The sequence below is a fragment of the Brevibacillus sp. SYP-B805 genome (assembly GCF_011059135.1).
Taxonomy (GTDB): Bacteria; Bacillota; Bacilli; order Brevibacillales; family Brevibacillaceae; genus Brevibacillus_F.
On the sequence record NZ_JAALGD010000003.1, the window covers coordinates 227,004 to 277,880 of the forward strand.

Annotated in this window: 54 protein-coding genes and 1 riboswitch (1 of these 55 cut by a window edge); of the genes, 22 read left to right on the plus strand and 32 right to left on the minus strand. The window is 58.1% G+C overall.

The window, feature by feature from the left end; translation table 11 throughout:
- The 4 genes from G3578_RS06120 to G3578_RS06135 form a co-directional block, all read right to left on the minus strand.
- Positions 1-258: the 5' portion of a hypothetical protein gene (locus G3578_RS06120; protein WP_481752722.1), read on the minus strand. The gene continues 138 nt to the left of window position 1, outside the view; the window shows 258 of its 396 coding nt (coding positions 1-258); the start codon lies at positions 256-258; its stop codon lies off the left edge, out of view.
- Positions 259-327: 69 nt separating this feature from the next.
- A complete protein-coding gene (locus tag G3578_RS06125; protein WP_165210062.1) occupies positions 328-1,008 on the minus strand; it encodes a thermonuclease family protein in 681 nt (226 codons plus the stop codon).
- Positions 1,009-1,465: 457 nt separating this feature from the next.
- Positions 1,466-2,515 carry a methyltransferase domain-containing protein gene (locus tag G3578_RS06130; RefSeq protein WP_165210065.1) on the minus strand — a complete coding sequence of 350 codons (1,050 nt, stop codon included), beginning with the start codon at positions 2,513-2,515 and terminating at the stop codon, positions 1,466-1,468.
- A gap of 133 nt (positions 2,516-2,648) precedes the next feature.
- A complete protein-coding gene (locus G3578_RS06135) occupies positions 2,649-3,092 on the minus strand; it encodes a CBS domain-containing protein (RefSeq protein WP_165210068.1) in 444 nt (147 codons plus the stop codon).
- 203 nt (positions 3,093-3,295) lie between these two features.
- Between G3578_RS06135 and G3578_RS06140 the strand changes: the two genes are divergently transcribed.
- On the plus strand, positions 3,296-3,661 hold the full coding sequence (locus tag G3578_RS06140; protein ID WP_165210071.1) for a YugN family protein: 366 nt from the start codon (positions 3,296-3,298) through the stop codon (positions 3,659-3,661).
- A gap of 78 nt (positions 3,662-3,739) precedes the next feature.
- Complete coding sequence (gene ftsW, locus G3578_RS06145) at positions 3,740-4,912, plus strand: putative lipid II flippase FtsW (RefSeq protein WP_165210074.1); 1,173 nt, start codon at positions 3,740-3,742, stop codon at positions 4,910-4,912.
- Between the two features lie 38 nt (positions 4,913-4,950).
- On the opposite strand, the gene G3578_RS06150 is transcribed toward ftsW, so the two are convergent.
- Positions 4,951-5,286, minus strand: a complete 336-nt coding sequence (locus tag G3578_RS06150) for an Asp23/Gls24 family envelope stress response protein (protein WP_165210077.1) — start codon at positions 5,284-5,286, stop codon at positions 4,951-4,953.
- A gap of 51 nt (positions 5,287-5,337) precedes the next feature.
- Positions 5,338-6,972 (minus strand): thiamine pyrophosphate-binding protein, encoded by a 1,635-nt coding sequence (locus G3578_RS06155; protein WP_165210080.1) that lies wholly within the window; start codon positions 6,970-6,972, stop codon positions 5,338-5,340.
- 135 nt (positions 6,973-7,107) lie between these two features.
- Here G3578_RS06155 and sleB point away from each other — a divergent pair, with 135 nt between their 5' ends.
- On the plus strand, positions 7,108-7,848 hold the full coding sequence (sleB, locus tag G3578_RS06160; RefSeq protein ID WP_481752720.1) for a spore cortex-lytic enzyme: 741 nt from the start codon (positions 7,108-7,110) through the stop codon (positions 7,846-7,848).
- Between the two features lie 75 nt (positions 7,849-7,923).
- Here sleB and G3578_RS06165 read toward each other — a convergent pair whose 3' ends face one another.
- A complete protein-coding gene (locus G3578_RS06165; protein WP_165210086.1) occupies positions 7,924-8,676 on the minus strand; it encodes a class I SAM-dependent methyltransferase in 753 nt (250 codons plus the stop codon).
- Between the two features lie 191 nt (positions 8,677-8,867).
- A complete protein-coding gene (locus tag G3578_RS06170; RefSeq protein WP_165210089.1) occupies positions 8,868-9,122 on the minus strand; it encodes a hypothetical protein in 255 nt (84 codons plus the stop codon).
- A gap of 168 nt (positions 9,123-9,290) precedes the next feature.
- Between G3578_RS06170 and cax the strand changes: the two genes are divergently transcribed.
- Positions 9,291-10,334 carry a calcium/proton exchanger gene (gene cax, locus G3578_RS06175; protein ID WP_165210092.1) on the plus strand — a complete coding sequence of 348 codons (1,044 nt, stop codon included), beginning with the start codon at positions 9,291-9,293 and terminating at the stop codon, positions 10,332-10,334.
- A gap of 16 nt (positions 10,335-10,350) precedes the next feature.
- Here cax and G3578_RS06180 read toward each other — a convergent pair whose 3' ends face one another.
- Positions 10,351-10,641: an Fpa/YlaN family protein gene (locus tag G3578_RS06180; protein WP_165210095.1), complete on the minus strand. Its 291-nt coding sequence runs from the start codon at positions 10,639-10,641 to the stop codon at positions 10,351-10,353.
- A 234-nt stretch (positions 10,642-10,875) separates the two neighbouring features.
- On the opposite strand from G3578_RS06180, the gene G3578_RS06185 reads away from it, so the two are divergent.
- A complete protein-coding gene (locus G3578_RS06185) occupies positions 10,876-11,379 on the plus strand; it encodes a molybdopterin-binding protein (RefSeq protein WP_165210098.1) in 504 nt (167 codons plus the stop codon).
- 15 nt (positions 11,380-11,394) lie between these two features.
- Here G3578_RS06185 and G3578_RS06190 read toward each other — a convergent pair whose 3' ends face one another.
- The 4 genes from G3578_RS06190 to G3578_RS06205 all read right to left on the minus strand — a co-directional run bounded on the left by G3578_RS06190 (position 11,395) and on the right by G3578_RS06205 (position 15,949).
- The gene (locus tag G3578_RS06190; RefSeq protein WP_165210101.1) at positions 11,395-11,637 is read right to left on the minus strand and encodes a hypothetical protein; all 243 of its coding nucleotides are present in this window, start codon (positions 11,635-11,637) and stop codon (positions 11,395-11,397) included.
- Between the two features lie 218 nt (positions 11,638-11,855).
- The gene (sda, locus tag G3578_RS06195; RefSeq protein WP_165210104.1) at positions 11,856-11,993 is read right to left on the minus strand and encodes a sporulation histidine kinase inhibitor Sda; all 138 of its coding nucleotides are present in this window, start codon (positions 11,991-11,993) and stop codon (positions 11,856-11,858) included.
- A gap of 455 nt (positions 11,994-12,448) precedes the next feature.
- Entirely contained in the window at positions 12,449-14,689 is a 2,241-nt protein-coding gene (locus tag G3578_RS06200) for an Ig-like domain-containing protein (RefSeq protein WP_165210107.1), read from the minus strand.
- Between the two features lie 75 nt (positions 14,690-14,764).
- The gene (locus G3578_RS06205) at positions 14,765-15,949 is read right to left on the minus strand and encodes an MDR family MFS transporter (RefSeq protein ID WP_165210249.1); all 1,185 of its coding nucleotides are present in this window, start codon (positions 15,947-15,949) and stop codon (positions 14,765-14,767) included.
- A gap of 152 nt (positions 15,950-16,101) precedes the next feature.
- Here G3578_RS06205 and G3578_RS06210 point away from each other — a divergent pair, with 152 nt between their 5' ends.
- Positions 16,102-16,983 (plus strand): LysR family transcriptional regulator, encoded by an 882-nt coding sequence (locus G3578_RS06210; protein ID WP_165210110.1) that lies wholly within the window; start codon positions 16,102-16,104, stop codon positions 16,981-16,983.
- A gap of 203 nt (positions 16,984-17,186) precedes the next feature.
- On the opposite strand, the gene G3578_RS06215 is transcribed toward G3578_RS06210, so the two are convergent.
- Complete coding sequence (locus tag G3578_RS06215; protein ID WP_165210113.1) at positions 17,187-17,873, minus strand: phosphatase PAP2 family protein; 687 nt, start codon at positions 17,871-17,873, stop codon at positions 17,187-17,189.
- On the minus strand, positions 17,870-18,325 hold the full coding sequence (locus G3578_RS06220) for a DUF188 domain-containing protein (protein WP_165210116.1): 456 nt from the start codon (positions 18,323-18,325) through the stop codon (positions 17,870-17,872). The genes G3578_RS06215 and G3578_RS06220 overlap by 4 nt, the downstream gene beginning before the upstream one ends.
- Positions 18,326-18,392: 67 nt before the next feature.
- On the opposite strand from G3578_RS06220, the gene G3578_RS06225 reads away from it, so the two are divergent.
- Complete coding sequence (locus tag G3578_RS06225) at positions 18,393-18,734, plus strand: hypothetical protein (protein WP_206529506.1); 342 nt, start codon at positions 18,393-18,395, stop codon at positions 18,732-18,734.
- A gap of 36 nt (positions 18,735-18,770) precedes the next feature.
- Here the strand turns inward: G3578_RS06225 and G3578_RS06230 are convergent, their stop codons facing one another.
- The 4 genes from G3578_RS06230 to rnz form a co-directional block, all read right to left on the minus strand.
- Positions 18,771-19,706, minus strand: a complete 936-nt coding sequence (locus G3578_RS06230; RefSeq protein ID WP_165210119.1) for a DMT family transporter — start codon at positions 19,704-19,706, stop codon at positions 18,771-18,773.
- Positions 19,699-20,307: a YczE/YyaS/YitT family protein gene (locus tag G3578_RS06235; RefSeq protein ID WP_165210255.1), complete on the minus strand. Its 609-nt coding sequence runs from the start codon at positions 20,305-20,307 to the stop codon at positions 19,699-19,701. Before G3578_RS06235 ends, G3578_RS06230 begins: the two co-directional genes overlap by 8 nt.
- Before the next feature lie 78 nt (positions 20,308-20,385).
- A complete protein-coding gene (locus G3578_RS06240) occupies positions 20,386-20,616 on the minus strand; it encodes a hypothetical protein (RefSeq protein WP_165210122.1) in 231 nt (76 codons plus the stop codon).
- A gap of 32 nt (positions 20,617-20,648) precedes the next feature.
- The gene (gene rnz, locus G3578_RS06245; RefSeq protein WP_165210125.1) at positions 20,649-21,623 is read right to left on the minus strand and encodes a ribonuclease Z; all 975 of its coding nucleotides are present in this window, start codon (positions 21,621-21,623) and stop codon (positions 20,649-20,651) included.
- Between the two features lie 129 nt (positions 21,624-21,752).
- Here rnz and G3578_RS06250 point away from each other — a divergent pair, with 129 nt between their 5' ends.
- Genes G3578_RS06250 through G3578_RS06260 form a run of 3 tightly spaced genes read left to right on the plus strand, consistent with a single transcriptional unit; the run spans position 21,753 to position 24,344 of the window.
- Positions 21,753-22,748, plus strand: a complete 996-nt coding sequence (locus G3578_RS06250; RefSeq protein WP_165210128.1) for an ABC transporter substrate-binding protein — start codon at positions 21,753-21,755, stop codon at positions 22,746-22,748.
- The gene (locus G3578_RS06255; protein ID WP_206529507.1) at positions 22,748-23,548 is read left to right on the plus strand and encodes an ABC transporter ATP-binding protein; all 801 of its coding nucleotides are present in this window, start codon (positions 22,748-22,750) and stop codon (positions 23,546-23,548) included. Before G3578_RS06250 ends, G3578_RS06255 begins: the two co-directional genes overlap by 1 nt.
- Positions 23,538-24,344: an ABC transporter permease gene (locus G3578_RS06260; RefSeq protein ID WP_165210131.1), complete on the plus strand. Its 807-nt coding sequence runs from the start codon at positions 23,538-23,540 to the stop codon at positions 24,342-24,344. Before G3578_RS06255 ends, G3578_RS06260 begins: the two co-directional genes overlap by 11 nt.
- Positions 24,345-24,538: 194 nt before the next feature.
- On the opposite strand, the gene G3578_RS06265 is transcribed toward G3578_RS06260, so the two are convergent.
- From G3578_RS06265 to G3578_RS06295, 7 genes are all read right to left on the minus strand, one after another.
- Positions 24,539-26,092 (minus strand): DHA2 family efflux MFS transporter permease subunit, encoded by a 1,554-nt coding sequence (locus tag G3578_RS06265; RefSeq protein ID WP_165210134.1) that lies wholly within the window; start codon positions 26,090-26,092, stop codon positions 24,539-24,541.
- On the minus strand, positions 26,079-26,744 hold the full coding sequence (locus G3578_RS06270) for an HlyD family secretion protein (protein WP_165210137.1): 666 nt from the start codon (positions 26,742-26,744) through the stop codon (positions 26,079-26,081). Before G3578_RS06270 ends, G3578_RS06265 begins: the two co-directional genes overlap by 14 nt.
- A gap of 4 nt (positions 26,745-26,748) precedes the next feature.
- Positions 26,749-27,402, minus strand: coding sequence for an HlyD family secretion protein (locus G3578_RS06275; protein ID WP_165210140.1), 654 nt, complete (start codon positions 27,400-27,402; stop codon positions 26,749-26,751).
- The gene (locus G3578_RS06280; RefSeq protein ID WP_165210143.1) at positions 27,399-28,658 is read right to left on the minus strand and encodes an efflux RND transporter periplasmic adaptor subunit; all 1,260 of its coding nucleotides are present in this window, start codon (positions 28,656-28,658) and stop codon (positions 27,399-27,401) included. Before G3578_RS06280 ends, G3578_RS06275 begins: the two co-directional genes overlap by 4 nt.
- Positions 28,655-29,257: a TetR/AcrR family transcriptional regulator gene (locus tag G3578_RS06285; RefSeq protein WP_165210146.1), complete on the minus strand. Its 603-nt coding sequence runs from the start codon at positions 29,255-29,257 to the stop codon at positions 28,655-28,657. Before G3578_RS06285 ends, G3578_RS06280 begins: the two co-directional genes overlap by 4 nt.
- A 192-nt stretch (positions 29,258-29,449) precedes the next feature.
- Positions 29,450-30,403: a tetratricopeptide repeat protein gene (locus G3578_RS06290; RefSeq protein ID WP_165210149.1), complete on the minus strand. Its 954-nt coding sequence runs from the start codon at positions 30,401-30,403 to the stop codon at positions 29,450-29,452.
- 72 nt (positions 30,404-30,475) lie between these two features.
- A complete protein-coding gene (locus G3578_RS06295; protein WP_165210261.1) occupies positions 30,476-30,856 on the minus strand; it encodes an ATPase in 381 nt (126 codons plus the stop codon).
- A gap of 219 nt (positions 30,857-31,075) precedes the next feature.
- Here G3578_RS06295 and yhfH point away from each other — a divergent pair, with 219 nt between their 5' ends.
- The 4 genes from yhfH (at position 31,076) to G3578_RS06315 (ending at position 32,944) form a co-directional block, all read left to right on the plus strand.
- The gene (gene yhfH, locus G3578_RS06300) at positions 31,076-31,207 is read left to right on the plus strand and encodes a protein YhfH (RefSeq protein WP_165210153.1); all 132 of its coding nucleotides are present in this window, start codon (positions 31,076-31,078) and stop codon (positions 31,205-31,207) included.
- A gap of 155 nt (positions 31,208-31,362) precedes the next feature.
- Positions 31,363-31,791, plus strand: coding sequence for a DUF2621 domain-containing protein (locus G3578_RS06305; protein WP_165210156.1), 429 nt, complete (start codon positions 31,363-31,365; stop codon positions 31,789-31,791).
- 62 nt (positions 31,792-31,853) lie between these two features.
- Positions 31,854-32,081, plus strand: a complete 228-nt coding sequence (locus G3578_RS06310) for a hypothetical protein (protein ID WP_165209412.1) — start codon at positions 31,854-31,856, stop codon at positions 32,079-32,081.
- Positions 32,082-32,161: 80 nt separating this feature from the next.
- Positions 32,162-32,944 (plus strand): SDR family oxidoreductase, encoded by a 783-nt coding sequence (locus tag G3578_RS06315; RefSeq protein WP_165210159.1) that lies wholly within the window; start codon positions 32,162-32,164, stop codon positions 32,942-32,944.
- A 3-nt stretch (positions 32,945-32,947) separates the two neighbouring features.
- Here the strand turns inward: G3578_RS06315 and G3578_RS06320 are convergent, their stop codons facing one another.
- On the minus strand, positions 32,948-33,505 hold the full coding sequence (locus tag G3578_RS06320) for a DUF502 domain-containing protein (RefSeq protein ID WP_165210162.1): 558 nt from the start codon (positions 33,503-33,505) through the stop codon (positions 32,948-32,950).
- A 107-nt stretch (positions 33,506-33,612) separates the two neighbouring features.
- Here G3578_RS06320 and G3578_RS06325 point away from each other — a divergent pair, with 107 nt between their 5' ends.
- Positions 33,613-34,449, plus strand: a complete 837-nt coding sequence (locus G3578_RS06325; protein WP_165210165.1) for a sulfurtransferase — start codon at positions 33,613-33,615, stop codon at positions 34,447-34,449.
- Between the two features lie 18 nt (positions 34,450-34,467).
- Complete coding sequence (locus G3578_RS06330; RefSeq protein ID WP_165210168.1) at positions 34,468-35,280, plus strand: DUF817 domain-containing protein; 813 nt, start codon at positions 34,468-34,470, stop codon at positions 35,278-35,280.
- Positions 35,281-35,522: 242 nt separating this feature from the next.
- Here the strand turns inward: G3578_RS06330 and G3578_RS21275 are convergent, their stop codons facing one another.
- Complete coding sequence (locus tag G3578_RS21275; RefSeq protein WP_346773968.1) at positions 35,523-35,720, minus strand: MerR family DNA-binding transcriptional regulator; 198 nt, start codon at positions 35,718-35,720, stop codon at positions 35,523-35,525.
- Positions 35,721-35,899: 179 nt separating this feature from the next.
- Positions 35,900-37,504 (minus strand): peptide chain release factor 3, encoded by a 1,605-nt coding sequence (locus G3578_RS06340; RefSeq protein WP_165210171.1) that lies wholly within the window; start codon positions 37,502-37,504, stop codon positions 35,900-35,902.
- Between the two features lie 183 nt (positions 37,505-37,687).
- Here G3578_RS06340 and G3578_RS06345 point away from each other — a divergent pair, with 183 nt between their 5' ends.
- From G3578_RS06345 to G3578_RS06355, 3 genes are all read left to right on the plus strand, one after another.
- Positions 37,688-39,208: a carboxypeptidase M32 gene (locus tag G3578_RS06345; protein WP_165210174.1), complete on the plus strand. Its 1,521-nt coding sequence runs from the start codon at positions 37,688-37,690 to the stop codon at positions 39,206-39,208.
- Between the two features lie 10 nt (positions 39,209-39,218).
- A complete protein-coding gene (locus tag G3578_RS06350; protein WP_165210177.1) occupies positions 39,219-39,803 on the plus strand; it encodes a mismatch-specific DNA-glycosylase in 585 nt (194 codons plus the stop codon).
- Positions 39,804-39,870: 67 nt separating this feature from the next.
- Positions 39,871-40,860, plus strand: a complete 990-nt coding sequence (locus G3578_RS06355; protein ID WP_165210180.1) for a phosphotransferase — start codon at positions 39,871-39,873, stop codon at positions 40,858-40,860.
- A 203-nt stretch (positions 40,861-41,063) separates the two neighbouring features.
- On the opposite strand, the gene G3578_RS06360 is transcribed toward G3578_RS06355, so the two are convergent.
- The gene (locus G3578_RS06360) at positions 41,064-42,944 is read right to left on the minus strand and encodes a bifunctional homocysteine S-methyltransferase/methylenetetrahydrofolate reductase (RefSeq protein ID WP_165210183.1); all 1,881 of its coding nucleotides are present in this window, start codon (positions 42,942-42,944) and stop codon (positions 41,064-41,066) included.
- 32 nt (positions 42,945-42,976) lie between these two features.
- Complete coding sequence (gene metH / locus G3578_RS06365; protein WP_165210186.1) at positions 42,977-46,429, minus strand: methionine synthase; 3,453 nt, start codon at positions 46,427-46,429, stop codon at positions 42,977-42,979.
- An 83-nt stretch (positions 46,430-46,512) separates the two neighbouring features.
- Positions 46,513-46,612: riboswitch (SAM riboswitch) on the minus strand.
- 178 nt (positions 46,613-46,790) lie between these two features.
- Here metH and G3578_RS06370 point away from each other — a divergent pair.
- The 3 genes from G3578_RS06370 (at position 46,791) to argS (ending at position 49,943) form a co-directional block, all read left to right on the plus strand.
- A complete protein-coding gene (locus G3578_RS06370; RefSeq protein ID WP_165210189.1) occupies positions 46,791-46,892 on the plus strand; it encodes a YjcZ family sporulation protein in 102 nt (33 codons plus the stop codon).
- A gap of 454 nt (positions 46,893-47,346) precedes the next feature.
- Positions 47,347-47,823 (plus strand): hypothetical protein, encoded by a 477-nt coding sequence (locus tag G3578_RS06375; RefSeq protein WP_346773969.1) that lies wholly within the window; start codon positions 47,347-47,349, stop codon positions 47,821-47,823.
- 401 nt (positions 47,824-48,224) lie between these two features.
- The gene (gene argS / locus G3578_RS06380; protein WP_165210195.1) at positions 48,225-49,943 is read left to right on the plus strand and encodes an arginine--tRNA ligase; all 1,719 of its coding nucleotides are present in this window, start codon (positions 48,225-48,227) and stop codon (positions 49,941-49,943) included.
- Between the two features lie 260 nt (positions 49,944-50,203).
- Here argS and G3578_RS06385 read toward each other — a convergent pair.
- On the minus strand, positions 50,204-50,877 hold a 674-nt coding region (locus G3578_RS06385), incomplete at its 5' end, for an IS110 family RNA-guided transposase (protein ID WP_206529508.1).

Here is a 50,877-nt window from a genome sequence, read left to right on the forward strand (position 1 = left end):
CTTGCCATCCAGATACAGGTGCACATGCCCCTCGCCGTAGCGGTTTTCCTTGCCCATGTTTTCCAGGGAGAACGTAAACCCGGTAACCGTCAGCTGCAGATGCAGATCATCGCCCTGCAAGCGATGGGCAACCGCCAGCGTCGGCGAATTGTGATGCTCATGGGGCGAAGCAGCCGCCTGCCCGGCAACCCAATCGAGCTGGGCTAAAATCGGAATGGCCAGCAGCGGCAGAAGAACAAGCAGGTTTTTGGGGCGAATCATCAGGGAACCTCCTTCCCAATTGGAATATCCAATGCGTAGGGTTTCCCTTTTTGGCAGGCTTCATTCCTACCGCTTGGCAGGACGAAAACCGGCAGCACGGGCCTCCTCTTCCGTGGCGAACCATCTCTCCGGCTTGGTCTTGTCATAATCCCTTGATCCCGGCAGATGGTAGATTTTCTCCCCCTTGGCGTTGATGTTGCCTTTGATCAGCTTCCCCTCGGGCGGTTTCTCTCCCGGCGCGGGATCGGCAGGCTTGTCTCCCCACAACCCTTTCCCTTCCTTGCGCGCCGCTCTTTCCGCCTGCAGGAGACGGTCGGCATATTTGACGTTGGGAGGGATGGTCATCACTTGGGCATAGCCATCGCGCATGATCTTTTCATTCACAAAGGTGCCGTCCGGCAGATAGACATAGGCAAGCAGACGGCCGTATTTGTCCTTCGGCTCCACGTCAAACTCCAGTCGAACCGTCTTGCCTTCAATCAAGGCTTTGGTATACCGGCTGGCTTCCTTGCCATACGGTTCCACCGGGCTGTTCGGCTTGACGCTCTCCGGAGTATCGATCCCGATCATTCTGACGCGTTCCCCTTCGATGGTTTCGAACGTATCGCCATCGATCACCCGCTTGACGGTCGTCTCCCTCTCCCCGTTTGGCTGCGCCGGCGCCTGTCCGCAACCGGCCAGGAGGAAGGCGAACAGGACGGGAAGAAGGGCGATTCGGTTCCAGATGCGTTTCACAATGGCAAACATCCTTCCGCAAAAAAGTAAAACGACCCGATGATCGAGGTCGTTTTCGCTTACCCTTATCCTACCATCAGTCACGGTCACCCAGCAAGAAGAGAAGAACCACCACGACGATTATGATCCAGATGATCTCTTCGTTATCGCGGCCAAAAGAATCGAACAAACCCATGCGGATCCTCCTTTCCGTCTCGCTACAGCCTATGCAGACTCCTCCGCTAATGTCATGGCCGAACGAGCCCAAAAAACCCTGCTGACCGAAGCCGACTCGGCGGTAGCTGTCGCTTCACCCACTCGGCGGTAGCTATCGCTCTACCCACTCGGCAATAGCTATCGCTGTGCCGAGTGGGGTCCACTCCGTCCCGAGTGGGGCCCTCTCTGTGCCAGGTGGGGTCCCCGCTGTACCAAGTAAAGTCCCTTGCCGGTGTCGGCTGGAGCCTCTAGGAAATCCGCATGTGCGCCGCGTTTACGGCAGAATGCAGCCCAAGAGGTGAACATACGTGTTCAACTGCCTGGCCTCCGCACGAAAGCCAAGCCGTGCCAGCTCGTCAAGCAGCACGGTTCGGTTCCCGTAATACTCATCTTCGATCGCCTCCACCGCCGACACATCTCCCGCTTTCCGGAGAGCCCGGATATGGGCGGCGCGTTGCTCATCGTCGACGAACATCAGATCCGCAACCGCCATACGGCCGCCCGGCTTCAGCACCCGGTGAAACTCGGCCAGCGCCAGGCATTTTTGTTCATCGGTCAAATGATGAAGCGCATAGCTCGATACGACGAAATCGAAGGTATGATCCATGTAGGGGATGGCAAAAAAGGTGCCCAGTTTGGTCTCCACCCCCGGGTTTTTGGCCCGGCACCGCTTCAGCATTTCGCTCGACTGATCGATGGCGCACATCTTGATGCCGCGTTCCCGAAAGCGTTTCACCAAATTTCCCGTTCCGGTTCCGGCATCCAGCCCGATTTCTCCGGCGGCGGGCCGGATATAGTCCACCACCTGGTCAAGCACCCGCTCATAGCCATCGTGGGCATGGAAGCCCTGCCCTTCCCGCGCCACCAGTTCGTCGTAAATCGGCGCCAGCTGGTTGAAATTCCAGCGGTCTACCCAATTCTTGCGCGTCTGCCGCAGCCGCTTGTTGGCCTCCGCCAGCTCGTACAGCGAGGCCGGGTCCAGGCGGCTGTCCTGCTTCAGACGGGCGATCATCGTCTCCGTCGTCTGGATGGCGGTTTTCAGCTCCACCCAGCGGTCATACATGTAGGAGCGCTGAATCTCCAGATACGACAGGAGCGTTCCCTCCTCCTTGTCCAGCTTGTCCAACAGCTGCCTGATCTCCTCGATCGGCATCCCCACCTCGCGCAGCGCGATGATCGTCTGCAGGCGCCAGGCGTCCTCCTCGGTAAATTGGCGGTAGCCGGAGGACGCTTCCTTGGCCGGTTTGATCAGCCCCTTCTCTTCATAAAAGCGGATTGCCCGCGGCGTAATCTGCAGGCGCTTGGCCATCTCCTGAATATGCATCCGTCATCCCTCTTTCGTCATCCGCACATCTCGTTGGCACTATCATAAACGTTTCCGTTACGTCAATGTCCAGACAGAAAAAAAGCAGCCCGCTGAGTCGGGCCGCTTGACGATGTCCGTTATTAAGGGGAGATTAGTGGCGCGGAGCCTGTTCGGAGATTTCGTACAGCGCTTCGCTTGCTTCATCATGATGGGCCTGCCGCACGGCCATGTCGCCGATCGCCACGATACCGACCAGCTTGCCGTTCTCGACGACAGGTAGCCGGCGGATCTGATGCTGGGCCATGATTTTGGCCGCTTCATCGACGGTCATATCCGGGCGGCCCAGGATAATGTCGCGGGACATCACATCGCCGATCGCCGCCGAGCCTTCCCGCTTTTCTGCAATGCCGCGAATCACGATATCCCGGTCCGTAATCACGCCGATCACGTCATTCTGTTCATCGACGACGGGAATGACGCCCACATTCCAATCGCGCATTTTCACCGCCGCTTCAAAGACATTATCCTTCAGTGTCACGGTCGCGACATCCTTGGTCATGATTTCGCGCAAGGTACGGTTTTCCACTTTTGCCATGGGATTCTCCTCCTTTACTAGTAACGGTTGTAGTGTCTCCAAGGGGGCTTATTTTATGCATCAGGCTTATGTCGGCTCCTCCCAGACACTCCCTTCCGGCCTCCACTTATTCATTGCACTTCTGCGGAAAACCTACTATCATAAGAGAGTGCATACCCCTTCGCGGAGGCGAAGGATCGACCCAGTTTCAAGGAGGAAGGCAAATGGTAATCAAGGAGACGGGGATCGGCAGCAAGGAAGTGCTTCTTGCCGATCTTGACCACATCATGAGTGAATTGGGATTCGTCCGTTGGGCATGGGATTACAACCATGCTACATACGATTGCAAGTTTGACGACAAAAACAGCACCTACTATCTGCGCGTGCAAGCCAATGCCGTAGAAGGCAAACTGGAAGACCCGCACACGCTCCTGCAGCTGGAAGAGCCTTACATGGGCAAACAGGTATTCCCGCACGGCCTGGATTATGACGCACCGATTCCGGACGCGGTGGTACAAGCTGCCAGACGGAAGCTGCAGGTTCTGAGCGACAAGCTGCAGCAGCTCGCTGACAAGACCGGCGTTCATTAATTCCACATCGATCAGGAAACCGGACAGAGAGGGACGTACCTACCTCTCTGTTTCTCACATAGGGGGTAATATTTTCCCATGAAGACGCGGGGTGTGCCCGATTTTGTCCTGCTGATCCTTACCGCGCTGCTTGTCGGTTTTGGCGTTACCATGGTCTTGAGCGCCAGTTCCATCTATGCCTATACCGGTATTTTTACCTCCCATGGCTGCGGGATATGTAACGGGGACGAGCTGTATTTCGTCAAAAGGCAGATCATCTGGGCGGCTGTCGGGTTCGTCGGCATGCTGGTAGCGATGAACATTCCCTTTTCGTTCTATAAGCGGAACGTCCTGCTGATCATCATCGTCTGCTTTGTCGCCCTGGTCCTCGTCCTGGTTGCCGGTATCGGCAAGGAAGCAAACGGCGCCCGCTCCTGGTTCAAGATCGGTTCCGCCAATATACAGCCCGCCGAATTCGCCAAGCTGGGGCTGATTCTTTATCTGGCCGCCATCATCGACAAAAAAGGGGAAAAGTTCCGCGAATTCAAAACCGGGCTGATTCCGCCGCTGGTCGTGACAGGCATCTTCTTCGTTTTGATCGCCATCCAGCCGGACTTGGGTTCGGCGGCGATTCTTCTCGGGACGGCAGCCGTGGTCATGATCTGCGGGGGAGCCCGGATCACCCAGTTGTTTTTGCTGACATTTCCCGTCTTTACGATGTTTTTTCTGAGCTATATCACCTTGAAACCCCATGCGCTTCCCCGCTTGATCTCTTATACTGACCCGTGGAGCGATCCGAAAAACACGGGCTTTCAATTGATTCAGTCGTTTTTTGCCTTGGCGCATGGAGGCATTTCGGGGGTAGGCTTCGGGCAAAGCGTGCAAAAGTACCTGTATTTGCCGGAAGCTCACACAGACTTTATTTTTTCCATCATCGCAGAGGAGCTGGGGTTCATCGGCACGACGGTGTTCCTGTTGGTGTACCTGCTCTTCCTGCTGCGCGGCCTGCAGATCTGTCTGCGTTCAAAGGATACGTTTGCCAGTCTGGCCGGAGTCGGCGTGATCACCATGATTGGTCTGCAAGCGCTGATCAACATCGGGGGCGTGACCGGCACGATCCCGCTGACCGGGGTTCCGCTGCCGTTTATCAGCTATGGCGGTTCGTCGCTGTTGATCTGCCTGGTTTCCACCGGCATCCTGCTCAGCGTTTCCCGGGAAGTGAACAAGCAGAAAATGTTGGAAAAAGGATACCAGCAAACAGTGGCTCGGTAAGAATTAAGAAACGGGACGCCGGAAGCGGCATCCCGTTTCTATTTTTCGATCCTTTCCACCCGCACGTTGACGGCAAGCACCTCGAGACCGGTCAGATCCTCCACGTCCTGTTTCACCCGTTCCTGCAAATCCCTGCAGACCTGGTGGATTTTTACCCCATACATCACGCCGACCCGCATGTCCAAGGTAAGCTGCTTTTCCTCGATCTTCACCTCGATGCCCTTGGCCAGCTGGCTGCCGGCAATCCGATGGGCGAGTTGGTAGAATCCGCCCGATTTCAGCGCAATCCCGTCCACTTCCTGGGCAGCCATCCCGGCGATAACGGCCACTACGCCATCGGCTACGCGGATTTCTCCTCGTTTCCAATCCTCCATTGCCATCTTCCCTCCCCAGCGTGATCCCCCGTTCTTCTCATTATAACCAGTCTAGGCTTGGGCTTGAAACAGATCCCTGCGAAGGGGCGTCAGGGTGGGAGGGGTCGCGCTGATCTCCACCAGGGCCGGGAGACGGGAGGCTACGGCCTCGCGCAGCGTCTCTTCCAGTTCCCGGACGGCATCCACCCGGTAGGAAGCCAAGCCGCACGCCTGCGCCAGCCTCGTGAAATCGGGATTGACCAGCCGGGTGGCAAACGGGGTGAGTCCCGCTCTTTTCATCTTCACTTCCTCCAGTCCGAACGCACCGTTGTTTACGACGATCGCGGTAACCGGCAGCCCCAGCTGCGCGAGCGTCACCAGTTCTCCCGCGTTCATCATCAGCCCGCCGTCCCCGACGATCGCGATCACCTCCCGGTCGGGAAATGCCAGTTTGGCGCTGATCGCCGCAGGGAGGCCATATCCCATGGTCCGCCACTTGCCGGAAAATAGCGGCTGCTGTTTCGCTGCCCGAAACGCCCGGTTAAACCACACGGTATGTTCTCCAGTGTCCAGGGCGATGATGGCGTCCGGCGCGGCGATCTGATCAAGGGCGGTCATCAAGCGCTCCGGCTTCACCTTTTCCAGCGCGGACTGCAGGCTGATGCGCTCCAGCTCCTTCATTCTCTCCCGATGGAGAGAGATGACGCGGGCAAGCCATTCCCGGTCCGGCTCCCGTTTCGGCAGCCGATCCTCCCAGAAGAGCAGCGTCTCTTCCAGATCGCCTGGCACGGGAAGGAGGTGATCCACCGGATGGAAGGCTTCCCGGTTCTCGTCCACCTGGATGATCGGAAGCCGGGCAGGGATATACGACTTGGGAAACCAGGTGGCGCCCAGGATGACAAGCAAATCCGCCTCTGCCAGCGCCTGCAGACCGGCTTCGCTTCCGCCATCGCCCAAACCTCCGAGCACCTGCGGATGGGCATCGGGAATCGCTCCTTTTGCTCCCAGCGACAGCAGGATGGCGGCTCCGATCCGCTCCGCCAGGCGTTGAACGAGGCTGGCGAAGGGCCTGGCCCCGACTCCCGCCAGAAACACGGGACGTTTGGCAGCGTTTACGAGTTCCGCCCCCTGCTCCGCCGCCGCCCGATCCAGGCGCATACGGCAGGCCAGTGGCGGCAGCGCGGAAACCATCGGGCTTGCCGCCGGTTGCGTCCAGACATCCTTGCAGACCGCCAGATGGGCCGCTCCTTTCCGTTCGACCGCCATCACAAAGGCTTTCTGCATCATCTCCCCGATCGCTTTGGGATGGGTCACTTCCGCAGTAAATGCCAGGAGGGGGGCAAGCAGGGCTTCCTGCGGGATGTACTGCTTGTACCCGCCCCCTCGCTTGTACGATTCCACCTGGCCGGTGATGGCCACAACCGGAACCCGGTCGGTCTGGGCATCCTGCAAGCCGTTCAACAAATTGAGCAGACCGGGACCACTCGTTGCCGCACAGACAGCCGGCAAGCCCGTCAGTTTGGCCTCCGCAGCCGCCATCATGGCGGCAGCCGATTCATGCCGGCATGGGATAAACGTGATCTCCCGCTGCTTGCCCAGCACATCGAGCCAGGGAAACAGGGCATCGCCCGCCACGCCGTAAATGCGCTTGACGCCCCATGCATGAAGCTGTTCGGTTACATGCTCGCAAACCTTCTTTGCCGCCATCGCAACCATCCTCTCTGTTTCCGCTGCTGTTCATTGTGACCAAATCACCAGCATTTTACACGGCCGCTCATAAGTCAAATGGCAGGCAAATGGGCACAATATCTTGCAATGAGACCAGATAAAGGAGGAACAAGCTTGAAACACGCAGCGAAATGGACAGTGCTGCTTGCCGCCCTGCTTGTCATCGCGTCGGTTTTTTCCGTCATCATCCCGCAGCAGACCGATGCGTTCAGCAAGGCAATCGTAAAGGTTGGCAGCACCGGCAAAGATGTGCGGGAAATGCAGGGACGCTTGAAGCTTCTGGGCTTCTATACCGGTAAGGTGGACGGGGTATTCGGATGGCGGAGCTACTGGGCTCTGCGCAATTTCCAGTATGAATTTGGCTTGAAGGTTGACGGCGTGCTGGGGGCAAAAACCAAATTGAAGCTGTACAATGCCACGCGCCACTATCGTCCGACCGCAGCCGAACTCGGGGTTGCGCCAAAAGCGCCAAGAACCGTGAGCGTACGCAGCAGAGGCTATTCAGCGAACGACATACGCCTGATGGCCAATGCCGTTTTCGGCGAAGCGCGGGGAGAACCGTATGTGGGGCAGGTAGCCGTCGCAGCGGTGATCCTCAACCGGACCCACCATCCCCGCTTTCCGGATACGCCGGCCGGTGTGATTTTTCAACCGGGCGCGTTTACCGCGGTTGCGGACGGCCAGATCTGGCTGACGCCAAACGCCACCGCAAGAAAAGCGGTGCAGGACGCGATCAACGGCTGGGATCCGACGGGCGGATGCATCTACTACTTCAACCCGGCAACGGCCACCTCCGCCTGGATCTGGAGCCGCCCGCAGGTGAAGAAAATCGGCAAGCATATCTTCTGTCGGTAATGCGGAAGGTCAGGTTCATCGCCTGACCTTCCCGTGTTTAGATGAAGTTGGACAAGTTCCGAGCAGCTTCGGCCATTACGACTCCTTCGCTTTTCGTCCCACAGCGATCCGGACCGGCGGAAAAATCAGCCAGTGCGGCCCGACGATTCGCACCTCGACCGCGCCGAGCCGTGCGAACGCTTCCGCATACTCCCGCACATGCTGAAAATCGAGGATTGCGAAGCGGCCGCCCGGTTTCAGCACGCGCAGTATCTCGCTTAAAGCCCGGTACCGCTCCTCGGAACCGGGAATGTTATGAAGGGCCAGACTGGAAACGACGACATCGAAAGCGCTGTCCGCAAACGGCATGCTCCGCGCATCGCCGTCCACGATCTCCACCCGTTCGGCCACCCCTTCCATCCGGGCGTTTGCCAGCATCGCGTCGGGATCGTTCCCCGACTGGTCCTGTCTGTTCCAAATATCGATGCCGACCGCCTTTCCCGTGGTCAGCCTGTGGGCCGCTGCATTCAGCACGAGACCCCGGCCGCAGCCGACATCCAGCACCTTCTCATCGCCGCGCAGCCCGACTAGATCAAGCAGCCTCTCCCGCTCGCGATACTTCCCTACCTTGCTGCTCCAAATCATGTACAGCACCTCGGCCGTAATAACCAGAGAGGAGGCCAGGCAGACAAGGCCAACCGATTTCCCCAGCCACTGTAGCCGCTCCGGGAAAAGGAAAAAAGCGGCGGCGCCAAGAAGAAGAAATCCGGCTCCCATCAGCGCCAGGTTGCGTACGACGACAGGAGCGTCGATGCCGTAGTCTCCCCGCCGGTTATGGCTCTGCTCCATTTCGCTCACCACCGGAAACGATTTGTTAGCATGTATTATACCAGAAAATGGAAAAGTCTTGCGGTGGCGCCACACCCAACTCGCAGCAAACGTCAAACAGCCCACACCTTGTCAGCAGATGAGGGCATTGTGGGCCGGTTTGACGCTTACCATGCAGCGGATGGCTGCGAGCCTGCGGTTTCTGATCGGGCTTATCGCTGGTGCTGCATGTGCCGGGCCATTTTGACGAAGCGTTCTTCGCTTTCCGTCGTGCCGCAGATGCCGCACTGTACCAGGATCGCGTCGCCTTTATACGGCTGATGGAAGGCGTCCAGCTCTTCCGGCGGCAGTTCTGCCTCCACTTCCCCCGTCTGCGGATTCATGCGGACATAGCGGGGGGTTTGCTCGATGATGGTAAAGCGCATGCGGTTCGACTTGCAGGTTGGACAGAGGTAAGGTTGTGCCAACGGGATTCCACCTCCTGTTCGGTACGCTATCCCTTAGTTTCCCACCCCCCGTCCGGACTATTCCCGTTTCTGCTTTCGTCCATTCCCGTGACATTTGGGCCGCCATTTTGTAAACTAGGAGATGTGGTTTGAAAAAATGGCATGACAGGAAATATGAGGTGACATTGGTTGAATCAGCGACTCTTTTTTCTTCTCGTCGGGGGGAGCTTTCTCCTGGCGGCGATATCCCATTACTTCCTCCAGAATGAGTTTATCCGGTTTGCGACCGCCGCTTTGGCCATCATCTTTCTGGCCGCCTGGCTGGGCAAGTCGACGGAGAGCGTGGCCCATTATGCGGGTGATCGGATCGGCGGTTTTTTGAACGCCACATTTGGCAACGCCGCGGAATTGATCATCGCCTTCTTCCTTGTCAAAGAAGGGCTTTTCGACATGGTAAAGGCGTCCATCACCGGGGCCATTATCGGCAACATGCTGCTGGTTCTCGGGCTCAGCGTGCTGTTGGGGGGCTTGAAATACAAGGAGCAGACGTTTAACGGCGTGCTGGCCGGTCACAACGCTTCGCTGATGACCCTCGCGCTGGTTGCCCTGTTTATCCCGGCCGTCTTTATGAAAGAGCTGCCGGTTGAGCGGGTCGATACGCTCAGCATCGTCATCGCCGTTATTCTGATCGTGGCCTATGTCCTCTGGCTGATCTTCTCCATGGTGACGCACAAGGAATTTCTCTCGGACATCGAGCCGCATGACAGTGAGGCCGTCTGGTCGAAAGGCGTCTCGATTCTCATGCTGATCCTCTCCACGTTCTTTGTGGCCGTGGTCTCCGAGTGGCTGGTGCACAGCGTCGAAATCGTCACCCATACCCTGGGATGGTCGGAGATGTTCGTCGGCGCTTTCGTCATCGCGATTATCGGAAACGCCGCGGAGCACAGCGCCGCCCTGCTCTTGGCGATGAAAAACCGCATCGGGGCCGCCGTCGAGATTGCGATCGGTTCCAGCCTGCAGATCGCCCTGTTCGTCGCGCCTACGCTCGTGCTGCTCAGCTTGCTGTTCGGGTCCACGATGAACATCGTGTTTTCCCCGTTTGAACTGGCAGCCATCGGCGTGGCTACCTTCATCACGATCTCCATCTCCCGCGACGGTACCACCAACTGGTTTGAGGGTGTGCTGCTGCTGGCGGTCTATCTGATTCTGGGTACTGCTTTTTATTTCGTATGAAAAAGCGAGGGATGGCTTATCCCTCGCTTGCTTTTTTCTGTTTCTCGTACAGTTCGGCCAATTTCCGTTCCAGATCACCCAAGATTTCCCGGCCGACCTCTTCCTCCATCAGGCCCAAGCGCACGGCAAATTCCACTTCGCGTGAGAGGCCAAACATCTGGGTATCCAGCACCTCTTCATACAGTGGGCACTGCGGCATGGTCAGGTTTTCCATCTGCACGTCGATCAGTTTGTATATCTTATCCGCGTCTGCTTGCAACAGCGCTAGCGCTTTGCTTACCAAGTCGGGAATATTAACCTCTGCCAAAACCTATCCCTCCGTTTGCCACCATCCTTACTTTCCATAGTACGTTATTCCCGTCCATTTGAAAAGAGGAAGAGAGATTCCAATATGCTGACCGCGTCACCGTATCGCGGTAAGATGCGGAGTCCCACCGGTTTGGACAGCTCCGGAATAAACGATCGCCGCACAAACCGTTTGCCGTCCATCTGCGGAAGCAGTACAATGAGACTGGCAAGAACGGAAAGGGAGGGATGATCAATGGCTGATGTCATCGTGTTGAAAGGGGCCGTCACCTACCCCATCACCATCGATCCGAGCGTGTGGATCTTCGATAACCGCAAGATCGACCTGGCGGCCTACACGGGGGACGAGGTTGAGGATCAAGCGGAGCCAAGCGCCTATGTGAAAGGGACGGGCGCCCAATGGGATAAGGAACTGCGGGAAGGAGCGGCGCTGCCTTCCGAAAAGCGCAGCCTTGTCGAAGAGCGAAAAGCGCTGGAAGGAGATTTCGGCATGAAGCTGGCACCGTTTATCGAGAATGCGCAGCCTCTTCCGGAAGCAACCTCCATCCGGATTCATCGGGAACACGGAGAGCCGGTACTGCTGCCGCTTGCCGAGGCCAAGCGGGCCATCCTGCAGTTCGCCAAGGACGGCAAGCCGATCCGGGAAGGCGGGCCGGTGCTCTTCTACCTGCCGGAGGACTGGAAAGCAAAAAAAGCGCCGATTGACCACATCGTCGCGTTTGAGGTGCTAGCGGACTAATGGCAACGACCGCCTTCATTTGGGTGGTCGTTTCTTTTTTCCAAACAGTCGGCTGGTCAGTTCCCTGAAGGAAGCAGCACCTCTGCCCGTCGGCATCACGAAGGGATCGCTCTGCCAATTCGCCCAAAGCGTACCCGCGCTGCTTCTCTCGGCTTGCTTTTCATACTCTCGCTGTTCCCGGGCACGCTGGGCAAATTCCTCGCGCATCGCTGCCATGGCTTTGGCACCCAGCCTGACCAGTTTGTTGGCATTCGGCATCGCAAAAGCCTCCTTTGCCGTTTTTAAACCCACCCGGCTTGAGCTATCGCTCTACCCACTCGGCGGCAGCTGCCGCTTTGCCGAGTGGGGGCCCACGCTGCGCCGGGCGGGGCCCCCAACCTTTCTAACCTCGCTTTATCTTTCCGATATACACAGCTGCCCTTTTTCCAGAGACCCGCTGTAATGATTCCGTATGTTTATGCTTGGTATGGTCAGCTTTATGCACTGGCTATGGCGGCAATCAGGTTTCGCCGCTGCAGTTCCACATGGAGCAGCTCAATAAACGCCTGATCCAGCTTCATGGCCATTGCGCGCTGATAAACCTCTATCAACATCTCATCGCTCAGATGCTGCATGCTCGTCACCTCCGCCAAAATCTGGATACATTGTAACATGTCTCTAGCCCTGGAACAACCGTTCCGCTATCCACAGCTGCTGTGGAAATCGTGTGGGTAAGATGTGGGCAACCTGTGCACAACAGCCTGGAACCCTTCCGCTTCCATGTGGATTTTCCTTGCATATTTATCCACACACAGTCGACATTTGTCGAACATTTCATGGAATATAGTGCGTGCAAAAAAAATATGGCCTGCCGCGCCAGGCAGCAGGCTGACTTTCTTTACGCATGTGATGACAAACGAACAATCTCCGTGATCACGACCATGGCAAAAACCGCAAAACCTACCGTGCCCGTGACAAAAAGCAAGCGCTTCAGCTTATCTTCCATGATTACCACCTCATTTGTTCCTTCCCGATTGGCCAACTACCTATACATACGGAACCAGCAGCCAAAAGGTTACAGGTTTTCATGCTATCGCTGAGCGGTCCGAAACACGTATACCGTATTCGTTTTCAATGCCTTGCCCTTTTCCGACCGCAAGCCGGTGGTGATTTTGCAGAAATAATAGGAGTCCGGGCGCAGCGGTTTGGACGGCTTGACGGTAATGCTGCGTTTGTCCTTCGACAGCGATACCGTTGTCTTCACCACATTCCCTTCCTCGTCCTCCAGCCAAACATTCCGCTCCGACACCGTTTTGGCGTCCATTTTTTGGGTAAAGCCGATCTCGATCGACTTGGTCAAGGGAATCTCGTTGTCAACCTGCGGATAAACTTCGAAGCCCTCGAGGGATACACCCGCTTGTTTTGCAACCGTAAATGCGGCGATCGGCAGGGCGCGGAAGTAGAGGGTATAGGATTCGGCAGGTTTCCAACTTGTCCGGGGTGAAATCGTCCAGGCTCCTGCGGTTGTTGAGCTTTCCACCGTGGATGCTTCCCTGCCCCGGCTGTCCAGAACCAGAAAATCATCCGTCCCGGCACTTGGCCCTTTGTCCGGATCCAGCCGGAGGGTGATCGGACGGGTCGGGGACACGTTCGATGCTTGCCAGCCGGGACTTAGCTCGCGCAGGTAGCCGATTCCCCGTTTCTTCGGCGGCTTGTCGCCCTTTTTGGCCGCCGTCCATTCCAGCCAGAGATCCTGCCAGGCATAGGCTTGCAGCGCAGCGGAGGCTCCTCCGTTTTGCAGCAGGTTTTTCCATGCCAGGTTCATGCCATCGCCCTGAAGGTACAGATTGCGGCCATCCTCCCTGATCGCCTCGTCAGACAGGCGGTCAGGCGTCTGCGCCATCACCTCCGCGAGCGAAATCCGTTCGTCGCGGACCGCATTGAGATAGTGGCCGGCCACCCAGCCTGTCCCGTCCTTGCTTTTCACTTTATACCAAAGATAACCGTCGCGTTCGATCGGACCATCCACAACGCCCGCCCGCTCCCGCATGGCCAGCGTATCGGTGATCCGGCCGTTCAGCCCCGGGGATTGACGGACGTTCAGCGCGGTGGTGAAGCCTGCCACCTCGACGGTATCTCCCTCGCGGATATGCCGGCGCTCCAGATCTTCTCCGGCCTTGTGGATGGGCAGCGGGGTCGTGTATGTAGTTTTGCCGGATGGCACGCTCTCCCGCGGAATCCATTCCTTGGGGATGCGCGTGATCGGCTGGGCGAAATAGCTGCGCGCGAGGCTGATCACGCTGTCCTGATAAGCAGCCGTTTTGCGATACTTGTTGGGAATGTTGTGCGGATTGTTGTACGCCGACCAGCCGTTGTACGCCCAGATCGCGAAATACCAGCTCTCCATCTCGTCCATCTTCATCGAGCCGATGGCCGGCAGGCGCCCTGAGCGTGTGAGGGCACGTTTCTCCAGGAGAACCTGCGCTCCCGCTTCAATGTTATAGCGGATATCCGTCTTCAAGCGCGCCTGGTCGAAGCGCGTCTGGTTGGTCAGCTGCATGATGCCGATCCCGCCGTCGTAGCTGATCAGCGGCTTGCCGTTCGCATCGAACTGGCGCCAGTTGCTTTCCTGCCAGGCGATCGCCTTCAAGATGACGGCGGGGATGTTGTATTTGGCGGCTGCTTCTTCCAGCATCCGCTCCACCTCATGCAGCGGCGGGTTTTTGCTGTTTTTGGCCTCCGCCGCCATGGCGATTCGTCCGACTGCCGTCTCCGTCTGGGACAGCTTGTGCCACGGTTCTCCGCCCCAACGTTCCGTGACGCGCCGGGACGGAAACGCTTCGGCATCGCCCTGGTCAAAGACGGAGTAGCTGATGGCAAGCCCCTCTTGCGCAAGCGTTACCTGCCCCTGCAGATACTCCTCCGATTGATACGTCAGCCGGGGAGCTTGTCCCCCTTTTACCAGCCAGTAACGGACGGCCCCGCCCGATGCCTCTTCCTGCCAGACGATCACCAAATCCTGTTGGCCGTCACCGTCGGCATCTCCCTGCAGGGCGGTCAACGGCTGGTAAAAAACCGGCGCTGTCTGCTCGAAAAAGATACGCTGCTCCCCGGCAAGCGTCATCGTGTACGCATCGCCCTGCTTGGACCACGCCAGCTGCTCCGCCGAAGCCGGGTTGCCATCCACCTCCACCGTTAGCGATGAACGGTCCGCGAGCTTGATCGCTGCCATACCGGCGGCATGGGAAGGCAGCTGTATGGAGAACGGCAGGGCCGCAATGGCAGCCCATGAGAACAGCATGATGCAAATTTTCCGTGTTTTCTGTTTCATTGGTATATGTCCGCTCCTCTTATGCATCCATCTTTCTCTCTTTTTTTGACGCACCAGGGGGCGATTGGTTGCTGTTCAGACAACCGTCTGTCGGGGAATGCGGAGCCGCAGCCTCTCCTCCATCCGGTACAAGCTCCACGCGACGACAAGACCCACCGCCAGGCAGAGGGACCAGGGCAGCCAGGGACAGGACCAATGTTGGCCGAGATCGTACATCCAACCTCCGGCTACCTGGCCGATCGAACCGCCGATCGCCAGCGAATATCCGTTAAACCCGTAATAGGCGCCCGTCAGCTCTTTCGGGGCGAATCGGGGCACCATATCCACCAGCTGCGGCGCGGAGATCATCGTGCCGAGCGCGAACACAAAGGCGTCCGCCAGAAAGATCCAGAGCGAGTTGGCAAACGTCAGCAGAAACAGCCCGATCCCCATCACTAGCGAGCCGATCCCGATCAGGACAAAGCGCTGGCTGTATCCTTCCAGCAGGCGGACCACTTTCATCTGAAACAGAATGATAAAGACGGAGACGGAAGCGAGCACGATCCCCACCGCCTCCTTGTCTCCCAGCTCGTCCTCCACCAGCTTGGGAATGCTGAGAAACAGCTGCATGTACAGGTAATAGTACCCGATCAGCACAAGGGTGTACCGGACAAACTGACGATCTTTCAACACATGGACGATGCTGCCGACGATGCTCGTGCGGATGCTGTCCGCCTTGATAGGCGGCAGCCGGAAGAAGATGAGCGCGGCGCTCGCATAAAACAGCCCGCCTGCAAGGAGCGACAGCCAGAAGAAATCGACGGCCGCCAGCGCCGTCCCGATCAGTTGGGAGCCCACCACCCCGATGTTGGAGAGGACGTTTTTCAGGGCGAAGACGTCTTTGCGGATCGCGTCCGGCGTCAGGATGGCAAACGCGGCCGAGACGGCAGGTTCAAACAGGGAGCCCCCCAACCCGGAAAGAACAGCCGCTCCGAAAAAGTGCCACGTCTCCGTACAGAAGGCAAACATGGCGAAGCCGGTCGCCCGCACCGCCATGCCGAGCACCATCGATCCTTTATAACCAAACGCATCCGCGACGGCACCGCCGAGAAATGCAAATCCCTGCTGGGAGAACTGGCGGACGGCCAGTACGAGCCCGGCCATCGCCAGCGTCCAGCCGATGCTGCCGGTAAGATGCAGCGTCAGATACGGAATGAGTGCGTAAAACCCCATATTCATCAAAAACGATGTCAGCAGGAGCAGTTTGACGGAGCCCGGCATCGTCTGCCACAATGCGCGCGACACGGTGATTCCCCCGTTTCCAAAATTCTACACTTTCCAGATACCAACAGCTTAAAAAAAGGGGTATAATTTGGGAAACGATCATTTTTGTTAATAGTAATGAAAAAAATACATAAGAGGCGAATGTTGCAATGGATTTTGAGCAATTGCGGGCATTTTACACGCTAGCCCAAACGAAAAACTTTACCAAAGCGGCGGAAATGCTCCATCTTGTGCAGTCGACCGTCACGATGCGGATCAAGCAGCTGGAGGAAAAGGTGGGCAAACCGCTGTTCATCCGGGATAAAAGAAGCGTGGAAATCACCCAGGCCGGCTTGACGCTGCTTCCCTATGCGGAACGCATTCTCAAGCTTGCCCAAGAAGGCTTGAGCGAAGTTTCGGCCCTGCAGCCCTATGAAGATTATCTCTCCATCGGCAGCCTGAATTCCGTCTGGACCTTCGTGCTGGAACCGATCCTGAAAGAATACCATACGCGTTACCCGAACATCGCCGTGCGCACGAAAACCGGCCATTCCTCCGACGTGATCCAGTACCTCCTGGATAACCTGATCCAGATCGGGATTGTCTACATCCCGCCTTCCATGCCCAGCTTCGAAGTGATCCCCTGTTACGAGGACGAGATCGTGCTGGTCGCTTCCCCGGATGATCCGGTGGTCAGGGAGAAAAGCATCGATGCCCGCGATCTGGCCCGGCTGCCGCTCGTCTACATGAACTGGGGGCCTCCGTTTCATCAATGGATCATGGACACGCTGCCCCGCAGCTACGTTCCCAAGCTGCAGATCGACAAGGCGGAGCTGGCCATCGATCTGGTCAGGGAAAAAGTGGGGGTCAGCCTCGTCACCCGCTCTATCGTGAAAGGGGAGCTGGCATCCGGCACCCTGCGGGAGATCGAAATCATCGGCAACAAGCCACCCAAACGCTCCGCCTACATCGTGCTCCCCAAGGAAAAAAAGAACAGGCCGAGCGTGGAAAAATGGCTGAACCTGATGCGGGAATTCGGCTATTCGATTTAAAGGAGGCGGAATTGCTTTCCTAGGCTGCATCAGAATCCGCCTGATGTCCATCTGCTCGCCTGGAAGGATGGGCACCTGAAAATGGCGAGTATCAATGAGGCCTTTGCAAACAGGTGGCCGCATGCAGCCCTCTCACTCCGTCAGATCGGCAAGACAGGACTCATCCTCGTCCACGGACGGGAACCGGACAGCAAGCCTGTTGCCTATCGATTGGAACCGGACAGGTTGACGCTCTTGCCGCTCCCCGTCCTCCATTTTCGGATCGCCGCCTCATAGGCGTAAGCACCCAACGAGCAGCAGGCCGCGGCGAAGGACAGCCCGCCGAGCACGTCGCTGGCATAATGGACGCCCAGATAGACGCGGCTGATGCTGATCAGGACCACCAGCACAAGCGGCGGAAGGGAAAGCCAGCCTGCAAGAGGACGCCCGCCGCAGCGTTTGGCGATCAGCAGGCTGAGCAAGAGATAAAAGGCGCCGCCTACCATGGCATGTCCGCTGGGAAAAGAGGCGGAGCCGGGCAGGTCGATCAGATTGAAGCCGCTGGGGCGGGAGCGGTCGAAGAGAAGCTTGGCCGTCTCGTTCAACAGCTCGCCCACGCCCAGCGTCAGCAGCAGCAGGACGGCTTCGATGCGAATCCCCCGAAAATACGCGCCGATCATCAGGAGAATCGCGACGGGAATCAGCCCCTCGGGGCCGCCCAAATGGGTGATGGCCGCAAGCGCCGCCGTCAGCCCATCGGATCGCAGGGAGGCTACCAGCCGGAACGCAGCCTGATCCAATGGTGCCAGCGCGCCGGACAAATAGCCCGCAGCTATCCCTGCGAAAACAACGAACCAGACGGCCGCCCAGGTCAATGAGTGTTTGTGCCAACCAGCGCTTCTGTTTGTCATGTGTATGTCTCTCCTTCCTCCATGCATGCACGCAGCGCCCGCTCAAACCGCCGGTCGTCCTCCGCCGTACGGGCCGCCGGACCGCGCGTACGGCCGCCGGACCGGCGATAGCGCGCCTGCTCGTTCCGCACTTCCAACTGAAAGAGGATGCGTGCTTCGTCAAAGATGACCCCATGCGGAGACAGGGCTTTGGCCCGTTTGCCCAACACCATCGCCGCCAACCCCGTATCCTGGGTGACGACCACATCCCCCGCCCGCACATCGTTGGCAATCTTCATGTCCACCGCTTGCGGTTCGGCATCGACCGTCACATGATCGGGGCCGGTCAGCTGATGGTTGGTGCTGGCATACGTGACGCACCGCCATCCTTTTTGCCGGCAGAACGCCTGGGCGATGGCCAGCGCCTGCCGGGGACAAGCATCGGCATCGATTAACAGTCGTTTGTCCGTCACAGCAACCTCCCTGCATGGTCCAAAATCTCAACATCCTCCCTCTCCATTTCGCCCGGTTTCTGCTAAGATGGAGGAGAGAGGAGTGAACAGCAACGTGCGGTACCGATTCGTTTACGATGAACGCCTGGGGATCCGGCTGCCTGACCTGCAGTTGGATTGGGAAGAATATACCTCCGATGAGCAGAGCAGCATCCTGCTGGAATGGGAAGGGATCCGTTCCGCCATCCCCGACCGGATCATACAGTTGGAGGCGATCATCAATCAGAAGCAGGCGCAGCTTTCTGAAGAGGATGATTTTGCCGTCGCCTGCCGGCTGGTCAGCGACATCCACGAGCTTGCCAGTATCATCAACGATTTGAATATCTGGTTCCGCGTCCAGCAGGATGTGGATGCCAAGGTGCATGGATGAGGAGAAACCACCACAGCGCTCGTGGTGGTTTTCTGCTTACATCTTCATGCTTTGCTCCCCCGTCGCCCTCGCCGCTTTCAACCGCTGCCAAAGCGCGGCTCCCTGGCGGACGAGGAAAACGCCGCCGAGAATCATGACGGCTCCCAGCCACTGCCACCCGTTCATCTTCTCCCCGATCCAGACCATCGCCACCAGGATGGCGGTGACGGGCACCAGATACATGAACGGCATCACCCGCGAGGCGCCCTGCACTTCCATGCCGTAGTTCCAGACCGCGAGCGAATAGGCGGTGACGGGATACGCTGCATAAAGAAGCGACCACCAGGCCGACGCCGGCAGTGCCGCCCAATGCACACTCATCAAGTCCGCCCCGCAGTACAACGCCAGAAACAGCGACCCGAACAGGGCGGTATAGAGGGTGATTTTCATGGCCGAATACGTTTTGGTCAAACGGGCGGTCGTAAACGGATAGCAGCCAAACAGGAAGCTGGCGACCCCCGCGATCACGTCTCCCCGAAGCGATTCGAGGGTAAAGGAGAGGCCGTGCTCCCCCGCCCCCTTGACCAGGATCACGCCCGTAACCGCCAGCAGCGAGCCGGCGATCAGCATCGGCGTGAGGCGTTCCTGTCGTTTCAGCAGCGCGATCGCCACCGTAAAGATCGGGGACATGGCTACCAGGAGCGAGGCATTGGTCGCCGTCGTATATTTCAGGGAGGCGACGAACAGCGTCTGATACAGGGTAATCCCCACCAGGGCAGCCAGCAGAAAAGCCGGGATGTCCCGCTTGCGGATGCCGAGGGTGCCCTCTCTCCATTTCACCAGGAAGAGGAGGACCGGGATGACCAGCAAGAAGCGCGTCAGGGTAAAAACATCGGGCGACAGCGCCTGCATGCCGAACTTTCCGATGGTGTAATTCGCTCCCCAAATGACGACGACGGCAGCCAGCATGAGATCCACGGTCGATTTACGCATGGATCTGCTCCTTCGGCCGCTGTCCGTATGATTTCGCCATGACGCGTTCCCAGAAAGGGATGGTCCGCTGAATCAACGGCCCCGTAAAGACGGCAATCACCAAGGTCCCGATCGATACGGGACCGCCCAGAAGCGCGCCCATTCCGAGCACGGTGATTTCGATAGCCATCCGCACGGCTTGAATGCTCCAGCCCATCCGCTCATGGAGCGCCAGCATGAAGCTGTCGCGCGGCCCGGCCCCCAGCCTCGGGGAGATGTACATCCCGATCCCGACGGCCATGATCACAAGGCCGCCCAGGAACAGCAGGATCCGTGCCGGCAGCCCGCTGACATGGGGAACCGCCCCCATCCACATGAACAGATCGATAAACAGGCCGAATGCCACCATGTTGAGGATGGTGCCGATTCCCGGCTTGATCTTCCCCAGCAGGTAGGAAAGAAGAATGATGAGGACTCCGATCAATTGCGACCAGATGCCGATGGTCAATCCAAACGTCTTTTGCAGTCCGATATGCAGGACATCCCACGGCGAAACGCCAAAATCTGCTTCTATCGTCATCACAACGCCGTAGGCAATCACAGCCAGGCCCAACAGAAACATCAGATACCGGACGACCAGTTCTCTCCCACTCCTGCCGTCAGCCACGGTGGATCCACCTTCTCCCCCACGGAATTCTCTCTACTGCCATTTGGCGACAATCTCGTAAAAAATGCCGTCTTTGCGGTAATATGCCATCACTTGCGGCTGCGCAAAGCTGTGCCGCAGGGTGTCCAGATCAAGCGCCTCTGCGGCCAGCCTGAGCTGGCGCTGCTTTTTCTCCTGATCGACATACTCGATCACCAGGTCAACCGCTTCTTCGCGGCAATGCGCCAGCAGCTCCTCCGGCGATCCAAACGCGATCCGTTTCATCGTCTCACCTCTTCACCCCGAGCCCTTGATGATCATTCATTATAGCAGGATTTTTTCATTCCTCCTACCATTTCCCGCTTCCGCTTGAGCGCAAAAGAACGGAAATCCTCCGCCAGTTCGGTCTGGGGAAAAATCGCCCGCGCCTCGGCCAGCAGATCCGCGAGCGAATGGTTCTCGTCATTCTCGTAGCGGGGGCTGAAATGGGTGAGAATCAGCCCCTTTGCCCCCGCCTGGCTTGCCACCTCCGCCGCTTCCCGGGCCGTGGAATGGCCGCTGCGTCGCGCCAGTTCCACCTCGCTGTGCGCATATGTCGCTTCATGGATCAGCAGATCCGCATCCCGCGCCAGCTCGATCATGTTCGCGCAGGGCTCCGTGTCGCCGCTGATCGCCAGCTTGCGCCCCGGTACCGGCGGCCCGATGAAATCGCTGCCGTGCAGGATGCGGCCGTCCGGCAGCTCCACCGTCTCCCCCTTTTTCAGCCGGCCATAGAGCGGTCCCGGCGGAATGCCGGCCGCTTGGGCGAGATCGACCCGAAACCTCCCCGGGCTTGGCAGTTCCGTGACGGCATACGCGAATGCCGGCACCCGATGGCGCACGGGCGCCGCCGCCACCGTGAGCTCGTCGTCCGCATAGACGATGCCCGGCTCAACCGTTTGGACGGTGAGCGGATACTGCAGATGCACCGGGCTGACGGCCATGATGCCGTCGATGTACTGCTTCAGTCCCGGCGGGCCGTATACCGTTATTCCCGAAAGATCGCTGTTGCGCAGGGAACGGCTGGCTAACAGGCCGATCAAGCCGTACAGGTGATCCCCGTGCAGATGGGTGATGAACACCTTCTCCAACTGGCTGATTTTCAAAGGCGAGCGCAGGATCTGGTGCTGCGTGCCCTCTCCGCAGTCAAACAGCCACCACCTGCCCGCCTGCGCAAACTGCAGGGCCACGCCGCTGACATTGCGCCTGGTCGTGGGCGCCCCTGACCCTGTTCCCAAAAAGGTTATGATCATCGCAGTTATTTCACCTCATGTTACAAGTATATCCTACCGGTACCATCCACGGGCCTCCCGCTTCCCGCATTCACCCTTTTTTTCCTGGGCGCATACCCTGCTATAGACTATCGCCTAGGAGGGATTCTGATGAAACGAGCGCTTTCTCTCGTTCTCGCCGCAGGGCTGGGGCTGATGGCCCTGCTTGCCGGATGCAGCGGTTCGGGCAGCGAGAAAATACGCATCGGTGAAGTGACCCGCTCCCTGTTCTATGCGCCCCAGTACGTCGCCATTGAAAAGGGATTTTTCAAAGAAGAAGGGCTGGAAGTGGATTTGACCACCACATCCGGCGGCGACAAGACGATGACCGCCCTGTTGTCCGACGGCATCGACATCGCCCTGGTCGGGTCCGAGACCAGCATCTACGTGGATCAGCAGGGCTCCACCGACCCTGTGATCAATTTCGCCCAGCTCACACAAACGGACGGCACGTTCCTTGTCTCGCGCAAACAGATCGACAACTTTGCCTGGGAGCAGCTGAAAGGCAGCGTCTTTCTGGGGCAGCGAAAAGGCGGCATGCCGCAGATGGTGGGGGAATTCGTGCTGAAAAAGCATGCCATTGACCCGCACAAGGATCTGAACCTCATCCAAAACATCGAGTTTGCCAATATCGCGTCCGCCTTCGCTTCGGGAACGGGCGAATACGTCCAGCTGTTTGAACCGCAGGCGTCGCAGTTTGAAAAGGACGGGATCGGCCATGTCATCGCTTCCTTCGGCACGGAGAGCGGCAAGGTGCCGTACACGGTCTTTATGGCCAAGAAAAGCTACTTGGACCAGCACGAAGCGGAGATACAGAAGTTTACGAACGCCATCTACAAGGCGCAGCAATGGGTAGCCAGCCACTCGGCCAAAGAGACGGCGGACGCGATCGCTCCCTACTTCCCCAACATCCAGCCGGACATTCTGGAAAGCGCGGTGAAGCGTTATCTGGAACAGGGCTCCTACGCGACCGATCCCATTCTGGATGAAGCCGAATGGAACAACCTGCAGAACATTATGGACGAAGCGGGTGAACTGAAACAGCGGGCCGATTACGCCAAACTGGTGAACACCGCCTTTGCCCAAAAAGCAATAGAAGGGAAGTAATGACCGTGTCCCAGCTTTCCTGCCAACCTGCCAAGATCGAACTTTGTCACGTCACCCATCTCTATGTCTCGTCCACTCGCGCGTTCATGGCCGTCAAAGGGATCGACTTGCGGGTGGAGGAAGGTGAATTCATCTGTCTGGTCGGCCCGAGCGGCTGCGGCAAAACGACGATTCTTTCCCTGATCGCGGGATTGGAGCATCCGACGGCGGGGAAGGTGCTGATCGAAGGACGGGAAGTGGCCGGCACCTCCCGCAAGGTCGGATACATGCTGCAGCAGGATTATCTCTTCAACTGGCAGACCATTGAAGAGAACATCTTCCTCGGTCTCGACATCCAGGGCATCCGCAGCAGGGAGACGGAGGAATACGCGCTTCATCTGCTGGAGGAGATGGAGCTGGGGGATGTGCGCAAAGCCTATCCCCATCAGCTCTCCGGCGGCATGCGCCAGCGCGTCGCACTGGTGCGCACCCTCGCCTGCCAGCCCGAGATCCTGCTGCTGGATGAACCGTTCTCCGCGCTGGATTATCAGACCAAGCTGAAGCTGGAGGATTTGATCGTCGCCACCCTGCGCCGTCACAAGAAGACAGCCATCCTGGTCACCCACGATCTGTCGGAAGCGATCGCGATGGGCGACCGTCTCTATATTTTGGCGCGCAATCCGGGCCGAATCAACCGGGAGATTGTCGTTCCGGCCGCCATTCGGGAGCCTCTGCCGTTTCCTGCGCGCAATCAGGAGGGGTTCACCGAACTGTTCAATCAAGTGTGGAGAGAGATGGAGGGACTTAGCGATGACGCCTGATGAGATCAAGCGGATCCACCGCGACTACCTCCGTACGCAGCGGAAGCTTCGCGGGTATGTGATCCTGACCCAAATCGCCATCTTCGTGGTCTTTCTTCTTCTGTGGGAATGGTTGGCGCGCAGCGGTGCCATTAACGTCCTGCTGTTCAGCTATCCCTCCAAGATCGGGAGCCTGTTCTGGCAGCAGATCACGGATTTGAGCCTGTGGCCGCATATCGGCATGACCGTGGCGGAAACGGTCATCGGGTTTCTCCTGGGAACGCTGCTTGGCACCCTGATCGCCATCGTCATCTGGTGGTCCCCTTTTCTGTCCCGCGTGCTGGACCCCTATCTGGTGGTGGCCAACAGCATGCCCAAAGTGGCGCTGGGGCCGCTGCTCATCGTGGGACTGGGCCCCGGGCTCTGGTCGATCATCGCCATGGCCTGCGCCATTTCCGTCGTCATTACCACCATCGTCATCTATGCCAGCTTCAAGGAAGTGAACGAGAATTACATCAAGGTCGTGCGGACGCTGGGGGGAAACAAGCGGCAGGTCTTCACCCTGGTGATTCTTCCGGCCAGCATCCCTGCCATCGTCTCCACCCTGAAAGTTAATGTCGGCCTCTCCTGGGTGGGCGTGATTGTCGGGGAGTATCTCGTATCCAAGCAAGGGCTCGGCTATCTGATCATCTACGGCTTCCAGGTCTTCAATTTTACCCTGGTCATGATGAGCATGGGCGTAATCGCGGTGGTCGCCACCCTGATGTATCAAGGGGTGGCGTATCTCGAACGCAAGCTCACCAGCCAGTTTAAATAAAAAAACCCCCCCGGCTTGAGCTATCGCTGTGCCGAGTGGGGTCCCTTGCTGGTGTCGGCGGAGGCCCCCAAACATAACCCCGCCGACTTAAGCTAACGCTGGTGTCGGCGGGGCCCCCAAACTTTCTTCGTCATTTTAACACTGAAAAAGGGACCCCCGTCCGCGCTACCAGAAGGCGATGAGGTCCCTTTTGGCTATTCGGCCATCATCGGCGCTTCCCCTTGCGGACGCTCCCTTTTCTTAAAGACGAGCGCCATCGGGGCCAACGCCACGATCAAAAACGAGAAGGCGAAGAATACATCGCCGATCCCCCAGGATGCCGCCTGAGCCATCACCTGGCTGCTCATCAGCGTCAGCGTCGCCTGGGAAGCCGCGCTGGTGTCCCCCGCTGTCGCAAACAAGCCGGTAGACATTTGCTGCATGGTGCTCCAGCCGGGTGAGAACAGGTCGAGATCTTCCGACAGGCGGTGCTGGTGCAGGAACTGGCGGTTGTTCATCACGACCGTCGTCAGGGCAATGCCGATGGCGCCGGCAACGCTGCGGATCAAGGTACTCATGGAGGAAGCCGCTCCCATTTTCAGCGGGGAGATGGTGCTGACGCCGGCCGCATTGATCGGCATGAAGGTCAGTCCCATCCCCATCCCGCGAATCACCATGTACCAGCTGATCTGATCGGCCGGGGTATCCACCGACAAGGTATGCATCATATAGGTGGAGTAAATGATCAGGGGGATGCCGACCATCGCGAGCGGCCGCGCTCCGATCTTGTCATAGAGTCTTCCGGCGATCGGCATCATGGCGCCCATCGCCAGGGCCTGCGGCATCATGATCAGCCCGGTCTGTATGGCGGAATAGCCGCGGATGGACTGCAGATAGATCGGGATGAGTACCACCCCCGTGATCATGGCGATGTAGAGCCCGCTGCCAAACAGGATGCTGAAGGAGAATTCCTTGTTCCGGAAAAGCCGGATATCCATGAGCGGTTCCGGATGATTCAGTTCAATGACGATCAGAATCAGCAGCATCATGGTTGCCGTGAACAGCAGCATGATGATCTCGTAGGACGTCCAGCCCCAGTCCTGCCCTTCCGCCAGCGCGAGCAGGAACAGGAAGGCGCTTCCCGAGGACAGGATGAATCCCCAGTAGTCAAACCCGTTCATTTTCTTGCGGGGCGTATCCGGCAGGAGGAAGTGAGCCAGCAGCACCCCGATGATGCCGACGGGCACGTTGATCATGAACAGCCAGCGCCAGCTGTACTCTTCCACGATCAGGCCGCCAAGCGTCGGACCGATGGAAGGCGCAGCGGCGATCGAGAGGCCGAAAAGCCCCATTGCCACCCCCATTTTTTCCCGGGGGATGAAGCGGAACATCAGGGCCTGCCCAACCGGCATGATCAAGCCGCCGCCAATCCCCTGAATCACGCGAAAGACGATCAGGCTGGGATTATCCCAGGCGAGTCCGCACAAGAGAGAACCGACGGTGAAGCTTGCGACGGAGATCACATAGAGCCGGGTGTAGCCAAACCGCTCCCCCAGATACGTGGTGATGGGAATAATCGCCCCCGACACCAGCATGTAGGCGGTCAGCACCCATTCGATCTGCTTGGTGTCCACGCTGAACAACACCATCAGCTTGGGCAGGGCCACGTTCAGGATGGATGTATCCAAGATGGCCATGAACGTACCGATCACGATGATCATGGTGGTCGTGAAGACGCCGGGTATTTTCTTTTCTTCAGAAGAGGCCATCCGTTTCACCCCTCACGCGAATTTTGACGGAAGCGCTGGTTCCCGGGATCAAGCGGGCGCCCATCACCTTGATGCGGACCGGCACGAGCTGTTCTTCCCTTGGTTGTTGGCGCGGCGCGGTCAGGGAAATGAGCGGCCAGACCGCGCTGACGGTCACGCCTTCCACGCCGGACACGATCCCGGTATAGGTCGCGCCTCCCGCCGTATCCAGGCTGACATCCGCCGTCTGCCCCACCCGTACGCGGCTCGCTTCCGTTTCCGTCAGCAGCGCTTCGACATAGGCGGTATCCGGATCAGCAATCGCCAGCAGGTTCTGTCCGCTGGTGACCACTTCCCCCTGGTGGACACCGATCCGCATCACCCGGCCGCTGACCGGTGCCTTCAGCACATAGCGGCCATCCATCGCCGACGTGGCGGCCGGCGCCTCGATCCATCCCAGCACCTCTCCCGCCTGCACCTCCTGGTTTTCGCGGAGCGGCAGGCTCACGAGCTGTCCGGTCGCCGGGGCGGTCACCAGGGAAACGTTCACTTTCGTGCGGGCATCATCCGTTTCGACATAGTTTTGATGATGATACCAGAAATAACCGGAAATACCCGCAGTGCCCAGCAGATAGAACCCGATCAATGCTGTGAGCAAAGGCTTCGCTTTCATCGCATCAGCCCTCGGTCGCAATCTTGACCACGACGTTCATCCCCGGCAGCAGCTTCAGGCCTTCCTGATCCAAAATCCTGATCTTGATCGGGATGCGCTGGGTCACCTTGATGAAGTTGCCGGACGAGTTGGTGGTCGGCAGAAGCGAATAGGTGCTGTCCGATGCCAGGCCGATCTGCTCCACAACGCCCTGCAGCGGATGATGGGGAAACGCGTCGACGTCGATCGTCACCAGGTCGCCGACGGCCACCCGCTCGATTTTCGTCTCCTCAATCCGGGCGGAAACATACAAATCTTGCAAATTGGCAAGCAAAAAGAGGCGCTGTCCGGGCGACACGTTTTCTCCGACGGACACAAATTTCTTGATGATCACGCCGGCTCCCGGAGCCTTGACCAGGGCAGCGTCGCGGTTTTGCAGGGTGGTGTTCTTTTCCTCCAGGCGGGCCAGGGTTTCACCGGCTTCGACCGCATCGCCTTCCTTCACGCGCAGTTCCGTGACGCGTCCCATGATCTCGGGGCTTACCTTGATCAATTCGCCGTCGATGCGGGCATCATCCGTCGTCACGTAATGGGTGGAGTCGATGTACGCCTTGGCGCCATATCCTCCACCGCCAAGCACAAGGAGCACCAGGACAAGCAAGCCGATTTTTTTCTTCATTTGCCGTTCACCTTCTCATTGATGACTTGGACGGGGGCTCCGTCTTTCAGCACATCCTGGCCGACAACGATCACCTTTTCCCCGGCCTGCAGGCCGCTGAGAATCTCCACGTTGGTTCCGTCGGAAGCACCGGTGATGACGGGACGGGCCATCGCTTTCTTGCCATCCGTCACCATCACGATCCGTTCGCTCCCGCGTTTGACGATCGCCTCATCCGGCACGGTCACCGTCTTGCTGCTCGCATCCGGCAGCGTCACTTCGGCATACATGCCCGATTTCCATTGATCCGGGTCGCCGGGCAGGCTCAGCTTGACCGGATACTCTTTGCTTACCGCATTGGCCATGGGGGAAATCGCCAGCACCTTGGCATCGAACGGTTCCGAGGATACCTGTTCAATGCGGACCTTCAGGGTTTGCCCCACTTTGATGCTGTTGATCTGATCTTCCGGCACATACGCTTCCACGACCGGTTCCCGGCTCACGATGGTAAGGAGCGGTACGCCCGGTGCGGCGGTTTCCCCTTCATGGATGTTTTTGGCGGCGATTTTGCCGCTGATGGGCGCGGTGATCACCGTGTTGTTTTTGTTGAGCTGCGCCGCCTCCACGGCCGCCCTCATCTGGGCGACGGTCGCCTGCAGGCTGGCCAGCGTCTCTTTGGTTGCACCTTCATTGGACAGGCTCAGCTCCTGCAGGGCGGATTGGTAGGCGGTTTCCGCCTGGGTATAGGCGAGGGATGCCGCATCCAGCTGCGACTGGGAGACCGCACCGGAAGCAAACAGCGCCTTGACCCGATCCAGATTCAGCTTGGCGTTGTCCAGAGCTGCTTTCGCGGACTGGATTTTCTCCTCGATCTGCCTGCGCTGCTGGGTTCTGGTGCCTTTTTGCGTGTCCGCCAGCCGCGCTTCAGCCCCCTGCAGGCCGGCAATGGCCTGGGCGAGCGCTGCGTTGTAATCTTTGTCATCCAGAAAGATCAGCGGCTGACCCGCCTTGACCTCCTGGCCGATTTCCGCCTGCACGCGGACGACGCGGCCGGAGATTTTGGACATGACGGCGGATTCCGTATCCCCCATCACGCGTCCGACGGCCATGTGCGCCTTTTTCAAGCCCGACTGGCCGACGGTTTCCACGACCACTTTCTGCACGCCGGGGGCCGTGCTTGCCGCCGTGCTGCAGCCGGCAAGCGGCACCACCAGGCTTGCGCACAAGGCCAAAGCGGCAGCTTTTGCAAACGATTGGTTCCTTGTCAATCCCTTCACTTTCTCTCCTCCTGTCTCCATCCAGATAACATTGTCTCTACGCTAATACGGATGAAATTTTCATCAATTTCAGGCAGATTCGCGATCTGACATCTCTCTTTATGCATAAATGATAAGAAAAAGTGGCCGAAAAACATGCTGACGATCAGATTGGGATCTACCCGCACCATCTCGCCGGCAGCCATTTTTGCCTCGAAATAGCGGCACAAAGATTGTCTGAACTGCGTCATAAGATCGCCGAAAATATGGCGGATCTTCTCGTTGCGAAATGCTTCCGAGGAAATGACCGTGACGATCTGGGAGCGTTTGCGCAGCACGTCGATCATCATGGAAGCGATTTTGATCAAACCCTCTTCGAGCGGCAAATCCATGACGGACGGAATGAACTCCTGAAAGTAGGAAAACTTCAGATGATCGTTGATCGCCTCGTGAAACAGCTTTTCCTTGTTTTCAAAATAATGGTAAATGACACCTACCGTAACGCCGCTGTGCCTGGCGATCTCCTTGATCGTGGTGCGCTCGTAACCAACCTCACAGGCCAATCGTATGGCTGCATCCTTCAACATCTGGCGTCGATCGGGCGGCGGGGTTTCGGACAATCGATGTTCCCTCCTTTCCTTCCTGAATGAACGTTTAATTAGGCAAACGTTATTTTTCCATAACATGACAATCATGTCAACCAGCATTTTGTTATTTTTTGGTGCTGCCACAAACAAAAAACCAGCACGACGAGGTGCTGGGCAGACTGCAGACAAACCGCTCTTAAATTATGATGAAACCGCTGACGGCTCCTATTTCCAAAACTTCCACCATGTTTTCTTCACCGGCTCCCCGGCCGGTTGCGCTTCCTGCCCGGCTTCCGTATGCTGGGCGGCCAGATCCTCAGACAGTCTGGAGAGGAACTGCTCCACCATGGGCTGGTACGCTTCGGCAACATGCTGCCGCATCGCCTGCAGCACGGCTGCCGCCTTCTCCCGCTGATCGGTCTGGATCAGGGCATGGGCATAGTTGAAACCGGTGTACGGGAAACGAAACTCGGGAGACCAGTACTGTTCGGCGATCTGGATCAGCTGATAGAGATAGCCCGCTTGTCCCAGCTCGCCGGTTACCGCGATCACGACCGCTTCCTCCCCCCGGGAACGCTCGATCGCTTCCTTGTACATCTGCATGGCTTTCAGCAGATTTTCATCCTGAAGATAGAGGCGGCCCATGATCAGTTGCGGGCGCCATGCCCCTTCCCGCTGTCCCAGCTGCTCCAGCCGCTCGAAAAGCTCCTCTCTCCTGTTCATGGCGAGAAAGCTTTCCACGTACAGTTCCAAGCCATTCTCCTGGTTGGGGTCCTTGAACAGACCTGCCTCCAGCGTCGCAAACGCTTTCTCCCGATCGCCTTCCATCGCGTAGATCTTCGCCAGATTGGTATGGGCATGGCCGGATGCGGGGAACCGATCCAGGCAGGTTAGCAGCAGGGTTTTCGCCTGATCGAACTCTCCGGCATGCATATGGACGACCGCCCGGAAATTAAGCGCGGATTCGATCGGACCATACAGTTCGAGCAAGCGGTCCGCCGCAATGGCTGCCTGCTTGGGAAACCGGTCGCGAACCAGCTCCATCGCAAACTGGCGCAGTTTCTCCCTGTCGTCCCAGTACAGCTCCAGGTTGTGCGGAATGATTTTCTTCTCATAATCCTCACGGGACATCTGGATCCGGTGCCCAAACTCATTCGTAAATTCAATATAATCGGACATGAGTACCTCTCTTTTCGTTTCGAATCTGCAAGTCGACTGAGGGGCTGGCAGGCATTTCGGCAGCGCCGGCCGTCAGATCCACGCCTTGATGTTCACTTTCCGAATGAACTCTTCGGGCGTTTCTTTCACAGGATCGCCATTCTCTTTATCCACCGCGTCGTCCTGCATGCCCATCAACTGCCGGAACAGCGCTTCATTCCGGGTAGCCAGCGCATAATCAAGCAGGGCTTCGCGCTGCACCTTCTCCGCTTCCATCTCCAACAGCTTCTCCTCCAAGGCAATATCGGCTTCCACGATGGGGTAATGTTTATCGATTTTCGGAATGCGGACAATCCATTCAAACGCGCTGTCCGGATTCCGGTCTCGCCCAATGATGTAGGCATGTTCACCGATAGGCAGACCTTGTTCAAAGGAGTCGGCTACGATTATGACACGCTGTCCAAGTCTGAACATCACCTGTCAACTCCTTTCCGTGTTACCTCTATGATACTCATTGTATCACCGGATGGAAAGAGAAGAAACACTTTCCCGGCCCCAATGGCGCGGGAGAAGGCGGTCATTGCATAAAATAGGCACGGCTGCCATACGAGAATTGTATTATAACAATTTGTTGATTTTTGTATATTGTTATAATACAATAGGAACAAGAAAAAAGAACGGAGGGGAAGCACGATGATACCAGTATCGGAGTTCTATCGCAATCTCCCGGCAAAAACCTGTGTCACATGCGGCTGCACCATGGAAGAACAACATGAGTCGTACCTGTATGAATGCGAACGGTGCATGAACCAATCGGCTGAATAAGAATGATCCGCACGGCTGCTGCCAACGCTGACCGTGCTTTTTTTGTGCCGGCTCCCCTCCTTTTCTTGTTGCCCACGGCATAATCCGCTAAACTAATAGGATAAGAACGATTCCGTTTCCGAGGTGTAAAAAGCGAAATGACGGGTACATCCACTATGTCACTCTGGTTTTCCTGGTTTATCCTGCTCTGGTCGTTCGTGCTGATCGGGCTGTTTGCCATCGGCGGATATTTCATGTTCCGCAAGTTCCTGAAATCCATGCCGAAAGCGGACGGCAAATCGGACCTGGACTGGCAGGACTACTATATCGAGCGGACGCGCGCGCTGTGGAACGATGAGACGCTGGCCTTCCTGAACGAGCTGGTGGAGCCGGTTCCGCAGCTGTTCCGCGATGTGGCCCGCCGCTCCATCGCCGCCAAAATCGGCCAGCTGGCCCTGGAAGAAAACGCTACCTCCATCACGACCGATTTGATCATCAAAGGCTATATCCTGGCCACGCCCAAACGGGATCACAAATGGCTGATCGCCCACTTGCGGCAAAAAGAGATCAATTTCGCTCCTTATGAAAAATACTTGAAGGCGTAGGAAACTTTTTGTCCGGTCGTCCGTAGATACTGGTAGTCAGTATAAAGGAGTCGATGAACCTGATGACGATCCTGTTTACCATACTCGGAGTCGCTCTTGTGATCCTGATTGTGATCGTGGCTGTTGTGGGCGTCCTGTTGAAAAAAGGAGCCGCCTTCCTGTTCGGCTCCCGCCGCCGCCATTACAGCAGCAGCGATTGGCACTATCACGGCGGTTACGGAGGCCACCATTCCTACGGACACGGGCACTATCGACATCGGCATTCGAGCCGCAGCTTTTTCAGCAGCTGAGAACCGCATCCAAGAAGCCCGCAGGCACGGTATGGCCTGCGGTTTTTGCTGCGCACAAGTCTACGTGAGGAGGACGAACTATGAACAAGAACAAACCGCTGTCGGGAAGAATCGCCGTCGTCACGGGGGCGACACGGCAGATCGGCATCGGAGCCGCCATCTGCCGTGCCCTTGCCGAGGCGGGCGCGGACATCTTCTTTACCTACTGGACAGCCTATGACCGCCGCACGCATGGGGAAATCGACGATGAACCGCTGCGCCTGCAGGAGGAGATTGCGCAGATGGGGGTGCGCTGCGCTGCATGGGAAGGGGATCTGTCTGCACCCGGGGCTGCAGCGCAGCTGCTGGCGGAAGTGAACCGCTCGCTGGGCCAACCCGCCATCCTTGTCAACAATGCCGCCTATTCCACCATCACCACACGCGACAGCCTGACGGAGGAAGAGCTTGACGCCCACTACTTCATCAACGTGCGGGCCTGCATGATGCTCAGCGTCCTGTTTGCCAGAGAGTACCGCGGACAGAGGGGCGGAAGGATCATCAACATCACCTCCGGCCAAAACCTGGGGCCGATGCCGGGGGAACTTGCCTATGTGGCCACCAAGGGAGCCATCGCCGCCCTGACGCCCACTCTGGCAGCGGAAGTGGCCGACAAAGGCATCACCGTCAACTGCATCAATCCGGGGCCTACCGATACGGGCTGGATGACAGCGGAACTGAAGGAGCGATTGCTGCCGAAATTCCCGTTTGGCCGCATCGGCCTGCCAACCGACGCCGCCCGTCTCGTCCGTTTTCTCGCCAGTGACGAAGCGGAATGGATCACCGGGCAGGTGATTCATTCCGAAGGCGGCTTCCTGCGCATCTGACGGCTATTTGCCGGAAACGCCGCCGGAGATGAGAAACGCCATGACGTCGGCGCTGTCCGCCTCCAGCGGCTCCACCTGGGTACGCGGGAAAATCAGCAGATTGCCGGCAAAATTGTAGGATTGCGGAAAATAGACGGCGACATGATCCGCCAAGCCGAATGCGTCCAAGCTTTCCCGCGTGATGAACCCGATCGCTTTCGCCTCGCTGTCCGGTGCCAAGCGCACCAGCACGGGCTTGTCAAAGCTTTTCTTGTCGCCGACGAAGGCGCCGATCAGGTCTTTGAGCGACGAATAGATCAGCTTGACAAACGGCATCTTTTCAAACAGCCTGTCCACCAGCGAGAGCAGCCCTCTGGTGAGCACGTTGGAGGCCAGGATGCCGACGAGCGTAATGATGACAAGCGTCAGCACGAACCCGAGGCCGGGGATGCCGGGCCCCGGGAGGTAGGGACGCAGGAGCCCGTCCACCGTTACGAAAACCTTGTAAAGTACATAGAGGGTAACCGCAAGCGGTATGACAAACAGCAACCCTTCCAGGAAGTATCGGGCGATTCGTTTCACAATTTTCCACTCACTTTCATTTATATTCCACTTGAATCCATTCTATCCGAGCCATCGGTCATCTGCTATGATGAAAACGATAGGACCAATCAGAAAGAAGGGATAGGATGGAGAAGCAAAATCTCGTCTCTGTCGCATGGCTGGCTGAGCGGCTGCAGGAACCCGATCTGGTGATCGCCGACTGCCGCTTCACCCTGGGCAAACCCGGCCAGGGGCTGGCCGCATACACGGATGCCCATATTCCCGGTGCCTTGTATTTCGATCTGGAGCAAGACCTCAGCGCCCCGAAATCGCTACATGGCGGCCGTCATCCGCTGCCCGATCCGGAAGCGATGGCCGCGCTCTTCTCGCAGGCGGGCATTGATGCGTCGGTCACGGTCGTCGCCTACGACGATCAGGATATGGCCATGGCGGCCCGCCTGTGGTGGATGCTCCGCTATCTGGGACACGACAAGGTGTATGTGCTGGACGGCGGTTTCCCCGCCTGGCAAAAGGCCGGCCTTCCCGTGACGGACGAAGTAACCGCCCCGACAGCGCGAACCTTCGTGGCGAAGCCGCGTCCCGAGATGCTGGCGGATATCGACCAGGTCAAGGAACGCGCGCCGGGAACGGTGCTCATCGACTCCCGGGCAGGCGAGCGTTACCGGGGAGAGATGGAAACCATTGATCCCAAGGCTGGCCATATCCCCGGCGCCGTCAACTATTTCTTCAAAGAAAACCTGACGGCGGAAGGGACGATGCGCCCCACTGGAGAGTTGAAGCAGCGCTTTTCCTCCCTCCCCGCAGGAGAAGAGATCATCGTCTACTGCGGGTCCGGCGTGACTGCTTGTGTCAATCTGCTTGCCCTGCATGAAATCGGGCGTACCGACGCCAAGCTGTACGCCGGCAGCTGGAGCGACTGGTGCTCGTATGACCTGCCGGTGGCAACCGGAACCAAATCCTGAGACGAAAGGGGGACAGCGATGAAGCGCGCGTTTCTGTACCTGCTGCGGTTTGGCTGGCTGCAAGCGCTGTCCTGCCTCTTTCCCGCTGTCATTTTTCTGGCATTGGCTCTCTCCAAGGTTATCACCATTCCGGGTCTGCCCCGCTATGACCTGCTGCTCCTCCTCTGCCTGCTGATGCAGGTCTGGATGGTGAGAAGCGGCCTGGAAACGCGGGACGAACTGAAGGTGATCACCGTTTTTCACCTGATCGGACTTTTGTTGGAGATCTACAAGGTCCATATGGGTTCCTGGTCATACCAGGAGGATGCCTACAGCAAGATATTCGGTGTGCCGCTGTACAGCGGGTTCATGTATGCCAGCGTCGCCAGCTATCTGTGCCAGGCGTGGCGCAGGCTCGATGTGACGGTGACCAACTGGCCCCGCGCTTACGTGACCGTCCCTCTGGCTGCGGCCATCTATTTCAATTTTTTTACCCATCATTATATCCCGGACTTCAGGTGGTTCCTGACGGCGGCCATCTTCCTCATCTTCTGGCGCTCGCATGTCGGCTTCAGCGTCGGCGATCTCCGTCTGAAGATGCCGCTGACGCTGTCCTACGTACTGATCGGGTTTTTCATCTGGGTGGCCGAAAACATCGCCACCCTGCTGGGCGCCTGGCAGTATCCCAACCAGCGGGAGAGCTGGCATCTTGTTCATCTGAGCAAAATCAGCTCCTGGTTTCTCCTGGTGATCGTCAGCTTTATCATCGTGGCCCAGTTGAAGCAGTTGAAGGCAAGCCTCACCACTCGTCCGTCCGAGCTGCGTGAGGCATCGACACAGTCCCAAGCATAAAAACGTGGCGGCCGGAACTTGCCAGTCAAGTTACGGACTGCCACGTTTTTATCTGTTTCCCGCGTTATGTTTGCCCCTCCATCCTTTTGTAATCATCGATCTTTGCTTCGATCATCACCAGATGATTCCGCAGTTCATTCATTTGATCAAACACTTTTCTCCAGTGGGCTTCCAACAGTTCCCGCCTTTCCCTTATGGTTGATTCACCCTGACTTCGGAAAAGCGCTTCATATCGCGGATGTTCATCCCCGTTTCCCGCAAACGGAGCAAAAAATGGATCCAGGCATGTCAGACTCGCCATATTGGCGATAGCCATTCGCATCCCGATGAATCCCTTGCAGCAACCCAATTTTTTCATAGTAACGCAAGGTATGTACGGTTAGTCCCGTTTGTTTAGGTGCACCTGCCGCAATCGGGCTGACGATCGCTCCGAGCGACACCGTAACAGCCCCCGCAGAGGAACAGGACGATGGACAGATCAAGCGGGACGCCGATGGCGATAACCTACATCAGCAGGCCCAACAGCAGCAGCCCTGCCGCCAGCAGCGGCGACAGGGCGTGCATGTTGAACGAGAATAGGTGCTCTTCCCGCAGGAGATGTCTCCGTCCCAGCCCGGCATTACGCTTCGACCGAGCGCACCCCCAGGGAACTCTCATGAAATTTCACTTGCGGGTACTTTTCCTGCGCCATGCGGAGCTGGTACTCGCTTTCAAACAGCATGACGGGGCGGCCGTAGCGGTCGCGCACCGTCTGGCTGCGCTGCAAGAGGGCATCCAGCGTCGCCTTGTCCCCTTCCAGCCAGCGGGCGATCTGATACGGCATCCGCTGCAGCTGGATCTCCACCCCGTACTCCGCCTTCAGGCGAAACTCCAGCACTTCGAACTGCAGGAGGCCGACGACACCCAGGATCAGCTCCTCCATCGGATAGGTGCGGAACAACTGCACTGTCCCTTCTTCCGTCAGCTGCATGATCCCTTTCTGGAACTGCTTGTGCTTCATGGCATCCTTGACCGTCACCTTGGAGAAAAACTCCGGCGAGAAGTGCGGCATCTCCTCGAACTCGAACGGCTCTCCCACACAGAGCGTATCGCCGATCTGGAAGATGCCCGGATCGAACAGCCCGATCACATCCCCCGCGAACGATTCCTCCACAATCTCCCGGTCCTGCGCCATGAACTGCAGCGGCTGCGCCAGCTTGATCTCCCTGCCTAGCCGGACGTGCTTGACGGTCATTCCCCGCTCGAAACGGCCGGAACAGATCCGCAGGAAGGCGACGCGGTCGCGGTGGGCGGGATTCATGTTGGCCTGGATTTTGAAAATGAAGCCGGAGAACGGCCGGGTGTACGGATCAATCAGGCCCTTGCTGCTCTTCTTCGGCGACGGCGGCGGCGCCATGGCCAGGAAGTTGTCCAGAAACGTCTGGACGCCGAAGTTGTTGATCGCGCTGCCGAAGAAGACCGGCGAAAGCTCCCCTTTGCTGATCAGCTCGGGATCGAAGGCATCGCCGGCCACGTCCAGCAGTGCGATCTCCTCCTGTAGCTGCTGCCACAGCTCTTCCCCGACGCGTTCGCCGATGAGCGGATCATCCGGGCCGCTTACTTCGAAAAAGGAAATCTCCTCGTGGCTGCTCTCCCCCTGGTACAGCTCCACCCGTTTTTTCGCCCGGTCATAAACCCCGCAAAAACGGTTCCCCATCCCGATCGGCCAGTTCATCGGGTAGGAACGGATGCCCAGCACCCGCTCGATCTCTTCCAGCAGGTCAAACGGATCTTTCCCGTGCCGGTCCAATTTGTTGATAAACGTGAAAATGGGAATCCCGCGCATGCGGCATACTTTAAAGAGCTTGATCGTTTGGGCCTCCACCCCTTTGGCTACGTCGATGATCATCACCGCCGAGTCCGCAGCGGTCAGGGTGCGGTAGGTATCTTCGCTGAAATCCTGGTGACCCGGTGTGTCCAGAATATTGATATGGTGGCCGCGATACACGAAATCCATCGCGCTGGAGGTGACGGAAATCCCGCGTTTCTTCTCGATCTCCATCCAGTCTGAGGTCGCGAATTTGGAGTTCTTGCGCGCTTTGACCATGCCTGCTTCACGGATGGCCCCTCCGTAATAGAGCAGTTTCTCCGTCATGGTCGTCTTTCCCGCGTCCGGGTGGGAAATGATCGCGAAGGTTCGCCGTTTCGCGATTTCAGTATCCCAGGCTGGGTTGTGTTGACTCATCTCTTTGCCTCCGATATGGGTGTATGGGTAATGATGCTCCTACATTCAGTACGATTATACAGAGATTTGCGCGAGGGCGAAAGTGGCTCGGGGAAAAAGCGGCAACTGGTATTTTCCCAGGTCATTCGCTATAATAACTCTATTGTAAAAAAATTTTGATCACTTGTGACGAGGAGGGGCAATATGTCCATTTCAACGCTGGAACAACGTGTTACCACCTTCCGGGAATACGTGAAGAAATTGGTCAGCTTCAACCAGGCTCTTGCCATCCTGCATTGGGATATGCGGGTAAAGGCGCCGCGCAAAGGGATGGAGGCGCGTTCCCAACTGATCGGGGTGCTCTCCGGCGAACAGTTTAAACTGGCGACGTCGGCCGAGCTGGAGGAACACCTGCAGGCATTGAGCGAACCCGACACCTACGCATCCCTCGATCTGGTTACCCGGCGCACGGTCGATGAGGTGAAAAAGGAGTTTGAACGCAGCAAGAAGCTCCCCGCCGACCGTTTCAAGGAGTTCGTCATCCTGACGGCCCAAGCCGGCACCGTCTGGGAGGAAGCCCGCGCCAAAAGCGATTTCGCCATGTTCCGCCCCTATCTGGAAAAGATCGTGAAGTTCCAGCTCGAATTCATTGAGTACTGGGGGTACAAGGGAGCCAAGTACGATACCCTGCTGGACATGTACGAGCCGGGCATGACCGTCGCCCAGCTGGACACCATGTTCGCCACCCTGCGCGAGAAAACGGTGGCGCTGGTGGAGGCGATCGCCGCCTCGCCGAACAAGCCGGATATCAGCTTCCTGACCCAGCCGTACGATGAAGCCGAGCAGGAGCAATTCGGCCGCTACATCCTGGAGAAGATCGGCTATGACTTCCAGGCGGGCCGCCTCGACCGCAGCGTTCACCCCTTCTGCACCTCCTTTGCGCCGGGCGATGTGCGGATCACGACCCGTTACTATCCGGACGATCTCCGGATGGCGCTGTTTGGCAGCATCCATGAAGCCGGACACGCCATCTACGAGCAAAACATCAATCCGGATCTCCTGGGCACGCCGCTGTGCGACGGCACCTCGATGGGCATCCACGAATCGCAGTCCCGCTTCTGGGAAAACATGATCGCCCGCAGCCTGCCGTTCTGGCAGCATTTCTACGGAGAGGCCGTCAAGCGCTTCCCCGCCCAGCTTGCGGGAGTCAGCTTGGAGCAGTTCTACCGCGGCATCAACCAGGTGACGCCGTCGTTCATCCGCGTGGAAGCCGATGAACTGACCTACAATCTGCACATCATGATCCGCTACGAGATTGAGAAAGGCCTGATTGAAGAGACGCTGGAGGTAGGGGACCTGCCGACGGTCTGGAACAGCAAGATGAAGGAGTATCTGGGCATTGTGCCGCCCAACGATCAGGAAGGCGTCCTGCAAGACGTTCACTGGTCCGGCGGCAGCTTCGGCTACTTCCCGACCTATTCGCTCGGCAATGTGTACGCGGCTCAGTTCGCCCACACCATGAAAAAGGAGATCGACGGTTTCGAAGAGCTGATTGCGGCCGGAGATTTTGCGCCGATTCGCGGCTGGCTGAAAGAGAAGATTCACCAGTACGGCAAGGTGAAGACGCCGAATGAGCTGCTGCAGGAGATCACCGGCGAGCTGACCAACGCCACCTATCTGGTTGACTATCTGGAGAACAAATACAAGGCGATTTATCGGCTGTAAGTGATGCGCCATGTCCGATTTCCAAGACCGCTGGCTGCCCACCTACATCAAGCGCAATCTCACCGTCCTTTTTTGCGGGATCAACCCGGGCAGGGTGTCGGCCACCAAAGGCTTTCATTACGCCAACCCGGCCAATCTCTTTTGGCGCGGCCTGCATGAGGGCGGGTTAACCCCCTACCGGCTGAAACCGGAAGAAACGGCGCAGCTGCTTGACTACGGCTACGGCATCACGGATCTGGTTTCCCGTCCCACCCGGTCCGCCGGGGATCTGACGCCCGCCGATTTTGCGGCGGGCAGGGAAGGATTCGTCCGGATGGTGCAGACATACCGCCCGCGTCTCATCTGTTTCAACGGGATTACCGCCTTCCGCCAGGCGACCGGCCGGCGGCATGAGCCCGTTTCCCCGGGATTGGTGCCCGGCCTCTTTTTCGGCAGTGCCGAGTGGCCGGGCTGCTCCGTCTTTGTCATTCCCTCCACCAGCGGTGCCAACGCCGCTTACAGCCGCGAAGAGAAAATCCGGAAGTTTCGCGAATTGAGCGACCTACTGATCGCCAAAGGCTGGCATCCCCTTCATCCGCGAGCAGCAGAACGGTGACCGCGGGTGTCGTTCTTCCTCCTTCCCCAGTAGGATAGGGTAAGGCTGTGTGCGGGAGGTACACGGAATGAACGACAAACTGATCAAGACATTGGCAAGGGAATACAACCTTGTCATCCACTCCTGGCGCGTGCTGCACAATACGCCCAAGTCGCTGGTGATCCGGCTGCAGACGAACCGCGGCACCTTTTTCGCCAAATCCCTCTATGCTTCCGAAAAGCGGCAGCAGTTTATCCTCGAAGCCGAGGATTTCCTGCGTCAGCGGCGCATCTCCATCCCGCCGGTGGAGAAAACAAAAGAGAATCAAGCATACATCATGTGGAACCATTCTCCCCTGCTCCTGCAGCATGGCGTCCCCGGCAGGCCCCCTGTGCTCCGCACCCCCTACAGCATCAGGCAGATCGGCTCCCTGCTCGGCCGGCTCCACGCCGCCTCCATCGGCTTCCGGTCAACGTCGGGAAAAACGTACAACGGCGCCCTGACGTGGGAGCAGGAATACGCCGCCGACCTGGCCCGCCTCAAAAGCTGGCTGGCGGATCACGAAGGCGTCAACCTGCCGAAAATCAGACTGATCCGCCGCCATCTTCCCTTTTTTCTGCGGGCGGGACGCCAGGTGCATCGGTGCCTGCAGCAATCGGCCTATTTCCGCATGTGGAAGGCGCAGCCGGAATACCTGCATCCCCTCTGCCACGGCGATTTTCACACGGGAAACCTGCTCCGCTGCGGCAGCACCTTGACGGTGATTGACTGGGAGGATGTGCGGTACGACTTTCCCTCCAAGGACTTGAGCCGGCTGCTTTACGTCCTGATGAGAAGAGACCGGTGCTGGCGCCCGGACCGCTGGGCGCTTCTCATCAACGCCTATCGGAAGCAGCATCCGCTCGACAAACAGGCCATGACCATGCTGTATCAGGATCTGGCTTTCCCTCATCTCGTGGAGCGTTTTGTACGGCGCAGGCTGTACAAGAGAATGACGTGGCAGCAGATCCACCGCTTTCTGCGGATGGAACGGCAAAAAACGGCGTACATGCTGCGAAAAGCGAAGGCCCGGGCCTAAAATAACCCCGCCGACTTAAGCTAACGCTGGTGTCGGCGGGGGCCCCAGCCTTTCTATCTTCACTTTGTCGCTTTAAAGGACTTAAACATTCCGATATACTTATAAGTAACCCCACCCGGCCTAAGCTATCGCTGCGCCGGGTGGGGTCCCAACTTTCCTTCTCCACTATCTCGTATTAATAATGCAATCGGGCCTTGTTTCTTCTAATGCAAACCAACGGTGCGAAGGGCGCTCTGCGTGCGGCTGTCCGTAATCTCGTGGACGTAACGGGTCAGCTCCACGCTCATCTGATAGTAGTGAAACGGCGTTATCAGATAGATTCCGTTGAAATACCGCACCGCTTCATCCAGCAGTTCCTTGGCCATCGCGAGCCCTTCCTGACGCCCCGCTTCCCCCTGCAGGTTGCGCATTCGCGCCAGCGCGGAGGGGGACAGCTTGATGCCCGGCACCTCATTGTGCAGAAACTCGGCGTTGCGCCAGCTGGTCAGCGGCATGATCCCGATAAAGACCGGAATCCCGATTCCTTTGGTGGCATCGTGGATCAGCCGGATCGTCTCCGCATCGTAGACCGGCTGGGTCATGACGAAATCGGCCCCGGCCTCCACTTTTCGTTTCAAGCGGTCCACCGCCGCTTCGATCTTGCGGACATGCGGGTTGAAAGCGGCTCCCACCGTAAACTGCGCCTTCTGTTTCAGCGGGCGGCCGGAGAACGAAATCCCTTCGTTCAACTGCTTGATCATCCGGATCAGGTCAAACGACGTGACGTCAAAGACGGAACTGGCACCGGGCAGATCCCCGAATCGGGACGGGTCGCCGGTTACCACGAGCACCTGGTCGATGCCGAGCGCATGCAGCCCCATCAGATGCGACTGCTGGCCGATCAGATTGCGGTCGCGGCAGGCGATGTGAACGAGAGGGTCGATCCCGTACCGACTTTTCAAGATGGCGCCGAGCGCCATGTTGCTCATCCGCACGTTGGCGAGCGAGTTGTCCGCCATCGTGATGGCATCCACCCCCGCTTGATGCAGTTCGCAGCACCCGTGAAGAAAGTCGTCGATGTCCAAATCTTTCGGCGGATCAAACTCGACGATGACCGTATGCTGCTCTTTGACTTGTTCAACAATCGTGGGTTTGTGCCGCTGCGAAACGCTCTGAATCACATGCCCCTGCCGTTCCACTACGGCGATGTCGGGATTCACCCTGGCAAGCGGCTCCATGCCGGAGAGCGCCTGCGCGATCGCGCGGATGTGGGCGGGGGTTGTCCCGCAGCATCCACCGATCAGGTGAATGCCCTGCTCCCGCAGCCGCAGCGCGCTCTCCGCGAAATATTCCGGCGATGACTTGTAGGCCAGCTCGCCATCGGACAGCCCCAGCCGTCCGGCGTTGGGAAAGGCGGAGAGCAGCACGTGGTCCGGCGTGACGGCCGATTCGAACGAACGCAGGATCTCCGCCGGCCCGAGACGACAGTTTAATCCAACGATGTCGGCCCCGGCCTCCTTCAGCTGCCTGAACGCTTCGGTCAGGGTATAGCCGTCCCGCGTTCTGCCCACCTCCAGCGTAGCCAGCTGGCTGATCACCGGCACATCGGTCAGGGAACGGATCACCTCCACCGCAAGCAGCAGTTCTTCCAGATCGAGGAAGGTTTCCAGCATGACGCCGTCCACCCCTGCGTGCAGGAGGGCGATGGCCTGCTCCTCGAATTGATCCCTGTACTCTTCCAGCGGCTTGATCCGCACGCGGCCGGCGATGATCGAGCCGATGCTGCCGACCACGAACGCATCATCTTTCGCCGCTTCCCTGGCGATGGTGACCGCCGCCCGGTTGATCCGGGTGACCTTGTTTTCCAGGCCATAGCGGGACAGGCTGTCCCGGTTGGCAGCGAACGTGTTGGTCTCAAGCAGCCGGGCTCCCGCGTTATAGTAGGCGGTGTGTACATGGTAGACCAGCTGCGGATTGGTGATGCACAGTTCCTCGAAGCTGGTGCCCACCGGCACCCCCAGCTGATACAGCTGGGTAGCCATGGCACCGTCCCCCACCAGAATATGTTCCTGCAGATAGGCGCGCAAATCTCTTTTCTTCGTCAACGCAATCCCTTCTCTCCACGATCATCATCGGCTTACGCTTCGATTACCGCCGGCGCCGCGTTGAAATACCGCGCCTCCGGATGAGCGAACACCATCGCCGACACAGACGCTTCCGGGTCCATCATATGCCCCTCCGTCAGCTGGACGCCGATATCCCCGGGTCTCAAGAGACGGAACAGCTTCTCCTGATCCTCCAGATTGGGACAGGCCGGATAGCCGAAGGAAACCCGGATTCCCCGGTAGCGGGCCCCGAACCGCTCCTGCATCGTCATAACCGCCGGGTCCGGGAACCCCCAGACATCCCGCATCACATGGTGCACCCGCTCGGCAAACGCCTCCGCCAGCTCCAGCGCCAATGCCTGCAGCACATGGGAGCGCAGGTAATCCCCCTGTTCCTTCAACCGGGCGGCCTGTTCCCGAATCCCTTGCCCCGCCGTCACCGCCAGGAAGCCGACATAATCCATCACGCTGCTTTCGACCGGCCGAAGGAAATCGGCGAGGCAGAGATACGGTTCTTCCGGCTGGCGGGGGAAGGAGAAGCGTTCCAGTACCCGGCTGTGATCCTGCGGGTCGTAGACGAGGATATCATCGCCGTCCGCCTGGGCCGGGAAAAATTGATACATGCCGTGGGCCTGGATGATGCCCGCCTCTCTCGCTTCCCGCAGGATCTCTTCCACGACGCTGTACAGCTCCTGCACTTTCGCGTCCCCCTGTTCCAGCAGCTTCTCCACATTGCCCCGGACCCCCAGGTGCTTGCCCAGCAGCATGCGCAGGTTCAGGTAGGGCTGCAGATGAGCGATCGGATAATGCTTCAGCACATGCCGGTCCAAATCGGGCGGCACCATGACAGGCGCCGTCCGGCTGACGGCCGAACGCTTTACGCCCGTTTTCTTCGCTTCCGTTTTCGCCTGTTCGCCGGCTTCTTCTTGCAACGCCTCCCGGTAAGCCTGCTGCTCCTGCCGCAACGCCTCCCTCTGCTCGGGATCCATCAGCTTGTTGGCCAGATCCAGGCCGTCCATGGCATCTTTCGCATACACGACGATGCCGTTGTATTCAGGAGCGATCCGGTTGGAGGTAAACTTGCGGGTCAGCGCCGCACCTCCCACCAGCATGGGAACGTCAATGCCTGCCGCGCGCAGATCCTGCGCGGTAATCACCATCTGTTGGGCCGATTTCACCAGGAGGCCGGACAGCCCGATGGCATCCGGCTTTTCCTCGCGGCAGGCCGCAATCAACTGCTCGGGCGGCACCTTGATCCCCAGGTTCACCACTTCGTAGCCATTGTTGGCGAGGATGATTTCCACCAGATTCTTGCCGATATCGTGCACGTCGCCCTTGACCGTCGCCAGCAGGATTTTCCCCTTGGTGGCGCTCTCCGTTTTCTCCATGAACGGCTCAAGGAAGGAGACGGCGGCTTTCATGACCTCCGCGCTCTGCAGCACCTCCGCGACGATCAGCTGGTTGCCGTTGAACAGGCGACCCACCTCCTCCATGCCGGCCATGAGCGGACCGTTGATGATCTCCAGCGGCGAATAGGTTTCGAGGGCCTGCTGCAAATCGGGGATCAGCCCGTCTTTGGTGCCTTCGATCACATAGCGGGCCAAACGTTCCTCCAGGGTGAGCGTGGAGATCGCCTGGGCCGTCTCCTTTTTCTTCTGCCGGTAGAATTCCGTAAAGGCGGCCAGCGTCTGGTCGTTGGTGTCAAACAGCAACGCTTCCGCCAGCTTCCGCTCCTCTTCCGGAATGGATGCGTAGCGCTCCAGCCTTTCCGTGTTGACGATCGCGTAATCGAGCCCGGCCTTCGTGGTATGGTACAGGAAGACCGCATTCAGCACCTCGCGCCCCGCCGGCGGAAGGCCGAAGGAGACGTTGCTGATGCCGAGAATCGTTTTGCAGGCGGGAAAGGCTTCCTTGATCAGCCGGATCCCTTCCACCGTTTCAAGCGCGGAGCCAATATACTGCTCATCCCCCGTTCCCACCGGAAAAACAAGCGGGTCGAAGATGATGTCCTGCGGATTGACCCCGTACTGGTTGACCAGCAGCTCGTAGGAACGTTTGGCCACTTCCAGCTTCCGCTCCCGGCTGACCGCCATGCCCGTCTCATCGATCGTGCCGACGACCACCGCCGCCCCGTAACGATGGATGAGCGGCACCACTTCGTCAAACCGCTTCAGCCCGTCCTCCAGGTTGATCGAGTTGATGATGGCTTTCCCCTGCGAATGGATAAGCCCCAGCTCCATGACGCGCGGGTCGGTGGAGTCGATCATCAGCGGTGCCTTCACTTTTTTGGTGACAAACTGCAGGAAACGCTCCATGTCGGCATATTCGTCCCGATCGGGGTCGGCCAGACAGATGTCGATGATCTGCGCCCCGCCGCGCACCTGCGCCCGGGCGATATCAGACGCTTCCTCATACCGGCCGGCCGCGATCAGGTCGCGGAATTTTTTCGAACCGATCACGTTGGTGCGCTCCCCGACCAAGAGCGGGCGATTCTCCTCTTCCACGTAAACGACGTCGATACCGGAGACGGCGCTGATCGGACGCGGGGAAGCCTGGCGGGGTTTGTACCCTTTCAGCGCTTCCGCCAGGGCACGGATGTGATCCGGCGTCGTGCCGCAGCAGCCGCCCGCCACGTTCAGCCAGCCGCGTTCGGCAAAGGCCGCCATCTTGGCTGCCAGCGCTTGCGGCGATTCGTGGTAATGGCCGTTTTCATCCGGCAGCCCGGCGTTTGGATAGCAGCTCACCCCGCACTGAGCCAGCCCGGCCAACGTGCGCAGGTGATCGCGCATGAACTCGGGTCCCGTCGCGCAGTTCAGCCCGACCGTTACCGGTTTCAGATGCGCGATCGAGACGTAAAATGCTTCAATATTCTGACCGGCAAGCGTTGTTCCCATCGGCTCGATGGTTCCGGAGATCATGACCGGCACTTCATAGCCCAGTTCGGCAAACGCCCTGCGGATCCCGATGCCCCCCGCCTTCACGTTGAGCGTATCCTGGGCGGTCTCCAGCAGGAGAACATCCACGCCGCCCAGCAGCAGCCCTTTTGCCTGCCGATAGTACGCTTCGACCAGCTGCTCGAACGTCACGCCGCCTGTGAGGGAGAGCGTCTTGGTGGTCGGTCCCATGGCACCCGCCACGAAGCGCGGCCATTCGTCCGTCGAACAGGCGTCCGCCGCCTCCCGGGCCAGCTTGGCCGCCGCGATGTTTAGCTCGATGTCCCGGTCAGCCACGTCGTATTCGGCGAGGACGACCGACGTCGCTCCGAAGGTGTTGGTTTCGATGATATCCGCCCCGGCCTCCAGATAGGTCTCGTGGATGCGGCGGATCACATCGGGACGAGTCACGTTCAACAGCTCGTTGCAGCCCTCGTACGCTTCTCCCCCGAAATCGGCTGCGGTCAATCCGGCCTGCTGCAGCATGGTGCCCATTGCCCCGTCGATGATCAATATTTTTTCGGCCAACCGTTCGGTAAATGTTTTCTTCATTTGCTTTCCCTTCTTTCCCTAACCCGCAATAAAAAATCCTCTTCTTTGAAACAGAAGAGGATCACGCGCACGGTTCGCACATCCTCTTATCTTTCAAAGCGGGTGTCGCTTTGCTGGAATTGGCACCTGAAATCGGTTGCCGAGGCTTCATTGGGCCAGTCCCTCCGCCTCTCTGGATAAGAGTTGGAACAATATTCGAATTTGAAAGTATCTTATCATCGCGCATGCGCTGCGTCAACCTGGAATTGCGGAAAATGCTTCCGTGCCCGCCGCCTATTTTAGGCAGGGGGAGGCATCCGCCCACAACAAACTACGCAAACGCGTATAGACTACAGTATAACCGAAAGGAGGGGGAACCACTTTGAGTACTTCATTTTGCGGGAACTTCTTTAGAGAAAGCTTCGCGCTTGTATTGGTTCTGTTTATCCTGCTGGTCATCGTCGGTGCAGCGGAGGACTGCTGATGCGCAAACGCAGGAGCCTGGCCGCCGCTGGGCTCTGTTTGCGCGGGGCGAAAATTGGCGAAAAAAATCGTATGACTGTCGGGAAGAATCGACATTTTTTTCGCTTCGCATCCGCTATACTACATGCTGAGGAAGGCGGATCGCTATTTCCTGGGGGAGGATGCGGAGCATGAACGTGAACGCGAGCGGCATGCTTCTGGAAAGTGACGCCGCCGCAGATCACCTTGTTCAAGAAACCGCATTCGCCCCACCCAGGAAAAGCGTGCCCCAATAGCGGCCGCCAAAGGTCCCGCCCTGCTGAACAATCTTCTCTGTCAGCACAGGGAGCGCCAATGGTGCGAATCGCCAAGATCGCGGGAATGACAAAACATGTGGAACGGACAGACGGGAACGTTGCCTAAGCAGCGTTCCTTTTGTTATGATAAGGGGTGCTTTCGGGAAAGGAGCGATCCATGTGGAACCTGTAACACCCGTCCGCAAAGATGCGTTTCTGGAAAGGCTGGAGATGGTGAAGCAGCTTGCGGCCAGCGATTTCGAGACCTACGCCGTTGTAAAGGACCGGAACAGCGGCCAGCATTATCTGCACTATGCGTTTCGCCACATCAACCTGTCCGAAGGAGGCAGACGGGACGAGTACGATCATTTCCTGCCGCTTTCCTCCGATGACGTGCTGGGGATCCTGTTTGGGGAGCAGCCCTACCGTTTTCCCGACCATTGGCGCACGCCTTACCTGCGCAGCGGCAACGACAACCGGCTGATGCCTTTCGATCCGCGCGAAAATCACGATCTGGACGAGGATGCCCGGACAGAGCAGGAGGTGTTCGCGAAACTGCTGGCCTACAAGGAGGCGTGGCAGAAAAGCGACGATCCGGAAACGTTGACCCGCAGGCTGCTGGGAGAGATCGACCGGCTGCTGAAGAAAGAGGAGTAGTTGCGCACATCCCGTGCCCTCCGGTATAATGATACACAAATCGCCGATGAGGAAAGTACTCGCCGCAGGAAGCCAAAGCGAGCCGGGGACGGTGGAAGCCCGGTGCGGATCGGTAGAGGAAACGCCCCTCTGAGATGCAGCCTGAAGGTCTTTGGACTGCGTAGGGTGAGCCGGGTACGCCCGTTACAGCACGCAAGCGGCTCCGTCCTCCCGGGATGGCGGAGCAAGAAGAGTGGCACCGCGGGAAGTCAAACCTCTCGTCTCTTGATCTGGATGGTAGAGACAGGGAGGTTTTTCTGCTTTCAGAAAGTGAAATGTCACTAAACTTCGGCTGTCGCCATGAGAACCGGGCGGCAAGCCGGGTTTTACCAATCTTGTCTGGGAAAGGATGGACACATAGCATGAGTTACAAGCAACAAGTGGCTGAGAAATTGGCCGCTGCCCTGCAAACGCTGGGAGCGCCGGATTTCACGCCGGAAAAGGTGGTCGATCTGCTGGAAACACCCCCCAATCCGGCGATGGGCGACATCGCGTTTCCCTGCTTTCAGCTCGCCAAAGCATTGCGCAAGGCACCGCCGCTGATCGCCCAGGAGGTGGCACAGCAGGTAAACGGCGCGCCGGTCAAGGAGGTGCAGGCGGTCGGGCCGTACGTCAACGTGTTTCTGGATCAGGCGATCGTCGCCCAGGAGGTGGTGGGAACCATCCTGCGGCAGAAGGATGCATATGGCAGCCGCAATGTGGGCCAGGGCAAAAAAGTGCCGATCGACCTCTCCTCCCCCAACATCGCCAAGCCGTTCTCCATGGGCCACCTGCGCTCGACGGTGATCGGCAACGCCATCGCCAACATCATGGAGAAGCATGGCTACGCGCCGGTGCGGATCAACCATCTCGGCGACTGGGGAACCCAGTTCGGCAAGCTGATCGTCGCCTACAAGAAATGGGGCGATGAAGCCAAAGTGAAGGCCGAACCGATCAAGGAGCTGCTTGCCCTCTACGTCCGTTTCCACGAAGAGGCGGAACACGATCCGTCCCTGGAGGATCAGGGTCGCGAATGGTTCAAGAAGCTGGAGGACGGCGATCCGGAAGCGGCGCGCCTGTGGCAGTGGTTCCGGGATGAATCGCTGAAGGAATTTATGAAAATCTATGACCTGATGGGCGTGAAGTTCGACTCGTTCCACGGAGAAGCGTTCTACAACGACAAGATGGATCGCGTCGTCGCGCTCCTGGAGGAAAAGGGGCTGTTGACCGAGTCGGAAGGGGCGCTGGTGGTCACGCTCGACGAGTATGGCATGCCCCCCTGCCTGATCAAAAAGTCGGATGGGGCCACGCTGTATGCCACGCGCGATCTGGCGGCCGCGCTCTATCGGCATGAAACGTACGACTTCGCCAAAGCGCTCTACGTCGTGGGAAACGAGCAGCGCCTTCACTTCCAGCAGCTTTTTAAAGTCCTGGAGAAAATGGGCTATGAGTGGGCGAAAGAGATGTATCACATCCCCTTCGGCATGATGCTGAAGGACGGCAAGAAGATGTCCACGCGCAAAGGCAAGGTGGTGCTGCTCGAAGAGGTGCTCGCCCAGGCGATTGACGACGTCCTGAAGGTGATCGCCGAGAAGAACCCGACGCTGGAAAACAAGGAGGAAGTAGCCCGCCAGGTTGGGGTGGGTGCCGTCATTTTCCACGACCTGAAAAACTACCGGCTGAACGATATCAACTTCTCCTGGGAAGAGATGCTTACCTTCGAAGGGGAGACCGGCCCCTATGTCCAATACACCCACGCGCGCGCCTGCTCGCTGCTGCGCAAAGGCGGCTACGAGCAGCCGGAGAACGGCGCTGCGCTGGCGGAGGGCGCGCTGGAGAGCAAGGAAGCATGGGCGGTCGTTACCCTGCTAAACAGCTTCCCGGAAGTGATCGACCGGGCGCGGGAAGAGTTCGACCCGTCGCAAATCGGGAAATATGTGATCGACCTGGCGCAGGCCTTCAACAAGTTTTATGCCAACGTGCGCATCCTGGCCGAAGAGGAAGCGGTGAAAACCTCCCGCCTTCATCTTGTGGCAGCAGTGGTCATCGTGCTGAAGGAAGGGCTGCGGCTGCTCGGCCTGCAGGCGCCGGAAGAGATGTAAGTAGCGTCAACCGAAGTTGTGGAATAAAGAGGCATGGAGTGATGGGGCCAAGCGAGCTCCTTTGACGACCGACTCAGCGAAGAAACGAAAGACGCGGGGAAACAGGGGGCGTGAGTCTCACATCGCTGAACCAGCTAATATCTTGTCAAGCCAATTAATTAAATAGCATCATTATTTGTGGTATACTTTAAAAAGGGTATAACAAACCAGCCTTCCAAATTCAGTTGGAAGGATCTGGTTATCAGTCCTATCCGTTATCGTTATACGGTCTGTTCTTGATAAGGAACGCCTTTCTTCAGAATAGCGTAGATGAGATGGAGAAGTTTATTGGCACATGCAATGACTGCTACTTTGTAAGGTTTGGTCTCACGTTTCTGATCAAAATATTGGCGAAGGCGTGGATTTCCTGACCTTCTCAGGCTGCACTGCACCGCCATATACAAAGCTTTTCGAAGGCGCTTGGATCCTCGCTTCGTGATGCTCATTTGCGTTGCCGTAAACTTTCCGGACTGATGAACGCTTGGATCAATCCCCACGAATGCCACAAGTTTCTTTGGATGGTCAAACCTCTCGATTTCTCCGATTTCGGACAAAATTGTGGCTGCAATTTTGGGACCGATTCCTGGAATCGAGAGGAGAAGATCATATTCCTTTACTTCCTTGGCCAGAGTGTCGATTTGCTTTTCCAAGGTTTTGAGATGCTCTTGAAGCTGAAGGAGTAAGGTAATGTATGTCTTAAGGGAAAGCAAATGGCTTTCCAAAACCGTCTGCGTAGAGGGGCAATTCTGTGCGGCGGTCAACACCTTTTGGGCCTTCTCCAAGGCCCATTTTTTTGATTTCGTCGGTGCGAAACCCAATAGGCAGTCGGCAATGGCTTCCTCATCCAGCTTCATCATGGCGTCTGGCATCGGATAGTGATTTAGGAGGGTTAATG

What these genes read in the sequence shown, in the direction of transcription:
- G3578_RS06125 (WP_165210062.1), bottom strand. Translation starts at nt 1,008, where the DNA reads ATGTTTGCCATTGTGAAACGCATCTGGAACCGAATCGCCCTTCTTCCC.
- G3578_RS06130 (WP_165210065.1), bottom strand. Translation starts at nt 2,515, where the DNA reads ATGCATATTCAGGAGATGGCCAAGCGCCTGCAGATTACGCCGCGGGCA.
- G3578_RS06135 (WP_165210068.1), bottom strand. Translation starts at nt 3,092, where the DNA reads ATGGCAAAAGTGGAAAACCGTACCTTGCGCGAAATCATGACCAAGGAT.
- G3578_RS06140 (WP_165210071.1), top strand. Translation starts at nt 3,296, where the DNA reads ATGGTAATCAAGGAGACGGGGATCGGCAGCAAGGAAGTGCTTCTTGCC.
- ftsW (WP_165210074.1), top strand. Translation starts at nt 3,740, where the DNA reads ATGAAGACGCGGGGTGTGCCCGATTTTGTCCTGCTGATCCTTACCGCG.
- G3578_RS06150 (WP_165210077.1), bottom strand. Translation starts at nt 5,286, where the DNA reads ATGGAGGATTGGAAACGAGGAGAAATCCGCGTAGCCGATGGCGTAGTG.
- G3578_RS06155 (WP_165210080.1), bottom strand. Translation starts at nt 6,972, where the DNA reads ATGGCGGCAAAGAAGGTTTGCGAGCATGTAACCGAACAGCTTCATGCA.
- G3578_RS06165 (WP_165210086.1), bottom strand. Translation starts at nt 8,676, where the DNA reads ATGGAGCAGAGCCATAACCGGCGGGGAGACTACGGCATCGACGCTCCT.
- G3578_RS06185 (WP_165210098.1), top strand. Translation starts at nt 10,876, where the DNA reads ATGGCTGATGTCATCGTGTTGAAAGGGGCCGTCACCTACCCCATCACC.
- G3578_RS06190 (WP_165210101.1), bottom strand. Translation starts at nt 11,637, where the DNA reads ATGCCGAATGCCAACAAACTGGTCAGGCTGGGTGCCAAAGCCATGGCA.
- sda (WP_165210104.1), bottom strand. Translation starts at nt 11,993, where the DNA reads ATGCAGCATCTGAGCGATGAGATGTTGATAGAGGTTTATCAGCGCGCA.
- G3578_RS06200 (WP_165210107.1), bottom strand. Translation starts at nt 14,689, where the DNA reads ATGAAACAGAAAACACGGAAAATTTGCATCATGCTGTTCTCATGGGCT.
- G3578_RS06205 (WP_165210249.1), bottom strand. Translation starts at nt 15,949, where the DNA reads ATGCCGGGCTCCGTCAAACTGCTCCTGCTGACATCGTTTTTGATGAAT.
- G3578_RS06210 (WP_165210110.1), top strand. Translation starts at nt 16,102, where the DNA reads ATGGATTTTGAGCAATTGCGGGCATTTTACACGCTAGCCCAAACGAAA.
- G3578_RS06215 (WP_165210113.1), bottom strand. Translation starts at nt 17,873, where the DNA reads ATGACAAACAGAAGCGCTGGTTGGCACAAACACTCATTGACCTGGGCG.
- G3578_RS06225 (WP_206529506.1), top strand. Translation starts at nt 18,393, where the DNA reads ATGGAGGAGAGAGGAGTGAACAGCAACGTGCGGTACCGATTCGTTTAC.
- G3578_RS06230 (WP_165210119.1), bottom strand. Translation starts at nt 19,706, where the DNA reads ATGCGTAAATCGACCGTGGATCTCATGCTGGCTGCCGTCGTCGTCATT.
- G3578_RS06235 (WP_165210255.1), bottom strand. Translation starts at nt 20,307, where the DNA reads ATGTTTCTGTTGGGCCTGGCTGTGATTGCCTACGGCGTTGTGATGACG.
- G3578_RS06240 (WP_165210122.1), bottom strand. Translation starts at nt 20,616, where the DNA reads ATGAAACGGATCGCGTTTGGATCGCCGGAGGAGCTGCTGGCGCATTGC.
- rnz (WP_165210125.1), bottom strand. Translation starts at nt 21,623, where the DNA reads ATGATCATAACCTTTTTGGGAACAGGGTCAGGGGCGCCCACGACCAGG.
- G3578_RS06250 (WP_165210128.1), top strand. Translation starts at nt 21,753, where the DNA reads ATGAAACGAGCGCTTTCTCTCGTTCTCGCCGCAGGGCTGGGGCTGATG.
- G3578_RS06255 (WP_206529507.1), top strand. Translation starts at nt 22,748, where the DNA reads ATGACCGTGTCCCAGCTTTCCTGCCAACCTGCCAAGATCGAACTTTGT.
- G3578_RS06260 (WP_165210131.1), top strand. Translation starts at nt 23,538, where the DNA reads ATGACGCCTGATGAGATCAAGCGGATCCACCGCGACTACCTCCGTACG.
- G3578_RS06265 (WP_165210134.1), bottom strand. Translation starts at nt 26,092, where the DNA reads ATGGCCTCTTCTGAAGAAAAGAAAATACCCGGCGTCTTCACGACCACC.
- G3578_RS06270 (WP_165210137.1), bottom strand. Translation starts at nt 26,744, where the DNA reads ATGAAAGCGAAGCCTTTGCTCACAGCATTGATCGGGTTCTATCTGCTG.
- G3578_RS06275 (WP_165210140.1), bottom strand. Translation starts at nt 27,402, where the DNA reads ATGAAGAAAAAAATCGGCTTGCTTGTCCTGGTGCTCCTTGTGCTTGGC.
- G3578_RS06290 (WP_165210149.1), bottom strand. Translation starts at nt 30,403, where the DNA reads ATGTCCGATTATATTGAATTTACGAATGAGTTTGGGCACCGGATCCAG.
- G3578_RS06295 (WP_165210261.1), bottom strand. Translation starts at nt 30,856, where the DNA reads ATGTTCAGACTTGGACAGCGTGTCATAATCGTAGCCGACTCCTTTGAA.
- yhfH (WP_165210153.1), top strand. Translation starts at nt 31,076, where the DNA reads ATGATACCAGTATCGGAGTTCTATCGCAATCTCCCGGCAAAAACCTGT.
- G3578_RS06305 (WP_165210156.1), top strand. Translation starts at nt 31,363, where the DNA reads ATGTCACTCTGGTTTTCCTGGTTTATCCTGCTCTGGTCGTTCGTGCTG.
- G3578_RS06310 (WP_165209412.1), top strand. Translation starts at nt 31,854, where the DNA reads ATGACGATCCTGTTTACCATACTCGGAGTCGCTCTTGTGATCCTGATT.
- G3578_RS06315 (WP_165210159.1), top strand. Translation starts at nt 32,162, where the DNA reads ATGAACAAGAACAAACCGCTGTCGGGAAGAATCGCCGTCGTCACGGGG.
- G3578_RS06325 (WP_165210165.1), top strand. Translation starts at nt 33,613, where the DNA reads ATGGAGAAGCAAAATCTCGTCTCTGTCGCATGGCTGGCTGAGCGGCTG.
- G3578_RS06330 (WP_165210168.1), top strand. Translation starts at nt 34,468, where the DNA reads ATGAAGCGCGCGTTTCTGTACCTGCTGCGGTTTGGCTGGCTGCAAGCG.
- G3578_RS06340 (WP_165210171.1), bottom strand. Translation starts at nt 37,504, where the DNA reads ATGAGTCAACACAACCCAGCCTGGGATACTGAAATCGCGAAACGGCGA.
- G3578_RS06345 (WP_165210174.1), top strand. Translation starts at nt 37,688, where the DNA reads ATGTCCATTTCAACGCTGGAACAACGTGTTACCACCTTCCGGGAATAC.
- G3578_RS06350 (WP_165210177.1), top strand. Translation starts at nt 39,219, where the DNA reads ATGTCCGATTTCCAAGACCGCTGGCTGCCCACCTACATCAAGCGCAAT.
- G3578_RS06355 (WP_165210180.1), top strand. Translation starts at nt 39,871, where the DNA reads ATGAACGACAAACTGATCAAGACATTGGCAAGGGAATACAACCTTGTC.
- metH (WP_165210186.1), bottom strand. Translation starts at nt 46,429, where the DNA reads ATGAAGAAAACATTTACCGAACGGTTGGCCGAAAAAATATTGATCATC.
- argS (WP_165210195.1), top strand. Translation starts at nt 48,225, where the DNA reads ATGAGTTACAAGCAACAAGTGGCTGAGAAATTGGCCGCTGCCCTGCAA.